The 53,799-nt window shown below is 69.3% G+C and carries 58 protein-coding genes, 1 tRNA gene and 1 riboswitch (2 of these 60 running past the window's edge); of the genes, 32 read left to right on the top strand and 27 right to left on the bottom strand.

Translation table 11 applies throughout. The annotated features are described in order from the left end of the window. Positions 1–1,258: the 5' portion of a long-chain-acyl-CoA synthetase gene (locus ACK4FB_RS10850; RefSeq protein WP_409751835.1), read on the bottom strand. 539 nt of this gene lie to the left of the window's left edge; only the first 1,258 of its 1,797 coding nucleotides appear in the window; its start codon is at positions 1,256–1,258; the stop codon falls past the left edge of the window. A gap of 209 nt (positions 1,259–1,467) precedes the next feature. On the opposite strand from ACK4FB_RS10850, the gene ACK4FB_RS10845 reads away from it, so the two are divergent. Then, positions 1,468–1,830, top strand: coding sequence for a hypothetical protein (locus ACK4FB_RS10845; protein ID WP_409751833.1), 363 nt, complete (start codon positions 1,468–1,470; stop codon positions 1,828–1,830). Between the two features lie 6 nt (positions 1,831–1,836). On the opposite strand, the gene ACK4FB_RS10840 is transcribed toward ACK4FB_RS10845, so the two are convergent. Next, the gene (locus tag ACK4FB_RS10840) at positions 1,837–2,622 is read right to left on the bottom strand and encodes a hypothetical protein (protein WP_409751830.1); all 786 of its coding nucleotides are present in this window, start codon (positions 2,620–2,622) and stop codon (positions 1,837–1,839) included. Between the two features lie 90 nt (positions 2,623–2,712). On the opposite strand from ACK4FB_RS10840, the gene ACK4FB_RS10835 reads away from it, so the two are divergent. Both ACK4FB_RS10835 and ACK4FB_RS10830 read left to right on the top strand, forming a co-directional pair. Next, positions 2,713–4,833, top strand: coding sequence for a TonB-dependent receptor domain-containing protein (locus ACK4FB_RS10835; RefSeq protein ID WP_409751827.1), 2,121 nt, complete (start codon positions 2,713–2,715; stop codon positions 4,831–4,833). Between the two features lie 119 nt (positions 4,834–4,952). After that, positions 4,953–7,022: an alpha/beta hydrolase family protein gene (locus tag ACK4FB_RS10830; protein WP_409751824.1), complete on the top strand. Its 2,070-nt coding sequence runs from the start codon at positions 4,953–4,955 to the stop codon at positions 7,020–7,022. On the opposite strand, the gene ACK4FB_RS10825 is transcribed toward ACK4FB_RS10830, so the two are convergent. Then, positions 6,989–7,756 (bottom strand): HesA/MoeB/ThiF family protein, encoded by a 768-nt coding sequence (locus ACK4FB_RS10825; RefSeq protein ID WP_409751821.1) that lies wholly within the window; start codon positions 7,754–7,756, stop codon positions 6,989–6,991. The two genes, ACK4FB_RS10830 and ACK4FB_RS10825, sit on opposite strands and share 34 nt — an antisense overlap. 45 nt (positions 7,757–7,801) lie before the next feature. Further along, a complete protein-coding gene (locus tag ACK4FB_RS10820) occupies positions 7,802–8,215 on the bottom strand; it encodes a BLUF domain-containing protein (RefSeq protein WP_409751818.1) in 414 nt (137 codons plus the stop codon). Positions 8,216–8,333: 118 nt separating this feature from the next. Between ACK4FB_RS10820 and hslV the strand changes: the two genes are divergently transcribed. Next, the gene (hslV, locus tag ACK4FB_RS10815) at positions 8,334–8,891 is read left to right on the top strand and encodes an ATP-dependent protease subunit HslV (RefSeq protein ID WP_409751815.1); all 558 of its coding nucleotides are present in this window, start codon (positions 8,334–8,336) and stop codon (positions 8,889–8,891) included. A 7-nt stretch (positions 8,892–8,898) separates the two neighbouring features. On the opposite strand, the gene ACK4FB_RS10810 is transcribed toward hslV, so the two are convergent. Next, positions 8,899–10,467 (bottom strand): carboxylesterase/lipase family protein, encoded by a 1,569-nt coding sequence (locus ACK4FB_RS10810; RefSeq protein ID WP_409751812.1) that lies wholly within the window; start codon positions 10,465–10,467, stop codon positions 8,899–8,901. Between the two features lie 69 nt (positions 10,468–10,536). Between ACK4FB_RS10810 and ACK4FB_RS10805 the strand changes: the two genes are divergently transcribed. Together ACK4FB_RS10805 and ACK4FB_RS10800 are read left to right on the top strand one after the other, a co-directional pair. After that, entirely contained in the window at positions 10,537–11,607 is a 1,071-nt protein-coding gene (locus tag ACK4FB_RS10805) for an oxidoreductase (RefSeq protein ID WP_409751810.1), read from the top strand. A gap of 5 nt (positions 11,608–11,612) precedes the next feature. Next, a complete protein-coding gene (locus ACK4FB_RS10800; RefSeq protein WP_409751807.1) occupies positions 11,613–12,131 on the top strand; it encodes a GNAT family N-acetyltransferase in 519 nt (172 codons plus the stop codon). Here the strand turns inward: ACK4FB_RS10800 and greA are convergent. Both greA and ACK4FB_RS10790 read right to left on the bottom strand, forming a co-directional pair. Then, on the bottom strand, positions 12,115–12,591 hold the full coding sequence (gene greA, locus ACK4FB_RS10795) for a transcription elongation factor GreA (protein WP_409751804.1): 477 nt from the start codon (positions 12,589–12,591) through the stop codon (positions 12,115–12,117). The two genes, ACK4FB_RS10800 and greA, sit on opposite strands and share 17 nt — an antisense overlap. A 72-nt stretch (positions 12,592–12,663) precedes the next feature. After that, the gene (locus ACK4FB_RS10790; protein WP_409751801.1) at positions 12,664–13,518 is read right to left on the bottom strand and encodes a hypothetical protein; all 855 of its coding nucleotides are present in this window, start codon (positions 13,516–13,518) and stop codon (positions 12,664–12,666) included. A gap of 90 nt (positions 13,519–13,608) precedes the next feature. Between ACK4FB_RS10790 and ACK4FB_RS10785 the strand changes: the two genes are divergently transcribed. The 4 genes from ACK4FB_RS10785 to ACK4FB_RS10770 are packed head-to-tail and all read left to right on the top strand — an operon-like array spanning position 13,609 to position 16,926. Continuing rightward, on the top strand, positions 13,609–14,910 hold the full coding sequence (locus tag ACK4FB_RS10785; RefSeq protein ID WP_409751798.1) for an SLC13 family permease: 1,302 nt from the start codon (positions 13,609–13,611) through the stop codon (positions 14,908–14,910). A gap of 2 nt (positions 14,911–14,912) precedes the next feature. After that, the gene (locus ACK4FB_RS10780) at positions 14,913–16,130 is read left to right on the top strand and encodes an NAD(P)/FAD-dependent oxidoreductase (protein WP_409751795.1); all 1,218 of its coding nucleotides are present in this window, start codon (positions 14,913–14,915) and stop codon (positions 16,128–16,130) included. 9 nt (positions 16,131–16,139) lie between these two features. Further along, positions 16,140–16,346, top strand: a complete 207-nt coding sequence (locus ACK4FB_RS10775; protein WP_409751792.1) for a twin transmembrane helix small protein — start codon at positions 16,140–16,142, stop codon at positions 16,344–16,346. Between the two features lie 7 nt (positions 16,347–16,353). Continuing rightward, positions 16,354–16,926: a cob(I)yrinic acid a,c-diamide adenosyltransferase gene (locus ACK4FB_RS10770; protein ID WP_409751789.1), complete on the top strand. Its 573-nt coding sequence runs from the start codon at positions 16,354–16,356 to the stop codon at positions 16,924–16,926. Between the two features lie 182 nt (positions 16,927–17,108). On the opposite strand, the gene ACK4FB_RS10765 is transcribed toward ACK4FB_RS10770, so the two are convergent. Next, complete coding sequence (locus ACK4FB_RS10765; RefSeq protein WP_409751786.1) at positions 17,109–18,125, bottom strand: ABC transporter substrate-binding protein; 1,017 nt, start codon at positions 18,123–18,125, stop codon at positions 17,109–17,111. Between the two features lie 104 nt (positions 18,126–18,229). Then, positions 18,230–18,338: riboswitch (TPP riboswitch) on the top strand. A gap of 198 nt (positions 18,339–18,536) precedes the next feature. Between ACK4FB_RS10765 and thiC the strand changes: the two genes are divergently transcribed. Continuing rightward, the gene (gene thiC, locus ACK4FB_RS10760; protein WP_409751886.1) at positions 18,537–20,384 is read left to right on the top strand and encodes a phosphomethylpyrimidine synthase ThiC; all 1,848 of its coding nucleotides are present in this window, start codon (positions 18,537–18,539) and stop codon (positions 20,382–20,384) included. A gap of 3 nt (positions 20,385–20,387) precedes the next feature. On the opposite strand, the gene ACK4FB_RS10755 is transcribed toward thiC, so the two are convergent. From ACK4FB_RS10755 to ACK4FB_RS10745, 3 genes are all read right to left on the bottom strand, one after another. Continuing rightward, positions 20,388–21,059 carry an HNH endonuclease gene (locus ACK4FB_RS10755; RefSeq protein ID WP_409751783.1) on the bottom strand — a complete coding sequence of 224 codons (672 nt, stop codon included), beginning with the start codon at positions 21,057–21,059 and terminating at the stop codon, positions 20,388–20,390. Next, complete coding sequence (locus ACK4FB_RS10750; RefSeq protein WP_409751780.1) at positions 21,056–22,303, bottom strand: AAA family ATPase; 1,248 nt, start codon at positions 22,301–22,303, stop codon at positions 21,056–21,058. The genes ACK4FB_RS10755 and ACK4FB_RS10750 overlap by 4 nt, the downstream gene beginning before the upstream one ends. Before the next feature lie 203 nt (positions 22,304–22,506). Then, positions 22,507–23,166 carry a DsbA family oxidoreductase gene (locus tag ACK4FB_RS10745; protein ID WP_409751777.1) on the bottom strand — a complete coding sequence of 220 codons (660 nt, stop codon included), beginning with the start codon at positions 23,164–23,166 and terminating at the stop codon, positions 22,507–22,509. A gap of 399 nt (positions 23,167–23,565) precedes the next feature. On the opposite strand from ACK4FB_RS10745, the gene ACK4FB_RS10740 reads away from it, so the two are divergent. Then, a complete protein-coding gene (locus ACK4FB_RS10740; protein WP_409751774.1) occupies positions 23,566–24,342 on the top strand; it encodes a hypothetical protein in 777 nt (258 codons plus the stop codon). Here ACK4FB_RS10740 and ACK4FB_RS10735 read toward each other — a convergent pair. From ACK4FB_RS10735 to ACK4FB_RS10720, 4 genes are read right to left on the bottom strand one after another with little or no spacing between them, the layout of a single operon-like run. Next, positions 24,287–24,991, bottom strand: a complete 705-nt coding sequence (locus ACK4FB_RS10735; RefSeq protein WP_409751771.1) for a lysophospholipid acyltransferase family protein — start codon at positions 24,989–24,991, stop codon at positions 24,287–24,289. The two genes, ACK4FB_RS10740 and ACK4FB_RS10735, sit on opposite strands and share 56 nt — an antisense overlap. Before the next feature lie 4 nt (positions 24,992–24,995). After that, positions 24,996–25,637, bottom strand: coding sequence for a YdcF family protein (locus ACK4FB_RS10730; RefSeq protein WP_409751768.1), 642 nt, complete (start codon positions 25,635–25,637; stop codon positions 24,996–24,998). After that, positions 25,634–26,545 carry a cell division protein FtsX gene (locus ACK4FB_RS10725; RefSeq protein ID WP_409751765.1) on the bottom strand — a complete coding sequence of 304 codons (912 nt, stop codon included), beginning with the start codon at positions 26,543–26,545 and terminating at the stop codon, positions 25,634–25,636. Before ACK4FB_RS10725 ends, ACK4FB_RS10730 begins: the two co-directional genes overlap by 4 nt. Next, a complete protein-coding gene (locus ACK4FB_RS10720) occupies positions 26,542–27,255 on the bottom strand; it encodes a cell division ATP-binding protein FtsE (RefSeq protein ID WP_409751762.1) in 714 nt (237 codons plus the stop codon). The genes ACK4FB_RS10725 and ACK4FB_RS10720 overlap by 4 nt, the downstream gene beginning before the upstream one ends. A 73-nt stretch (positions 27,256–27,328) precedes the next feature. Between ACK4FB_RS10720 and ACK4FB_RS10715 the strand changes: the two genes are divergently transcribed. The 6 genes from ACK4FB_RS10715 to ACK4FB_RS10690 all read left to right on the top strand — a co-directional run bounded on the left by ACK4FB_RS10715 (position 27,329) and on the right by ACK4FB_RS10690 (position 31,250). Then, entirely contained in the window at positions 27,329–28,201 is an 873-nt protein-coding gene (locus ACK4FB_RS10715; protein ID WP_409751759.1) for an MJ0042-type zinc finger domain-containing protein, read from the top strand. Then, positions 28,194–28,724 carry a phosphoribosyltransferase gene (locus tag ACK4FB_RS10710; RefSeq protein WP_409751756.1) on the top strand — a complete coding sequence of 177 codons (531 nt, stop codon included), beginning with the start codon at positions 28,194–28,196 and terminating at the stop codon, positions 28,722–28,724. Before ACK4FB_RS10715 ends, ACK4FB_RS10710 begins: the two co-directional genes overlap by 8 nt. Positions 28,725–28,780: 56 nt before the next feature. After that, positions 28,781–29,170, top strand: coding sequence for a hypothetical protein (locus ACK4FB_RS10705; protein WP_409751753.1), 390 nt, complete (start codon positions 28,781–28,783; stop codon positions 29,168–29,170). Positions 29,171–29,504: 334 nt separating this feature from the next. Beyond that, entirely contained in the window at positions 29,505–29,816 is a 312-nt protein-coding gene (locus ACK4FB_RS10700) for a hypothetical protein (RefSeq protein WP_409751750.1), read from the top strand. A gap of 145 nt (positions 29,817–29,961) precedes the next feature. Next, a complete protein-coding gene (locus ACK4FB_RS10695; protein ID WP_409751747.1) occupies positions 29,962–30,525 on the top strand; it encodes a hypothetical protein in 564 nt (187 codons plus the stop codon). A gap of 170 nt (positions 30,526–30,695) precedes the next feature. After that, positions 30,696–31,250, top strand: a complete 555-nt coding sequence (locus tag ACK4FB_RS10690; protein WP_409751744.1) for a PH domain-containing protein — start codon at positions 30,696–30,698, stop codon at positions 31,248–31,250. 274 nt (positions 31,251–31,524) lie between these two features. On the opposite strand, the gene pnp is transcribed toward ACK4FB_RS10690, so the two are convergent. From pnp to rimP, 10 genes are all read right to left on the bottom strand, one after another. After that, entirely contained in the window at positions 31,525–33,768 is a 2,244-nt protein-coding gene (gene pnp / locus ACK4FB_RS10685) for a polyribonucleotide nucleotidyltransferase (protein WP_409751741.1), read from the bottom strand. A gap of 218 nt (positions 33,769–33,986) precedes the next feature. Further along, positions 33,987–34,256, bottom strand: coding sequence for a 30S ribosomal protein S15 (gene rpsO / locus ACK4FB_RS10680; RefSeq protein WP_409751738.1), 270 nt, complete (start codon positions 34,254–34,256; stop codon positions 33,987–33,989). 88 nt (positions 34,257–34,344) lie between these two features. Next, positions 34,345–35,277 (bottom strand): tRNA pseudouridine(55) synthase TruB, encoded by a 933-nt coding sequence (truB, locus tag ACK4FB_RS10675; protein WP_409751735.1) that lies wholly within the window; start codon positions 35,275–35,277, stop codon positions 34,345–34,347. Next, positions 35,277–35,741: a 30S ribosome-binding factor RbfA gene (rbfA, locus tag ACK4FB_RS10670; protein ID WP_409751732.1), complete on the bottom strand. Its 465-nt coding sequence runs from the start codon at positions 35,739–35,741 to the stop codon at positions 35,277–35,279. The genes truB and rbfA overlap by 1 nt, the downstream gene beginning before the upstream one ends. Positions 35,742–35,805: 64 nt before the next feature. Further along, positions 35,806–36,489 carry a DUF2459 domain-containing protein gene (locus ACK4FB_RS10665; RefSeq protein WP_409751729.1) on the bottom strand — a complete coding sequence of 228 codons (684 nt, stop codon included), beginning with the start codon at positions 36,487–36,489 and terminating at the stop codon, positions 35,806–35,808. Positions 36,490–36,492: 3 nt separating this feature from the next. Continuing rightward, positions 36,493–37,014 (bottom strand): hypothetical protein, encoded by a 522-nt coding sequence (locus ACK4FB_RS10660; RefSeq protein WP_409751727.1) that lies wholly within the window; start codon positions 37,012–37,014, stop codon positions 36,493–36,495. Positions 37,015–37,215: 201 nt separating this feature from the next. Then, on the bottom strand, positions 37,216–40,143 hold the full coding sequence (infB, locus tag ACK4FB_RS10655; protein ID WP_409751724.1) for a translation initiation factor IF-2: 2,928 nt from the start codon (positions 40,141–40,143) through the stop codon (positions 37,216–37,218). Between the two features lie 78 nt (positions 40,144–40,221). Next, the gene (locus ACK4FB_RS10650) at positions 40,222–40,917 is read right to left on the bottom strand and encodes an RNA-binding protein (RefSeq protein WP_409751721.1); all 696 of its coding nucleotides are present in this window, start codon (positions 40,915–40,917) and stop codon (positions 40,222–40,224) included. 18 nt (positions 40,918–40,935) lie between these two features. After that, positions 40,936–42,726: a transcription termination factor NusA gene (gene nusA, locus ACK4FB_RS10645; RefSeq protein ID WP_409751718.1), complete on the bottom strand. Its 1,791-nt coding sequence runs from the start codon at positions 42,724–42,726 to the stop codon at positions 40,936–40,938. Then, entirely contained in the window at positions 42,726–43,292 is a 567-nt protein-coding gene (gene rimP, locus ACK4FB_RS10640; RefSeq protein ID WP_409751883.1) for a ribosome maturation factor RimP, read from the bottom strand. Before rimP ends, nusA begins: the two co-directional genes overlap by 1 nt. A gap of 176 nt (positions 43,293–43,468) precedes the next feature. On the opposite strand from rimP, the gene ACK4FB_RS10635 reads away from it, so the two are divergent. Both ACK4FB_RS10635 and ACK4FB_RS10630 read left to right on the top strand, forming a co-directional pair. Beyond that, positions 43,469–43,553 (top strand) — tRNA-Leu (locus ACK4FB_RS10635). A 63-nt stretch (positions 43,554–43,616) separates the two neighbouring features. Continuing rightward, complete coding sequence (locus tag ACK4FB_RS10630; RefSeq protein WP_409751716.1) at positions 43,617–44,129, top strand: hypothetical protein; 513 nt, start codon at positions 43,617–43,619, stop codon at positions 44,127–44,129. 39 nt (positions 44,130–44,168) lie between these two features. On the opposite strand, the gene ACK4FB_RS10625 is transcribed toward ACK4FB_RS10630, so the two are convergent. Next, positions 44,169–44,315: a hypothetical protein gene (locus ACK4FB_RS10625; protein ID WP_409751713.1), complete on the bottom strand. Its 147-nt coding sequence runs from the start codon at positions 44,313–44,315 to the stop codon at positions 44,169–44,171. Positions 44,316–44,424: 109 nt separating this feature from the next. On the opposite strand from ACK4FB_RS10625, the gene ACK4FB_RS10620 reads away from it, so the two are divergent. Further along, positions 44,425–44,748 carry an HPF/RaiA family ribosome-associated protein gene (locus tag ACK4FB_RS10620; RefSeq protein ID WP_409751710.1) on the top strand — a complete coding sequence of 108 codons (324 nt, stop codon included), beginning with the start codon at positions 44,425–44,427 and terminating at the stop codon, positions 44,746–44,748. A 58-nt stretch (positions 44,749–44,806) separates the two neighbouring features. Here ACK4FB_RS10620 and ACK4FB_RS10615 read toward each other — a convergent pair whose 3' ends face one another. After that, positions 44,807–45,697 (bottom strand): methyltransferase domain-containing protein, encoded by an 891-nt coding sequence (locus ACK4FB_RS10615; RefSeq protein ID WP_409751707.1) that lies wholly within the window; start codon positions 45,695–45,697, stop codon positions 44,807–44,809. Between ACK4FB_RS10615 and ACK4FB_RS10610 the strand changes: the two genes are divergently transcribed. The 11 genes in view from ACK4FB_RS10610 to ACK4FB_RS10560 are tightly spaced (at most 60 nt apart) and all read left to right on the top strand, a layout consistent with a single transcriptional unit that may run on beyond the window. After that, positions 45,696–46,514, top strand: coding sequence for a ComF family protein (locus ACK4FB_RS10610; protein ID WP_409751704.1), 819 nt, complete (start codon positions 45,696–45,698; stop codon positions 46,512–46,514). The genes ACK4FB_RS10615 and ACK4FB_RS10610 overlap by 2 nt on opposite strands. A gap of 60 nt (positions 46,515–46,574) precedes the next feature. Beyond that, complete coding sequence (grxC, locus tag ACK4FB_RS10605; RefSeq protein ID WP_409751701.1) at positions 46,575–46,832, top strand: glutaredoxin 3; 258 nt, start codon at positions 46,575–46,577, stop codon at positions 46,830–46,832. Then, entirely contained in the window at positions 46,832–47,674 is an 843-nt protein-coding gene (locus ACK4FB_RS10600; RefSeq protein WP_409751698.1) for a carbon-nitrogen hydrolase family protein, read from the top strand. Before grxC ends, ACK4FB_RS10600 begins: the two co-directional genes overlap by 1 nt. Beyond that, a complete protein-coding gene (locus ACK4FB_RS10595; protein ID WP_409751696.1) occupies positions 47,671–48,105 on the top strand; it encodes a DUF1178 family protein in 435 nt (144 codons plus the stop codon). Before ACK4FB_RS10600 ends, ACK4FB_RS10595 begins: the two co-directional genes overlap by 4 nt. After that, entirely contained in the window at positions 48,105–48,767 is a 663-nt protein-coding gene (locus tag ACK4FB_RS10590; RefSeq protein WP_409751880.1) for a phosphoribosylanthranilate isomerase, read from the top strand. Before ACK4FB_RS10595 ends, ACK4FB_RS10590 begins: the two co-directional genes overlap by 1 nt. 14 nt (positions 48,768–48,781) lie before the next feature. After that, the gene (gene trpB, locus ACK4FB_RS10585) at positions 48,782–50,026 is read left to right on the top strand and encodes a tryptophan synthase subunit beta (RefSeq protein ID WP_409751693.1); all 1,245 of its coding nucleotides are present in this window, start codon (positions 48,782–48,784) and stop codon (positions 50,024–50,026) included. Next, complete coding sequence (locus ACK4FB_RS10580; protein ID WP_409751690.1) at positions 50,023–50,472, top strand: hypothetical protein; 450 nt, start codon at positions 50,023–50,025, stop codon at positions 50,470–50,472. The genes trpB and ACK4FB_RS10580 overlap by 4 nt, the downstream gene beginning before the upstream one ends. Next, a complete protein-coding gene (trpA, locus tag ACK4FB_RS10575) occupies positions 50,469–51,299 on the top strand; it encodes a tryptophan synthase subunit alpha (RefSeq protein ID WP_409751687.1) in 831 nt (276 codons plus the stop codon). The genes ACK4FB_RS10580 and trpA overlap by 4 nt, the downstream gene beginning before the upstream one ends. 10 nt (positions 51,300–51,309) lie before the next feature. Further along, positions 51,310–52,194 (top strand): acetyl-CoA carboxylase, carboxyltransferase subunit beta, encoded by an 885-nt coding sequence (gene accD / locus ACK4FB_RS10570; RefSeq protein ID WP_409751684.1) that lies wholly within the window; start codon positions 51,310–51,312, stop codon positions 52,192–52,194. Positions 52,195–52,202: 8 nt separating this feature from the next. Further along, positions 52,203–53,477, top strand: coding sequence for a bifunctional folylpolyglutamate synthase/dihydrofolate synthase (locus ACK4FB_RS10565; protein ID WP_409751681.1), 1,275 nt, complete (start codon positions 52,203–52,205; stop codon positions 53,475–53,477). Between the two features lie 10 nt (positions 53,478–53,487). After that, positions 53,488–53,799: the start of a RimK family alpha-L-glutamate ligase gene (locus ACK4FB_RS10560; RefSeq protein ID WP_409751678.1), read on the top strand. It continues 561 nt past the right edge of the window; 312 of the gene's 873 nt are visible here — the first part of the coding sequence; it begins with the start codon at positions 53,488–53,490; its stop codon lies beyond the right edge, outside the window.

The raw sequence follows: 53,799 nt of genomic DNA, 5'->3' as shown, positions 1-53,799 counted from the left end.
CCGAGAAGTCGTGGCGAATGTCCGACTTGATCTGGCCGATGGCCTCGCCGATCTCGCCGGGCTTGCACTCGATGCAGCGGCCGTTCGGCCCGCGCGCGGGCTCGTCCGCCTCCACGTCATACTGGATGAGGCGGATGTTCAGCTGGCTGCGAAGATAGCCGGGCACCCGGCCGATGGCGCCGGGCCGGCCGTCGAAGTTGAACAGCGAGACATTGCCCTCGGTGGAGCCGTAGAACTCCAGGATCTGGGGAATGGCGAAGCGGCTCTTGAACTCGGGCCACACATCGGGACGCAGGCCGTTGCCGAACGCGAGCCGCAGCTTGTGCGCCTGCTCCATCTCGTGGTGCGGGCAGTTCACCAGATAGCGGCACAGCTCGCCGATATAGACGAAGGTGGTGGCGCCGCTTTCGACCACATCGGGCCAGAAGCCGGTGGCCGAGAACTTCTTGCGCAGGATCACCGAGCCGCCGTTCAGCAGCACCGAGCCCATGCCCACCAGCCCGCCGGTGGAATGGTAGAGCGGCAGCACGCAGTACAGCCGGTCCTTTTCCGTTGATGCGGTGGCGCCGGCGAAGGCGCGCATGTAGGTGCGGGCCCGCGAGTGGGGGATGCGCGCGGCCTTGGGCAGGCCGGTGGTGCCGGAGGTATAGATATAGAGCGCCGTGTCGCGATTGGTCAGGCCCGCGCGCAGGGACCGGTCCGGCCGCACGCCCGAGGCGCCGCGCACCCCGGCGTCCAGACCGCGCCGCTCGCTGGCCTCGTCCTCGCCCTTCAGGCCCAGCACCCACAGCATGATGGTCTTGTCGGCGAAGGGGCGGGCGGTCTCCACCTGGCGCCAGGTCTCGTCGTCGGCCAGCACCTGCGAGGCGCCGACGATGTTCAGGCAGTGGGCCAGGGGCTGGCCGCCCAGATTGGTGTTGAGGAGGGCCGTGGCGACCCCGACCTTGGAGAAGCCCATCCAGGCGGCGATGTAATCGGCCCGGTTCATCATCATCAGGGCCACGGTGTCGCCCCGACGCAGATTGCGCCCCTTGGCCCAGTGGGCGTAGCGGTTGGCCAGGGTGTCCAGCTCGCGATAGGTCAGCGAGCGGCGCTCGTCGGTGATGGCCAGATTGTCCGGATAGCGGTCGACCACCTCCTGGAAGTCGTCACAGACCAGATCCGGGCTGTCCAGCTGGATCGGCTTGATGCGCTTGAGCAGGCGGCGCAGGCCGCCGATGAAACGCAGATCGCGGCGGATGTTCGCCATCAAGCCCATGGTTTCCGCGCCTCCCGTGATTCCGTCGTGGTCCGCCTATGGTGATGGACAAGGCTGAACGCCCGGTCAACCGATGGGCGAATTCCTGAGGTCGATTAGGCGGGCGCGCGGCCCTTTTCGGCGCAGGGCCGGGGCGACCGGTTCCAACGGCGGCCATCCTGTGGTTCACTCAAGCCGTCATTTCATCCCTGTGCGTATGGAGAAGGCTCTTGGCGGGTCTGGCCGTGGCTTTTGTTATGGGCGCCGTTCTGGCGGGCGGGGCGGCGGACGAGTCCCGTGCGGCGGTTTCGCTTGAGCCGGCGTTCCGCAACACCCTCCAGATCACCGGCAGCGACGGCCGGGTCTCGCGCATGTGGCTGGACCGGGACGGGGGCTATCGCGGTCACGGCCGCCGCGCCTCCAGCGGGGTCTGGCGCATGCGCGGCGACGAGCTGTGCTTCACCCAGCGCCGGCCCATTCCCATACCGGTTCCCTTCTGCACGCCCCTGGTCGAAGGGGATGTGGGAACCCGGTGGAACGCCCGCTCGGCGACGGGCGACCGCATCGTCATCGAGATCGTGCGCGGACGCTGATCCGCCTCAGACGGGTTCGGCGGCGATGACCCAATCGGCGCCGGCGCGCAGGCCGTTCTCCGCCCGCGACAGGCCCAGCGACTCTTCACGAAGCGCGCCGATGCGCCCCTCCAGCGCTGCGGCCAGGGCCGGGTCCCCGATCCGCGCGGCGCGCCGGGCGGCCATGTCCAGCTGGCTGTTGATCCAGCGGGCCTTGTAGCGATTGGGGAACCGCCGGGCCGACAGCACCCGGTAGCCATCCGCCTCCAGCCGCGTCACCGCCCACTCGGCCGGATACTCGCGATAGGGCGTCTCGCCCGCCAGCAGCAGGCAGACGTCGCGCAGGCGGCCGATCTCCCTCGCCATCGCCTCGGCCGGGGTGGCCGGCTGGCCCAGCACATAGGGGTCCAGGCCGATGACATAGAGTCGTCCGCCCACATGGGGCCGCAGGCGGCGAAACAGGTCCTGCTGGAAATAGGGCGCGAAACCCTCGACGGCGCCCAGCAGATAGTCGGCCAGCACCGTGTCGAACACCTCGCCCTTCAGCAGCGCGCCATCCATCCAGTTGCCCAGCAGCAGCCGGTCCTGCGGCCGGTCTCGACCCTCCAGGGAGTCGCGCACCTGGGCGCCGTGGTCGGCGGAACCCGTCACCGCCGTCCAGCGGTCCGTCTCCAGGCCCAGCACCCATTGCATGGAGTTCACCCCCGTGCCCGCGTCCAGCACCGATCCCCAGGGACGGTCCCCCTGCAATCGCCCCACATGGGCGAACAGGGCGCTGGCGGCGGACGGTTCGGGGACAGGGGGTTTCGGCATCTGAAAAGGGCTCCGCGAAGGGTTGCGTTATGGTATATTATAACATAGCAAAGCGGCCACGCTTTATCTCGCGCCTTCCCGGAGTTCCCGATGCGTCTTCGCACGACCCTTCTCGCCGCCACCGGCCTGTCCCTTCTGATTGCGGCGCCGGCCTTCGCCGACACCCTGACCGCCAGCGCGCCCCCGGTGACCGAGCTGGACGGCATCGTGGTTCGGGCCCTGCCGCTGGATCAAAGGGGCGACGAGGTCATCAGCAATGTGGCGGTGCTGTCGGGCGATGAACTGGTGCGCCGTCGCCAGGCGACCCTGGGCGAGACGCTGCAGGGCATTCCGGGCGTCAACTCCGACACCTTCGGCGCGGGCGCCAGCCGCCCGGTGATCCGGGGCCAGACCTCGCCGCGGGTGAAGGTGCTGACCGACGGCTCCGAACTGATGGACGCCTCGGCGGTGTCGCCGGACCACGCGGTGGTGGGCGAGCCCCTGCTGCTGGACGGCATCGAGATCCTGCGCGGCCCCAGCGCCCTGCTGTACGGCGGCGGCGCCATCGGCGGGGCGGTGAACCTGCTGGACCGCAAGGTGCCCACCGAGGTTCCGGCGGGCGGCGTGGACGGCGTCATCGAGTTCCGCGGCGGCACCGCCGACGGCGAGCGCACCGGCGTGGTGGGCCTGACCGCGGGCGTCGGAAACTTCGCCATCCGCCTGGAGGCGCTGGACCGCACCAGCGACGACTACGACATCCCCTCCTATCTGCGCGCGCATCATGATGATGATCATGATGATGACGACGACCATGACCACGACCATGATCACGATCACGAGGACGGCCCCGTCACCCGGGTCGACGGGACCTTCAACGACACCCGCACCCTGACCGTGGGCGCGTCCTGGATCGGCTCGCGCGGCTATTTCGGCCTGGCCGTGACCGAGCAGAACAGCCGCTACGGCCTGCCGGGCCACAGCCACGAGTACGAGGACTGCCACCCGCACGGCACGTCCCTGCACTGCGGCGGCCATGATCACGGGGACGACGATCACGACCATGATCACGACCACGATGAGGAGGCCCCCTGGGTCGACCTGAAGAACCGTCGTCTCGACGTGCGCGGCGAGTTGCGCGATCCCTTCGCGGGCGTCGAGCGCATTCGTTTCCGCGGCGGCCTGACCGACTATCGCCATGACGAGATCGAGGGCGGCGAGGTGGGCACCCGCTTCACCAACGAGGGCCATGACGCCCGGGTCGAGGTGGAGCACGCTCCCATCGGCGGCCTGCGCGGCGTGGTGGGCTTCCAGACCGCCCGCAGCGACTTCGCCGCCGTGGGCGATGAAGGCTTCGTGCCCGAGAGCATCACCCGCACCAACGCCCTGTTCGTGCTGGAGCAGTTCCAGTGGAACGACTGGCGCTTCGAGGGCGCCGTGCGTCAGGAGTGGCAGGAAACCGAGGCCGTCGGCCGCCCGGATCGCGACCATGATCCGCTGTCGATCTCCGGCTCGGCCGCCTGGTCGCCCATGCCCGGCTGGTCCGTGGCCCTGACCGCCTCGCGCTCGCAGCGGGCCCCCAATGTCCAGGAGCTCTACGCCCGGGGCGTGCACGTGGCCACCAACACCTTCGAACTGGGTCAGGCCGACCTGGACGTGGAGACGGCCAACACCCTGGAGCTGACCTTCCGCAAGACCACCGGCCCGACCACCTTCACCATCGGCGCCTTCCACCACGATTTCGACGACTACATCTACGCCGAGACCCTGGACCAGTTCGAGGACTTCCGCCTGATCCGCTACACCCAGGCGGACGCCACCTTCACCGGGGTCGACGGCGAGGTGCGCCACCGGTTCAGTCCCAACCTCTCGGCCACGGTATTCGGCGACTATGTGCGGGCCGAGGTGGACGCCGGCGGGAACCTGCCGCGCATTCCGGCCGCGCGCCTGGGCGCGCGCGTCGACGGCGGCTGGAACCAGCTCAGCGGCAATCTGGAATACTACCGGGTGTTCGAGCAGGACCGCATCGCCGACTTCGAGACCGAGACCCCCGGCTATGACATGCTGAACGCCACCCTGGCCTATGACCTGCGCACGGCGGGCGAGGGCGTCCAGGTCTATGTGCGCGGCACCAACCTGCTGGACGAGCTGGCCCTGAACCACACGTCCTTCATCAAGGACGCGGCGCCCCTGCGTGGACGCAACTTCGTTCTGGGCGTGCGCGCGCGGTTCTAGGCGCCGGAGATTGCAGCGCCGGGTCGATAACGTCCCGGCGCTGCTTTGCCGTTGACCTCCGGCGATCCGCGCGGCTGGATGGCGAAGCCGACAGCGAGTCGGTGAGGGCGGGGGCTCACATGACCATCAGCATTGCACCGCCGCGCGGGCCTTTCCGCGACGCCGCGTTCGAGCGACTGCGTGCGGGATTGTCCCGGCGGGGACTGCTCGGCGCGGCGGCCGGCCTTGCGGCGACCGGCCTGACGGACGGCAAGGCCCGGGCCCGGGACGCCGTCCAGCCTCACGTCCTGGATGACTTCTTCCGGCCCGGGCAGGTGGCGGGTGCGGCCCTGTCTCCCTCGGGCGAGCGGGTCGCCGTGCTCCTCAATGTCGGCGAGGGCGGAACCCGCCGCATGGTGGTCGATCTGATCGAGGCGTCCGATCCCTCCGGGCCTCGCCGCCGGGTTCCCGTGGGCGATCTCGATGTGGAGACCCTGGCCTGGGCCAACGACCGGCGGGTCATGCTTCGTCTGGTCATCCCCGTGACGGCGGGCGGCAACACGCCCACGGGCCGGGGCATCGCCAACAGGACCTTCGAGATCCAGAGCCGGCGCGTGGTCTCCATGGATCTGGAGTCGGGCGAACATACCCTGATGTTCGGCAATGAGCGGGTCCGCCTGCGTGAGAGCCTGAACCTGGGCCATATCGTCGACTATCTGCCCGAGGATCCCTCCCATGTGCTGATGGCCGCCCGGGAGTACAGCGGCCTGATGGCCCTGCACCGGGTCAATGTGGACACCGGCCGCGCCGAGCTGGTGGAGCGCGGCAGCCAGCTGACCATGGACTGGTCCACCATCAACGGCGTGCCGGTCATGCGCCGCGACATCAGCACCCGCGGCTCCTTCATCAATATTTTCGTTCGGCCGGACGGGCAGGGACGCTGGCGCCGGGCCTGGCGCCAGCCCACGGCCCAGGTGGCCCTGGCCGATTTCATCTGGATCGGCGCCGCGGGGCGCGCCGGTCATGCCCTTGTCGCGGCCCGTCTGGAAGGCGAGGATGTCCTGTCGGTCCGGGACCTGGATCTGGAGACCCTGGAGTACGGTCCCCCCATGGCCAGCCGACAAGGTCTGGACGTGTCCCACAGCCTGGTGGATGTGCGCGGCCGATACATGGCCGCCGCCTATTACGCGCCGCGCCTGGAATATGACTTCACCGACGCGTCGCTCGCGCCTCACCATCGGGCGATGAACGGGTTCTTCGGCAATGAGTGCAACGTCCATCTCTGGGATGTGGACGCCGCGCACAATCGCTTCGTCATCCGGGCCAGCGGCCCGAGGGACGCGGGCAGCTGGTATCTCTACGACAAGACGGCCCGGCACTTTGAATACCTCGGCTCGCGCACCCTGCTGGACACCCGCCGCCTCGCCCCGGCCGAAGCCGTCCAGGTGAGGACCCGCGACGGCGCCGCCATCGAGGCCTATGTGACCGCGCCGCCCGGCGGCGCCCCGGGGCCCGTCATCGCCCTGGTCCATGGCGGTCCGGAGGCCCGCGACGTGCTGGGATGGGATCGTCAGGCGCAGATCCTGGCCTCCCGGGGCTGGTGGGTCGTCCAGCCCCAGTTCCGGGGTTCCGGCGGCTTTGGCCGCGGCTTCGCCAGCCAGGGCTGGAAGCGCTGGGGCGATCGCATGCAGGAGGATGTGGAGGACGCCCTGGCCCAGGTCATCCGCGACCGGGGGCTGGACGCGGCCCGGGTGGGCATCATGGGCGGCAGCTACGGAGGCTATGCTGCACTCATGGGGGCGGTGCGGCGGCCGGACCTGTACAAGGCCGCTATCTCCATCTGCGGCGTGGGCGACCTGGGCGACGCCCTGTCCTATGAGCGCCGCGACGACGAGAGCGCCGACGGCTTCGTCTACAACTACTGGATCAGCAGGATCGGCGATCCCCGCACGGACGCCGCCGCCATCGCCGCCGCCTCGCCGCGTCTGCGTGCTGCGGAGATCGCCTGTCCGGTCTTGCTGGTCCACGGCGTCAATGACCGTATCGTTCAGGTGCATCAGTCGCGGCGGATGCACGAAGCCCTGCGGGCCGCAGGCAAGTCGGTCGAATACGTTGAGGTCCCGGACGCCGGCCACGGCGATTGGGAAGACGACGTGGAAAAGGGTCTGATGCAGCGCTATGTGGCGCTGTTCGCACGGGCCTTCGCCTGACCTGAACAGACTGGACAGTCGGGATCGGCGCCCACCTTCACGGTGCGGGCCGATCCCTTCAGGCCGTCGAAGATCATCAGCCGTCCCGTCAGCGGTTCGCCCGCCCCGGTGATCAGCTTGATCGCCTCAAGCGCGGCGATGGAGCCGATCACCCCGGCCAGCGCCCCGACCACGCCGACGCGGGCGCAGGTCTCGGCGTCCGGCGGGATCTCGCTGACCAGACAGCGGTAACAGGGCCGCCCCGTGAACACGCCTACCTGACCGTCCCACCGGCCCAGCGCCCCGCTGACCAGCGGCCGTCCCGCCGCCACACAGGCGGCGTTGACGGTCAGGCGCGTCTCGAAATCGTCGGTGCCGTCGATGACCACCTCATGGGCGGCGACCAGATCGCGGGCGTTGTCCGTCGTGATCCGCTGCGCCAGCGCCTGCACCCGCACATGGGGGTTCAGGGCGGTCAGCCGTTCGGCGCCGGCCTCCACCTTGGACCGGCCGATGTCGGATGTGGCGAACAGCACCTGCCGTTGCAGGTTCGACAGGGCCACCGCATCGTGGTCGATCAGGGTGATGGCGCCTGCGCCCGCCGCCGCCAGATACAGCGCCGCCGGCGCCCCCACGCCGCCCGCGCCGACGATCAGCACATTCGCGTGCGACAGCGCCTGCTGCCCCGGCCCGCCGACCTCGGCCAGCACCAGATGGCGCGCGTATCGTTCGACCTCGTCGGGGGAAAAGCTCACGCCGGTGATGTAGCGCGCCGGACGGCGGAAATCACCTGCGCCGGTTCAGGCCTGGGCGCCGACCTGGGCCACCGCCGCCACCAGCAGCGCGAAGGCCGCGGCGTCGGTCAGGGCGTTCAGGGGCTGGCGCGACACCAGCGGCGCGATGCGCGGCGTGACCAGAATCTGCCCCATGCTCCATTGCGGAAAGGCCCGCTCCGCCACCGTCTCGAAGCCCAGGATGCGAATTCCGGTGTGACGCGGATCCTTGTGCAGGCGGGTCAGCAGCCGCTCGATATCGGTCCGCGCCCCCTCCAGCGCCTGCAGGAACCAGCCGTCATGGGCCAGAAGCACGCCCGTCAGACGATCGCGCCGGTTGTTCCGCTCCGACACCCCCAGGATCTCCGCCACCGACAGCAGGCTCGACCCCGCATTGCCCACGGCCTGACTGACATAGATGGCCCGGCAAAGCTGAGACATCGGGACTCCTGACGCACTGAAACTGGAACTGTGTCGCAATCGCTAGGCGAATATCCTTAACAGAACCCTCGGGTGCTTGATCGCGCGGCCCCAAACCGCCATTTCGACAGGCATGAGCATGAACTCCACCGCCTCGGCCTTTCCCGACTGGCACGGCACCACCATCATCGCGGTGCGCAAGAACGGCCGCACGGTCATCGCCGGCGACGGCCAGGTCTCCATGGGGCCGACCATCGTCAAGGGCGCGGCGCGCAAGGTGCGCGTGCTGGCGGGCGGCAAGGTGCTGGCGGGCTTCGCCGGGGCCACGGCCGACGCCTTCACCCTGATCGAGCGGCTGGAGGCCAAGCTGGAGCAGTATCCGGACCAGCTGGCCCGCGCCTGCGTGGACCTGGCCAAGGACTGGCGCACCGACCGCTATCTGCGGCGGCTGGAGGCCATGCTGCTGGTGGCCGACGCCTCGTCCATCTTCACCGTCACCGGCGTGGGCGACGTGCTGGAGCCGGAACACGGCGTGGCGGCGGTGGGCTCGGGCGGCAATTTCGCCCTCGCCGCCGCCCGCGCCCTCAGCGACCACACCGACATGGACGCCGAACAGATCGCCCGAAAGGCCATGGCCATCGCCGCCGACATCTGCGTCTACACCAACGGCAATCTGACGGTTGAGACTCTCGACTAGAAGACGGTCACGTTCCCGGCTGGATGTACGGAATGCGCGCGAAGAACGCCCGCTCGTCGCCGCGCGGATCATTGGCCATGCGGCTGGTCACATCGAACAGCATCGTCTCGCGGGTCTCCAGACCATAGGGCGTCCATTCGGGCAGGTCCGCGTGGTTTGGATTGCCGTTGCGCGCGAGGGCGATGAAGGCGTCGGCCATGACGTTCGCCACGGCCTGCGCGCCCGGCCCGTGCGCCTCTGAGCGGCCCACATTGTCGAACACCAGGGCGATGTCGGCGGTGTGATACGCGCCCGACCGGCCGTTGCGCAGCCTGGCGGAGAAATCCAGCTGATAGACATACGCCGGGCTGCCCCGTCTGGCTCGTTCCTCTGCCTCGATCACCGCCCCGCGCCATGACCGCCCCGCCGTGGTGGCGCCGATCAGCACCTGGTCCGGCGTCCAGTCCGGCTTCATGCGGCGATAGCCCTCGATCACCATCTCCGGGGCGATGTCGATGCGCAGGATGTCCGGCGTCAGCCGCGCGGGCAGGGTCTCCCATGTCAGCCCGGCGTTGGCGGGATCACCGCCCATGAAGGCCAGGGTCTCCTCGCGCGTATTGCCGATGATCATGGGGATGTGCGCCGACCGGGCCGGGGCGTCGGGATAGAAGGGATGGCGCGTCAGGCTGCGCCCGTCCAGCAGCGGGGCGAAATTGATCCCGCCGTAGCCCAGCACCGGATCAGCCGCCGCCGAGGCCGCCAGCAGCCGCTCCACCGGCAGGGTTTTCAGCGCATGGGCCGTGTCGGGCGTCAGGCCCGCCGCCTCGATTATGGCCAGGCCCCGGGCGGTTCCGTTGATGGGGCCGCAGGCGGTCACCTGCTGGCCGCTCATGGTGGCCGCAGCGTGGAACAGGCCGTCGGCGGCGGGCATGGCCATCAGGGTCGCGATCTTGGCCCCGCCGCCCGACTGGCCGAACAGCATCACCCGCCCCGGATCCCCGCCGAAGGCCGCGATGTTGTCGCGCACCCACTGCAGCGCCAGCACCAGATCCAGCTGGCCCAGATTGCCTGAGTCCTCGAACCCCTCGCCCGCCACCCGGGCGAAGGCGCCGTAGCCGAAGATGTTCAGCCGGTGGTTCAGCGTCACCACCACCACGTCGCCGCGCCGCGCCAGCCGCGTCCCGTCATACAGAGGGTCCGACCCCGACCCGGTCGCATAGCCGCCCCCATGGATATAGACCATCACCGGCCGCCGGGCGTCGTCGGTCCCCGGGGTCCACACGTTCAGGAACAGGCAGTCCTCGGACGGGTTCGGCTCGTCGCCCCGCTGGGGACAGGCCGCGCCGTAATCGAACGCCTCCATGGGCGTGGTCCAGGGCCGGGGCGGTCGGGGCGGCAGGAAACGCCGGTAACCGGTGTCATCGGCGTACCGCAAACCCTTGAACACCGAGATGTCGCTGTCCCTCCGGCCAATCACGGGGCCGTGGGTGGTGCGCACGGCGGGCAGGGCGCCCTGGGCGTGAACGCCGGAAGGAAAGGCCGCCAGGGCGGCGGCGGCCGCGCCGGCGCCGGTCAGGCCGCGTCGGGTCAGGGTCATGGGCTTTCCTCGGTCGCTATGCACGGGCGGCTCTGGCGTCGGCCGTCTCTTGCCCCCACTGTTCGCCTCATGACTACATCCGTCAACGCCTCACCCATCAAGGTCGCTCTCGTGGGCTACGGCTACGCCGGCCGGGTCTTTCACGCGCCCCTGATCCGCGCGACCCCCGGCCTGACCCTGCACACGGTGGTCTCCAGCCGCCCGGAAGCCGTCCACGCCGACCTGCCGGACGTGCGCGTGGTCCCCGATGTGGAGACGGTGCTGGCCGACCGGTCGATCGGGCTCATGGTCATCGCTACGCCCAATGATCTGCACGCCCCCCTGGCCCGCCGCGCCCTCGAGGCGGGCATGGCGGTGGTGGTGGACAAGCCCTTCACCGTGACCCTCGCCGAGGCCCGCGCCCTGCAGGCCTTGAGCGCGGAGACGGGCGGCTCCCTCACCGTGTTCCACAATCGGGCCTGGGACGCCGACTTCCTGACCCTTCAGCAGCTGATCCGCGACCGGCGTCTCGGCCGCATCACCCGCTTCGAGAGCCACTTCAGCCGCTTCCGACCGCAGGTGCGCGACCGCTGGCGCGAGCGGCCGGGGCCCGGCGCGGGCATCTGGTACGACCTGGGGCCCCATCTGGCGGATCAGGCCCTGCGCGTCATGGGCAGCCCCGTGGCCCTGAGCGCCGACATCGCCACAGTGCGCCCCGGCGGCGGGGCCGACGACTGGTTCCATGTGGTGATGCGCTTCGCCGACGACAGCCGCGCCATCCTGCATGCCGACATGACCTCCACCAGCGACCTGCGCTTCGTGGTGGAGAGCGACGCCGGCGGCTTCATCAAGCACGGCCTGGATCCGCAGGAGGACGCGCTCAAGGCCGGCGTCGTCCCCGGCGGCCCGGGCTGGGGCGTCGATCCCCGCCCCGGCGTGCTGACTGCGGTCGACGCCGAGGGTGGCCGCGCCGAAGAGATTGTCCAGGGCCCGCCGGGCGACTATCTGGCGCTGTATCGCGGCGTGCGCGACGCCTTGTCCGCTGTCTCGCCCGCCCCCCGGCCGCCGGTCCCGCTCGACCGGGCGGTGGCGGTGATGGCGGTGATCGAGGCGGGCCTGCTCAGCGCGCGCGAACGCCGCGAGGTGGTTCTGGAGGAGTGAGCCCCATGTCCGACGCCGTCGTCTCCGAGGTCGTCATCGTCCCGTTCGCGCCCCGCCACACGGCGGCCTGGACGGCGCTGAACGAGGCGTGGATCGCCCGCCTGTTCGTCATCGAGCCCAAGGACCGCCTCGTGCTGGACGACCCCCGGGGCCAGATCCTGGACCGGGGCGGCCACATCCTCATGGCGGAGATCGACGGGCGGCCGGTGGGCTGCTGCGCCCTGATCGCCATGGCCGACGGCGGCTATGAACTGGCCAAGATGGCGGTGGACGAGACCCTGCGCGGGCGCGGCGTCGGCAAGCGCCTGATGACCGCCGCCATCGCCCTGGCCGGCGAGCTGCAGGCGCCGCGGCTGTATATCGAGACCAATTCGTCCCTGACCAACGCCATCGGTCTGTACGAGGCCCATGGCTTCCGCCATCTGCCGGCCCAGCCCACCGCCTACGCCCGCTGCGATGTGTGGATGGCGCTGACCCTCGCTCCCGACCGGGAGACAGGACGCCGCTTCAGTCCACCGCAGTGATCTCGACCTCCTGGCCGGCCACCACCGCGACGTCGCCGACACGCTTGCCCATCAGGGCGCGGGCCAGGGGAGAGACGTGGGATACGGAGCCCTTCGCCGGGTCGGCCTCGTCCTCGCCGGTGATGCGCCAGGTCTGGACCCGGCCGTCCTCCCGCTCGATGGTCACTGATCCGCCGAAGCGCACCGCCCCGTCCGGCGCTGTCTCCACCAGTTGCGCATTGCCGCGCCGGGCGGACCAGTAGCGCAGGTCGCGCGTGGCCCGGGCCATGGCGGTGCGGTCCGCCTCGATGTCGCCCTTCGCCTGGGCCGCGGCGTAGGCCGCGCGCGCGGACGCCAGTTCCGCCTCGATCATGGCCAGCCCCTCCGGCGTGACCAGATTGGCGTGCGAGGACACCGGACGGTCGGGCAGGTCCGCCGCCGTAGCCTCCAGGTCCTCTTCCCGGGTGAAGGCGACGCTCATGCGGGCGCTGCGAAGGTACGGGTTCTGAACATCATCAGGGAGAAAGCACTCGCGGGCGGCGCGGTTCCGCCGTCAGCTGCGCCACTCCTGGATGACGGTGTCCGAGCCGATGGGGGCGAAGGCCACATAGTCGCGGCGGATGCGGATGACGCACAGGGGCCGCTGGTCCGGGCCGGCGCTGTGGCAGCGCACGGGGCGGCCGTCGGCGAAGGCGCCCAGACGTCCCTCAACGATCAGGTGAAAGCCCGTGGGCCGCGCCAGGGTCTCGCCTTCCGACGCCCGGATCGCGGCCTGCCAGGGCCGCCCGCCGCGCTGGTTCACCCGCGAGCTGTCCGCGCCGAAGAAGGCGGCCAGGCCCACGGTCTGCGGCGACGCCGCCGGGGCGCCGCCCAGGGGGTCGATACGGAGCGGCGGACAGGCGTCGCTGGCCATCCACGGCCGGGGAATCCAGAAGCCCTCGACCGCGTCCCAGGGCCCGCCGCCCAGCTGGGTCACGAACCCGGTCTCGGTCCAGTTCTCGGGCCGGGCCGACAGGCGGATGGTTGCGCCGTCGTCGGCGTATTCCCACCACGCCCAGGCATCGGCCCCCGCCTCCCGGGGCCCGAAACAGCCGAAGGGAATGCGGAGGCGGAAATTCCGCCCGGACAGCGCCGCCTGCCCCGGCGGGGCAGGCTCTCCGGCGGCATGGGCGGACGCCGCCGCCTCCACCATGTCCAGAAGCTGGGCCCGGGTCAGGGCGGGCGGGGGCAGGGGGATGGCGGGGGTCTGGACCGGCTCCACCGTTTCCGGCTCCGGCGTCGGCTCCGGCGTTTCGTCGCCCTGTGGCGCGCGCAGCAGCATCACCCCGACCGCGCCCAGGATCATCACGAAAACGACCGCCGCCAGGATCAGCCTCAGGCGGTTCGAATTGGACGGCGAGCTCAACATCCGCGAACCCTAGCACAGACTTTGCGGTGCGATAGTCGCGATCACGCAACGGAGTGTTGACGCAGGGCGTCGGGTCTGTGTCCTGATCCCATGACCTTCGAACAACTGCTCGCCCTGGTGATTCTGGCGGCCGTCGTGGCCGCCCTGATCCATGGCAAGGTGCGCGCGGACGTGGTCGCCCTGACCGGCGCCGCGGCGCTGCTGGCCACCGGCGTGCTGCGCCCGGTGGAGGTCCAGGGGGCTTTCGCCAGCCCGGCGATCATCACCCTGGCCTCCCTATTCGTCATCGCCTACGCCATCGAGCTGTCGGGTCTGCTGGACTGGGTCATCCAGCGCGGCGTCATCCTGTGCCGCCGCATCGGGTCGCTGGGGCTGTGGCTGGCCATGGGCCTGTGCGGCGCGGGCTCGGCCTTTCTCAACAACACCCCCATCGTGGTGCTGGCCGCCCCGGTGGTGCGCGACATGGCCGAGTCCCTGGGGCATTCGCCCAAACGCTATCTGATCCCCCTGTCCTATCTGACCATCATGGGCGGAGCGTGCACCCTGATCGGCACCTCCACCAACCTGCTGGTCAACGACATGGCCCGCAACGCCGGCCAGCCCGGCTTCGGCATCTTCGAGATCACCCCGGTGGCCCTCGTCATCGGCGCGGCGGGGGCGGCCTATCTGTTCCTTCTGGGCGGCCGGACCCTGTCCCGGCACGCGGGCGACGTGAACGATAATTCGGATCAGGACCAGGCGGATTCCGGCATCGGTTACGTGGGCGACGCCGAGCTGTTCGCCGCGCACAGACCGCTGGACCTGCCCCGCGCCATGGTCTCGGCGGGGGTGTTCGTGGGCGTGGTGATCGTCGCCGCCATGGGCTGGGCGCCCATCGCCGCCGCCGCCTTCGCCGGCGCCGTTCTGCTGGTCCTGCTGGGCACCATCAACGCCGACGAGGCCTACCGGGGTTTGCGTCCCGAGGTGCTGCTGCTGATCGCGGGCATGGTGGTGGTGGGCCTGTCCTTCGAAGTCACGGGCCTGGCCTCCACCGTCACCGGCGGCCTGATCGGCCTGATCCAGCCGCTGGGGCCGTGGGGCGCCCTGTTCCTGCTCTACGGCTTCGTCCTGCTGTGCACCGAGGTGCTGTCCAACGCCGCCGTGGCGGTGCTGCTGACGCCGCTGGCGGTGGCCCTGGCGGACAGTCTCGGGGTGGACGCCCGGCCCTTCATCGTGGCCGTCATGATGGCCGCCAGCGCCGCCTTCGCCACCCCGTTCGGCTACCAGACCAATGTGCTGGTGTTCCAGATCGGCCGCTACAGCTACATGGACTTCGTGCGGGTGGGCCTGCCCATGAACCTGATCACCTGGGTGGTCGGCGGTCTGGTCATCCCGCTGGTCTTCCCCTTCTGATCATGGCGCGCGTCACCGTCATCGGCGCCGGACCCGCCGGCCTCATGGCCGCCGAAACCCTGGCCACAGCGGGCCACGGGGTCACGGTGCTGGAGCGCATGCCCTCGGCGGCGCGCAAATTCCTCATGGCCGGGCGCGGCGGGCTGAACCTCACGCATTCGGAGCCGATCGACCCGTTCATGGGCCGCTACGGTCCCGCGCGCGCCCGGCTCCAGCCCGCCATCGACGCCTTCCCGCCCGCCGCCCTGACCGCCTGGGCCGAGGCGCTGGGTCAGCCCGTCTTCACCGGAACCAGCGGCCGGGTCTTCCCCCGCGCCATGAAGGCCTCGCCCCTCCTGCGGGCCTGGCTGGCCCGCCTCGCCGGACAGGGCGTGGACATCCGCACCCGTCAGGACTGGCGCGGCTGGGACGAACAGGGGCGTCTGGTCATCGCCGGGCCGCAGGACACGCGCGCCGAGGCGCCCGACGCGGTGGTGCTGGCTCTCGGCGGCGCCAGCTGGCCGCGTCTGGGCTCCACCGGCGACTGGGTCGGATGGCTGACCGAACGCGGCGTCCCCGTCGCCCCCTTCCGCCCCGCCAACAGCGGCTTTCTGGCCGACTGGAGTCCGACCTTCGCCGACCGTTTCGCGGGCCGGCCGCTCAAGGGCGCCGCCTTCGCCTTCGACGGCCGCACTGTGCGCGGCGAGGCCATGATCGCCGCTTACGGGCTGGAGGGCGGCGCCATCTACGCCCTGTCCGCCGCCCTGCGGGGCGCCGTCGAGCGCGACGGCCGCGCCGTGCTGACCCTCGACCTGAAACCGGACCTGACCGCAGCGGCCCTGACCGATCGTCTGGCCCGTCCGCGCGGGTCGCAGTCCCTGTCCAACCACCTGCGGAAGGCCGCCGGCCTGTCGCCTGTCGCCATCGGCCTGCTGCGGGAAACCGGCGAGGTCCCGCCTGCCGACCCGGCCGCCCTGGCCGCTCGCATCAAGGCCGCGCCCCTGACCCTCACCGGCGTGCAGGGGCTGGACCGGGCCATCTCCAGCGCGGGCGGCGTCGCCTGGGATGCGGTGGACGAGCGCCTGATGCTGAAGGCCCTGCCCGGCGTCTTCGTGGCCGGCGAGATGCTGGATTGGGAGGCCCCCACCGGCGGCTATCTACTGCAGGCCTGTTTCGCCACGGGCGCGACCGCCGGTCGCGGGGCGGCCGACTGGCTGGCGCGCCGGGCCGCCGGGGCGTAGAACCGGGTCATGGAAAACCTGTTCGACATCCTGATCCTGCTGGCCATAGGCGCGGTGACCGTGACCCTGGGCATGGGCATCTATTCGCTCTATCGCGGCGGCGACTTCGCCCGCTCCCATTCCAACAAGCTGATGCGCCTGCGCGTGGTGCTTCAGGCGGTGGCCATCATCCTGCTGGTGGTCGGCATGTGGTGGAAATCGCAGAACGGAGGGTGATCCGCCCATGGTCGTGCTGAACAAGATCTACACGAAGACCGGCGACGACGGCGCCACCCGCCTGGCCAACGGCGAGCCGGTCTCCAAGTCCGACCTGCGGGTCGAGGCCTACGGCGCGGTGGACGAGCTGAACGCGATCATCGGCCTGTGCCGCCAGCACACCGCCCAGCATGACCGCATCGACGCCAAGCTGGCCCGGGTCCAGAACGAGCTGTTCGATCTGGGCGCCGACCTGGCCACCCCCCACGACCCGCCGCCCAAATGGGAGGCCCTGCGCATCGTCGCCTCCCAGGTGGAGCGGCTGGAATGCGAGATCGACGAGATCAACGACGCCCTCAGGCCGCTGGACAGCTTTGTCCTGCCGGGCGGTTCGCCCCTGTCGGCCCACCTGCATCTGGCCCGCACGGTCTGCCGCCGCGCCGAGCGCGAGGCCGTGCGTCTGGCGGAGTCCGGCCAGACCGTGACGCCCGAGGCGATCATCTACCTCAACCGCCTGTCGGACCTCCTGTTCGTCGCCAGCCGCCGCGCCAATGCGAATGGGGCTGACGACGTCCTGTGGCAGCCCGGCGCGACGCGCTAATCCTTCCTTCTCCCCTTGAGGGAGAAGGTGGCCCGCGAAGCGGGTCGGATGAGGGGTGAAACACCGCTTTTCAGGACGCGCCCGGGAGATGGCGGACAACTTGCCTGACAGATCGAGTCTCACCCCTCATCCGTCATGCTCCGCATGACACCTTCTCCCTCAAGGGGAGAAGGAACCTGCCATCACCCCCGCCCCGGCAGGTACTGCAGCGTGAACGCCTCGCGCCAGTTCAGGTCCGGTGGATAGACCCCCGCTTCCGAGGTCACCTCGAAGAACGCCCGCCAGCGGTCCTCGGTCATGGCGCCGATGCCCATGATGGCCGCGTCGCCGCCCTGCACGATCTGGTTGGCGCGCAGGGCTTCGCGGGCCTGGGCCAGCACCTCTTCGGTCATCTCGGGATTGTCGGCCATGATCAGGGCGTCGGCGGTGGTGGGGTCGCCGTTCAGATAGTCGTGCCAGCCCTCGGCCGAGGCGGCGATGAAGGCCCGCAGCGCCGTCTCGTTGTCCCGCGCGAAGGCGTTGGGCGCCAGCACCATGCAGGCGTAGGAGGGATAGCCCTCGTCGGCCAGCAGGAACACCCGCGGCTCGAACCCGCCCACCTGCGCGATCGTCCAGGGCTCGCTGGTCAGATAGCCCTGCTGCACCGCCCGCTCGTCGGCCAGGAACGGGGCCGGGTTGAAGGTGTAGGTGCGCACCTGGTCGTCGGTGAAGCCGTACTGCGCCCGCAGCCACACCCAGAACGCGTCCCGCGACGCGGTGGCCAGCAGGAACGGCCGCCCGGCCAGATCCGCGATGCCCTCCAGATCCGGGTCCGGATGCGCGATCAGCACCTGCGGATCCTTCTGGAAATAGGCCGCCACCGCCTTCACCGGCGCGCCCTCGGCCACCAGATTCAGTGGGATGAAGCTGTTGGACCCCATGCCCAGCTCCACCGCCCCGGAGGCCAGCAGCTGGGGCACGTTCACCCCCGGCCCGCCCTGGATGATCTGGACGTTCAGATTGCGCGCCGCATAGGCGCCCGACGCCAGCGCCTGATAGAAGCCGCCGTGCTCGGCCTGGGCCCGCCAGTCGGTGGCGAAGCGCAGGCGCACGCGGCCCTGTTCGTCCACCGGCGCCTCGGACCGCCCGCACGCGCTCAGGCCCAGGGCCGAGACAGCCAGGCCGGCGCCGATCACGGCTCTGCGGTGCAAGACGCCCATGTGATTCCCCGAGCAGACACCCAACCTTTAGGTCGCCCGCGCGCCGTAGGAAAGGCCCGCCGCCGCCGGGCTGGCCGGAACCGCGAACCTGACGTATGGTCTGCGCCTGTTCTCCCGGGGGCGGCGATCGAGCCGCTGAGATAGAGGTGTCCCTCTGACCGGTCGAACCTGATCCGGGTCATGCCGGCGAAGGGACGGGAACGGGCGGCCCTCACGCCCCGGCGCCACAGGACCGCTCCGCCTTTTCTGATCGTCGGCGCACCCTCTTGCGAATGAAGAGGCCGCGCCATGAACATCAACATCACCCCGAACGCGCTCAAGCCGTCGAGCGCCGCGCGCGAGACGGTAGCGCCCAAAAAGAAGAACCCCTCGCGCGCCCCGGAGACGGGCGACGTCACCGTCGGGCCCCGCATGGGCGGCAAGAAGATTTACGAGCCCGGCGCCCTCTTCCCCCACATCCGCGTCCCGCACCGCCAGATCGACCTGCACCCCACGGCGGACGAGCCCCCGGTGGTGGTCTACGACCCCTCCGGCCCCTACACCGAGGACGCGCCCGCCATCGACATCGCGCGCGGTCTGGGCCGGCACCGCGAGGCCTGGCTGGCCCGGCGCGGCGACGTCGAGCGGGTGGCCGATCCCCGCCAGGTGAAGCCGGAAGACAACGGCGGCGCGTCCGGCGCCCATCTGGCCCCTGCCTTCGACGACAGCGCCCGCCCGGTCTGGCGCGCCCGCGAGGGCCGCCCCGCCACCCAGCTGGACTACGCCCGCGCCGGGATCATCACCGAGGAGATGGAATACGTCGCCATCCGCGAGAACCTCCGTCGCGCTGCCCTGCGCGAATCCGCAGGCAGCGAAGGCGCTCAAGTAGCGAGCGACCGCGTCGCGAGCGGTAGCGCCGAGCGGGATGGCGAGCCCTTCGGCGCCGTGATTCCCGACTTTGTGACCCCGGAATTCGTCCGCGACGAAGTCGCGAGAGGAAGAGCCGTGATCCCCGCCAACATCAACCACCCGGAGCTGGAGCCGTGCATCATCGGCCGCAACTTCCTGGTCAAGATCAACGCCAACATCGGCAACTCGGCGGTGCTCAGCCACGTGGCCGACGAGGTGGACAAGATGGTCTGGGCGACCCGCTGGGGCGCCGACACGGTCATGGACCTGTCCACCGGCCGCAACATCCACAACATCCGCGACTGGATCGTGCGCAACGCCCCGGTCCCCATCGGCACCGTGCCCATCTATCAGGCGCTGGAGAAGGTCGGCGGCGTGGCCGAGGACCTCAACTGGGACGTGTTCCGCGACACCCTGATCGAACAGGCCGAACAGGGCGTGGACTATTTCACCATCCACGCGGGCGTGCGCCTGCCCTTCGTGCCCATGACGGCGAAGCGCGTCACCGGCATCGTCTCCAGAGGCGGCTCCATCATGGCCAAGTGGTGCCTGGCCCACCACCGCGAGTCCTTCCTGTACGAGAATTTCGCCGAGATCTGCGAGATCATGCGCGCCTATGACGTGACCTTCAGCCTCGGCGACGGCCTGCGCCCCGGCTCCATCGCCGACGCCAATGACGAGGCCCAGTTCGCCGAGCTGCGCACCCTGGGCGAGCTGACCAAGGTCGCCTGGGACCACGGATGCCAGGTCATGATCGAGGGCCCGGGCCACGTGCCCATGCACAAGATCAAGGCCAATATGGATGAACAGCTCAAGCACTGCGGCGAGGCGCCGTTCTACACCCTGGGCCCGCTGACCACCGACATCGCGCCCGGCTACGACCACATCACCTCAGCCATCGGCGCCGCCATGATCGGCTGGTTCGGCACCGCCATGCTCTGCTACGTCACGCCCAAGGAGCATCTGGGCCTGCCCGACCGCGACGACGTCAAGACCGGCGTCATCACCTACAAATTAGCAGCGCACGCCGCCGACCTGGCCAAGGGCCACCCCGCCGCGCGCCTGCACGACGACGCCCTGTCACGCGCCCGGTTCGAGTTCCGCTGGGAGGACCAGTTCAACCTGGGCCTGGACCCCGAAACCGCCCGCAGCTTCCACGACGAGACCCTGCCCAAGGACGCCCACAAGACCGCCCACTTCTGCTCCATGTGCGGCCCGAAATTCTGCAGCATGAAGATCAGCCAGGACATCCGCGACGCCGCGGCGGCGCAGAATGATGCGGGCGGCAGCCTGGAGGAAGCCGAGAAGGGCATGCAGGAAATGGCGGAGAAATTCCGCGCCGGGGGCGGGGAGATCGAGGTGAAGGTGTGAGGGCTACGGCGCCTTCACATCCCCGGGCACTCTCTCCGCAACAGCGGCAATTAGGTCCCGTATCATAGCGCTGTAGGCTTTATTGCCTGCGGGCTCGGTGGTGAGCAAATTCTTATAGATTAGTCGTCTCGCGTGAAGAGGAATATCACTTCTCATTATCTCAGCAAATATAGCCATAACGACGAGTATGCGCTCTTGACGCATTTCAATCAGTTCTGGTCGATCCAGTTCTAGAATGACCTTGGTTGAAATCCCCTCTGGGGTCCCCAAGGTGTGTAAAAATGGTCCGGCAAAGAAAAAATGAGACCTTGGATCTACAGCATAAGGGTCAATGATTTTTTCTGCATCTGGATCCAAGTTGCTCTTTTTCTGATTACATTTCTCACAAGCTAGCGTAAGGTTGCTCCACTCCAGAATTTTATCAAGTTGAAGCGACTTCGGCATTATATGTTCCACGTCACCGTGGTGCGTATGCTGGAGTTTACTTTCGCAGTATGCACACTTGTTATGTGTTTCTAGAACCAAGGCTTCCTTGATATCAGGATGGCGATATCGTGTAGATTCTGTAGCCGTTGCGGCCTCCCCGGCAGCCTTCTTTTGCAAGAGAGTCTTCGTCCACTCCGAGCCTTTTTCTTCTAGAATTTTAGGTTTAGCCGACTTTTTTAGTTTTATCATCGACGCGCCGCCATTTCGCGGAGTGCTTCCGGATAATAGTCCTCGAGTCCCGAGTTCTCTAATCTTTGCCTCAGATTATTCAGGCTCTCTGCGGTCATATCATCGATCGAAAAATCTGTAGCAATACGTTGAAGTTCTTCTTCGACCCAGATAGCCGTTGTAACGGGAACGCCTAATGCCGCACGAAGAATCTCGCTTGCAGTTCCAGCCTTACTAACTTGATCGAGCAGTATTGATGAGACGCTATTTGCAGATACAAATCCAGCCTCGGGAGTTTCATGTCTCAATACGTAAACTCGGGCATCCTTGACAGAGGAAACGATGAAGGGGCTGTGAGTCGCGACGATAAACTGTGCGGTTGGAAATGCTTTCACCATACTACTAAGAATAGTTCTTTGCATTGAAGGGTGAAGGTGATTTTCTGGTTCGTCCAAAACAACCACATACTCGCTCTTACCTTGGGAGTAGAGGAAAACTTGCCATGCAAGATCGATCAAAGACATTATGCCGCCGGATGCGGCATCTATAACAAAGTCGCCAGAATCTGTTTCAAATACAACGTCTGGCATTCTGACGCTTATTTTTTTAAAGCCAATATCAGTAGGCATAACAACGCGTAGTGTGTCTTCGAATTCGCGAAATATCCTCAATGACTCATAATTTGGAACAAGGCTCTCATTGCCCGGACCAAACGTCGCCATAGAAATTATGGCCTCTTTCATTCTGTAGGTCGGGCTAAACTGAGAGTATGTATTATTATACTTTTGAGATAGTTCAGAGAAATAGCTCTGATATGCCTGCTCTGCAGTTATGTTAAATGTAGGTATGCTATCTATGGGCTGATAGTTTGGCATCGGCCTGTGAGAAGGTATAAATAGACCTTCTACATGCTGTTGATTAGATACAGATACATTAAATTGAACACCGTCGGATGCTGGAACAATCAAACGACTGATTGATCTATTTGAGTATCTGATTTCGCCGATTGGATTTCCGCCAAGGTGATCATATCCACCTCGGCGAGACCTTAGAACGCCATATAAATACCGAAATATTCCCTGCCTGTCCTGAACGGGAGTTCCGAGAAACGGGGAATACCATCCGAAATGCTGAGAGAGCAATCGAAGGAGTGTGCTTTTCCCAGCGCCATTCGCACCCGTGAGGATCGTGACAGAAGAGGAAAATTCGATGTCTACCTCCGAAAACTGCCTCCAGTTCGAAATAGACAGGCGTTCAAATAGCATTTTTGCGCTCCCCCGCGAGAAAACTATCCTAGATTGCGCTGCTGTCTAGCGAAACGAATTTTCGAATCCGCAATTCGCCGACCAGGTCGTATGCCACTTGGCCTTGCCCGTAGCTGCCTAATCCGCATTTCTCGCGACCTATTCCTTGGGGGTCCCGAGGCGCTCGGCGAGCTGGCTCAAGACTTCGGGGGAGGATTGGAAGCCTACGCCCCCGCCATCTTCCGCAACGCCTCTTCAAACACCCCCGCCGGCTGGCCGCCGGAGATCAGGTATTTGCCCTCCACCACCACGGCGGGCACGGCGTTGATTCCGCGCGCGCGCCACAGGGCCTGGGCCTCGCGCACCGCCTTCCCATAGCGGCCGGAGGCCAGCACCTCGGCGGCCTCGGCGCGGTCAAGGCCGGCGGCCTCGGCGGCCGCGGTCAGTTCGCCCGCGTCGGTCAGGTTGCGGCCCTCGGTGAAGTGGATGTGGAACAGGGCCTTCTTCAGGGCCGCCTGTTTCTCAGGCGCGACCTCGCCCGCCCAGTGCAGCAGCCGGTGGGCGTCGAAGGTGTTCCAGATGCGGCTGTCCTCGCCCATCTTCATCTCGAACCCCGGCCAGGCCTCCGCCGCCCGCGCGGTGATATTGGCCCGGTTGGCCGCCGACTGCTCCGGCGTCGCGCCGTATTTGCGGCCGATGTGCTCGGTGATGTTCTCGCCCTCGGGCGCCATGTCCGGGTTCAGCTCGAACGGCTGAAAGCGCACCTCCGCCGCGATGCCCTCGGCCTTCAGGGTCTCCAGCGCCGTCTCCAGCCCGCCCAGCCCCACCACGCACCAGGGGCACACCACGTCCGAAACGAAATCGATCTTCAGGGTCTTTGTCATGGAGGGCACATGGGGCGCGCAGCCGGTCGGGGGAAGGGGGCGCAGGCCCTTCTCCCTCCCCGTCCCGGGGAGGGTGGTCGGCGCGCAGCGACGACCGGGTGGGGAGGGCTCGGCAATACGAGCGCGGTCCTGCCGAAGCGCCCCCACCCGCTTCGCCTTCGGCTCAGCCCCCTCCCCGGGACGGGGAGGGAGAGGTGACGTGCCGCGCCCTCTCCACCCGCTTCGCCTTCGGCTCCGCCCCCTCCCCGGGACGGGGAGGGAGAACATCAGCCCCGTAATCCCCCTATTTCCCGCGCCCAATCCCTTTCCCCACAAGGACTCCGCGCGAAGAACACCCCGAGTTACGCCGCCGCGTTCCGGCAGGCCGCACACTACCGCCTCCAACCACGGAGACGGATCATGGACGACCACAGCACCGCGCGCGGCGGCTATCGCCGGGCGTCGGACGAGACCTGGGCGCGGGCCCGGCGGGACTATGAGGCGGGCCATACGGGCGTGGAGGTCTGCGCCCGCCATGACCTGCGGCCCTCGACCCTGCGCGACCGCGCCCGGGCCGAGGGCTGGCGCCGCATGGATGCGCCGACGCTGGACCATGGGCCCGAGCCGGTGGATCTGGACAGCGACGAGGCCCTGGAGCTGCCCGACTATGAAGAGATGGCCCTTGTGGCCCTGATCCGCGTCAACCGCGCGCTCCAGGCCGGCCGCGCGGCCGAGGCGGCGTCGTGGATGCGCCTGCACGAAAAGCTGGACGCCCTGGCTGAGCGCCCCGACCCCGAACCTGCGCCGCCGCCGCCTCGCCGGGAAACCGAAGAGGAGATCAAGGCCCGTCAGGCTCGCATCGAAGCCGGCTTCGCCCGGATGCCGAACTATTACGCCCACATCCGCCCCCCGGTTTCGGACAATTCGGACACTGTTTTTTCCGCCCCGGACTCCGATCCTCTCCCTCCCCGGGACGGGGAGGGTGGACGGCGCGAAGCGACGGCCGGGTGGGGCGGGCTCGGCGAGGTGAGCGCCGACGGTGCGAGGCTTTCGGGGACGTCGGGCGCGGCCTGGCCCGCGCCGCCCCCACCCGCTTCGCCTGCGGCTCAGCCCCCTCCCCGGGGCGGGGAGGGACAGGCGGTCAGCCCAACAACCGCACCGACGCCGCCTCGATCTCCGCCTCCAGCCGCGCCATGAACTCGGCCCGCTTCAGGCCGGCGGGCAGGGGCGGCAGGAAGGCGAAGGTGACCACGCCGGGGCGGTAGATGAAGCCCCTGGCCGGCCAGCAGCGCCCGGAGTCCGTGGCCATCAGATGGCACGGGGCGTCCAGATCCCGGTAGATGGCGGCCACCCCCGGCTTGTAGTCGCCGGGCTGGCCCGGAAGCGTGCGCGTGCCCTCGGGAAAGATCAGGATCTGGCGTTGTTCGGTCAGGCGCGTCCGGGCCTGCCGCACCATGTCCTTCAGGGCCTTTGAATGGGCCGCCCGGTCCACGGCGATCATCTTCGTCTTCCAGGCGAACCAGCCGAAGAAGGGCAGGGGCATCAGCTCCTTCTTCAGCACGAAACAGGGGTCGTCCAGGAAGGTGAAGGGGGCCACGATGTCCAGCATGCCCTGATGCTTGCCGGCCAGCAGGGCGGCGCCCAAGGGCCGGTGCTCCAGACCCGTCACCACCACCTTGATTCCCGCCAGCCAGCGCAGGCCGAACAGCACCGTACGGGCCCACAGCCGGATCACCCCCATGGCGGTGCGGTGGGACATCAGCAGGGCGGGCGACAGGCCGATGGCGAACAGCGGCATGGACAGCCACAGCCACAGGTTGAACAGGACGGAACGCAGAAGAATCAAGGGCTTATGCCGCTTCTGGCGGGGCGTTTGACGCGCCGGCCGTCTCTCCGGCGGGCGCGTTCCGGCCGGTCAGGCCCAGCACCGTCTCGCGCGCCAGAACCACCAGATACTTGTTGTATTCCAGCGCCATGCGCCGGGCGTGGGGGACCGAGCGCCACCACTGGTCCGTGTCCAGGGACGGGGTGCTGACCGCATAGGCCGTCAGCGCCACCTCGGGGGCCATGCCCCGGATCTCCAGCAGGCTGCGGGGCATGTGGTAGTCCGAGGTCACCACGATCAGGCTGTTGAAGCCCTTGGCCCGGGCCCAGGCGGCGATCTCCTGGGCGTTGCCCATGGTGTTCTCCGCGTCGAAGCCCAGGTCCACGCAGCAGTCGAACAGGGCCCCCGAGCCGGGGGTCAGGGCCCGCAGCTCCTGGCGCCGCACCTCCCGGTTGACGCCCGAGACCAGCAGGCGCCGGGCCTTGCCCTGGTCCAGCAGGCGCACCGCCGTGTTGACCCGCGCCGCCGACGGGCCGGTCAGGGCCACGATGCCGTCGGCCGGCGCCGGGTCCGGCGCGGGCGTGATCGACCGCACCCGGTCCGCGAAGGCGAACAGCCCCACGGTCCACAGCACGGCCAGGATCACGATGACGCCCAGAAACCTCATTCCACGCTCCCTTGCCCCGCCGGGCCGTTCCCTGACGGATTCGCCCAGGCCCTGTCCAGAGCCCGCCGGGCGGCCAGCCAGGCGGCGGCCAGCGCCACGCTAGCGGCAAGCGCCGGCGAAAGCGAGATCAGGACCAGGTCGCTCCAGACCAGCGGCAGGGCCGGGCTCAGCCCGCCGTCTCCCCCCGCCAGCCGCGCGATGGCCAGAACCGCCGCCGCCGCCAGGCCGCCCGCCGCGCCCGCCCGCGCCGCCAGCCAGCCGAAGCGCCGCTGGAACAGCCAGGCGATCTGGCCCTCGCCGGCGCCCGACAGGCTCAGGGTCTCGATCTCGCGCCGCCGCGCCGCCAGCCCGGCCCGCGTCGCATAGGTGATGGCCGCCCCCGCCGCCAGGGCGGTCAGGGCGAAGGCCGCCAGCGCCAGCCCGGTCAGGGCCATGGCCGAGCGCTCCACCTCGCCGCGCCACAGGGAGTGATCGTCCACCGAGGCGTCCAGTCCGGCCTCCGCCAGCGCCTCGCCCAGCGTCCGGGCCGAGGCGGGCGCCTCCGGCGACAGCCGCACCGTGACCAGATGGGGCAGGGGCAGGTCCTCCAGAACCGCCTCGCCCATCCACGGCCGCAGCAGGGCCTCCGCCGCCGCCCGGTCCAGGGCCTGGGCCTCCTCGACGCCCGCCACCCCGGCCAGGGTCTCGGCGGCGCGGGCCGCGGCGGCGTCGCCGGTCTCGTCCACCCGGGGCCGCACCTGCACCGTGGCCTCGGCCCGCAGCCGTCCGCTCCAGCCGTGCGCCGCCCGGTCCGCCGCCAGGGCGCTGACCGCCGCCAGACAGGCGATGAAGCACAGCACCGCGATCACCGCTCCCAGCCAGCCCTCGCCGCCGGGGTCCTTCGGCAACAGGTCGGGCCGCCGGCTCATGCCGCGCCTCCGTGGATGCGGCCCTGCTCGAGCCGCAGCACGCCGGCGCCCGAGCGCGCGGCCAGAGCCTCGTCATGGCTGGCGATCAGCACCGTGGCGCCCATCTGGTTCAGACCCTGGAACAGCTTCAGCAGCCGCGCCGCCATGGCCGCGTCCACATTGCCCGTGGGCTCGTCGGCCAGGATCAGGTCCGGCTTGCCGATCACCGCCCGGGCGATGGCCAGCCGCTGCTTCTCGCCGCCCGACAGGGTTTCCGGCAAGTCGCCCATGCGCCCGCCCAGCCCGACCCAGCGCAGCATCTCCTCCACATCCGGCCCATAGTCCTCGGGACGCTTCCCGGCTAGCCGCAGCGGCAGGGCCGCATTGTCGAAGACGCTGAGGTGATCCATCAGCCGGAAGTCCTGGAACACCACCCCGATGCGCCGCCGGAAGCGGGGCGCGTCGTGGCGGCGAATCAGTCCGGCGTCCTCGCCGAACAACCGCATCCGCCCCGCCGTCGGCCGCGCCGCCAGGTGCAGCAGCCGCAGCAGGGACGATTTGCCCGCCCCCGACGGCCCGGTAAGGAAGTGGAAAGAGCCGCGGGGCAATAAGAGGTCGATGCCCCGAAGCACGCGGGCGCCTTGCCCATAGCCGAATTCCACGCCCTGAAGCCGGGCGGTCTCGGTGAAGTCGGGCACGGGATCGGCGGCGCGTCGGGGCGGGAACGGCATGAAAGTCTGAGCGGGTTCGGATGGCCCAGGGGCGATCCATCGGGAGGGGGCGAAACGCCTCACATTGACGGCCATGATACTGACCTGTCCCGAGTGCGCCACCAGCTATTTCGTGCCTGACGACAGTCTGGGGCCGAACGGGCGGCGCGTGCGCTGTCAGTCGTGCGCCCACACCTGGCGCGCGACCCCCCATGACGAGCCGCTGGAGCTGACCGCCAAGGCCGAAGAGCCGGAGCCCGCAGCCTTCGGCAAGCGGGATGACCTTTCCCCCGAATCCCTGGCCGAGGCGCCGGCGCCGGAGCTGCCGAAGGCGTTCCGGGCCCGGGCGGAGCAGCAGCGGCGCATGCGGCGGGCCGCCGCCGTGGGCGGGGTCTGGGCCGGGCTGGCCTGCCTGTTCGTGGGCCTGCTGGGCGCGGCCTGGCTGTTCCGGGTGCAGGTCGTCGAGATGTACCCGCGCACCGCCGCCGCCTACGCCGCCGTGGGGGCCCCGGTGAACCCGGTGGGGCTGGAGTTCGCCTCGGTGCGCGCCCGGCCCGCCCCCAACGACCACGGCAAGGTGCTGGTCTCCGGCGCCCTGAGGAACGTCAGGAACCGGGCGGTGACCCCGCCGGTGGTGCGCATCGCCCTGCTGGACGCCGAGGGGCGCGAGATCGGGCATCAGATGCTGACCGTGCCCGGCCCGGCCATCGAGCCCGGCGCGGTGCTGGGCTTCGCCACCCTGGCGCCGGACCCGCGGGCGCAGGTGGCGGACATCGGCGTGGCCTTCGACCTGAGCGCGCGGCCCCAGCCGGCGCCGGCGCCCGTCCCGCCGCCGGGCGCCTCGGTGCAGTTCCGGCCCGAGCCGATCCTGCGGGGGCCCGTCGGGCTGGAGCGCCCGGAAGAGGCCGTGGAGGCCCAGCCTCTCGACACCCTGCCCCGCGAGGCGCTATCCGCCGCGCATGGCTGAACCCGCAACGCCCGCCGTCCTGCTGCCCGAAGCCCAGGTGGCCGCCCATGTGGCGGACCTGGCCGCGCGCATCGCCCCGCTCATCGACGACGACACCATCGCCGTGTGCCTGCTGACCGGCGGGCTGTGGTTCGCCGCCGACCTGACCCGGGCCCTGGCCCGGCTGGGGCGGCATGTGCGCTTCGACGCCCTGTGGCTGGCCTCCTACGGGGACGGCCAGGCCAGCAAGGGCCAGGTGGAGGTGCGCGCCCCCTGCCAGCGCTCGCTGGAGGGCGCCAAGGTGTTGATTCTGGACGACGTTTTCGACACGGGCCTGTCCCTGGCCGAGGCCGTGCGCATCACCCGCGAGGCGGGCGCCGCCGAGGTGCTGACCTGCGTCTTCGCCCGCAAGCCCTGGCCCGAGCCCCGCGCCCTGACCCCCGACTTCGTGGGGTGGGAGGCGCCCAGCCGCTATCTGGTGGGCTACGGGCTGGACGCGGGCGGACGCCTGCGCGGCCTGCCCGACATCTGCGCCCTGGACTAGGGAGCCGGACCCGGCCCGGCGCGTTTATCCCCTGACGCCACAAGGAGTTCCGCCTCATGTCCCGTCCCCTGCGCCGCCTGACCGCCCCCTTCGCAGCCCTGGCCCTGCTGGCCGCCTGCGGCCAGGCGGACGAGCCGGTCCCGCCCCCCGCGCCCCCCGCGGCCCCGGCGGCGACGCCCGCGGCGGGCGCCCCCGCCCTCGAGCCGACCCCGCCGGCCTCGCCGCCCACGCCCGGGCTGCTGCCCGGGGACGAGGTGGGCAGCTGCGCCGAGGAGCGGGGACAGGCGGCGGCCCAGGCGCTGGTGGACCGCTGCATCCAGGTCAGCCCGGCCACCCGCCCGCCCTGCAACACAGCCAACCCCTGCGCCATGATCCAGGGGGAGATCGACCGCAGCTGCGCCCTGTGGGAGGACGACGACAACGTGCCGGAGGCGTGTGCGGCCTGAGGCGGTTTCCGGGTCCGGGCCCGAAAAAACAGGGTCCGAATTGTCCGAATTGTCCGAAATCGCCCTGACCGTCCGGAAAAACAGGGTCCGAATTGTCCGAATTGTCTGAAACCGGCCCGGGCCGTCCGTCACCGCTGACGGGCCGGCGGGGTGGATTTCAGACTCCGGGGGTCGGAAAAAACACAGTCCGAATTGTCCGAATTGTCCGAATCGCCCCCCACAGCCTGATGCCCGCCGCGCCATTATAAGGGCGTGGGCGGCAGGGGGATTAAATCGTGCGGACGCCGCCGAGTATCCCGGCTACTCTGGTGTCCGGACGGGGGAGAGGATGCGGATGGGAGCCTATGTGAAGCCGGCGCTCACGGTGCTGGCCTTGGCGGCCTTCGTCGCCTTGGTGCTGTCCGCCAGCTTCCTGTATCTGGACACCCGCGCGATCCTGAGTTCGGGCTCGCGGCTGGACGGAATCCGGGATTGCGCGGTGACCCTGGACCTGCGCGGCGGCGCATTCTGCATCACCAGCGCCCGAAAGGCCGATCATGACCTGGCTTGGGTGATCGCAACCGCCTCGGGCATCCTCTGCTTCATCCTGTTCTCCTTCCTTTTCAGGAAGAAACCCCGCGTCGAGCCCGGTCAATCCCCGGCCTGAAATTGTTGAAATCGCCCTCCACGGCCCTATGCGCGCCGCGTCATTATAAGGGCGTGGGAGTGAGGGGGATTTAACAGGCCGGACGCCGCCGCGTTTAGGGCCGCCTATGCCAACGCAGAAGCCGACTTGTGATATCTGACTAGATATGAATGAGAACAAACCCGTTTTGTTCGGTTTCACGCCTGAACAATGGGCGGTGATCCCCGAACACATGCAGGCCCATATTATGCAGGTGAACTCGGCCGCAGCGACGAGCGCTCACGGCAACCAAGCGGCGCGGCAGAGCGCCATGGAAAGCCAATTATGGTCTGTTGGGGTGACTGTCGTAAAGCTGCTGATGACTCTCAACGCTGGCGCGCTGGTCGCCATCCTTGCGTTTCTAGGCTCGCTCGTAAGGGAACGGTCGGAGCTATGGCTCGACCCTTTGATCTGGTCGCTAGGCTGGTTCTTCTTAGGCGTCACGATGGCGATGGCAGCTGCTTTCGCCGCGTTCTTTACAGGGTCCGCACAAGACCAGGCCATCAAAGCCGAAGCCACCCAATGGGAGCCGCCTTACGTTCGGGATAATGACAAAAGTTTGGCTCAGCACCGGCGGGGCGACAGGCTACGGTTACTCGCAATCGGTCTGACGGTTCTGTCGTGGGGATGCTCACTCCTCGGCGGTGTGCTCTTTCTCCAGTTCGCGATCTCAGCGCTGCAGGCTCGGTGACACCGGTCAGGATTTGCCTTCTAAGCTAGCTGCTAGCGGGCCTGCTTGGCCTTCTTGAAAGTCAGCCTGCAGTAGATGGGGAGTGGCGCTTTTGCTTGACTCCAGTCGACACATTGCTCCCCCCGCCGCGCCGCTGTATGGCGCCTGTGAACCAACCCGGGGGGTGATCCATGTCTGCTCAAGCCAATTCCATCATCGAGGCGCGGTTCAGTCCGAAGCTGAAGGTGTATTTCTGGATCAGCGGGGCGCTGATCCTGATCGCGACGATCGCGGGGATACTGCTGTTGCCGTTCTGGGTGGTGCTGGGGGGCTGGTGGGCCTCGCGGTATCACGCCTCGCTGTCGTGCCGGCTGACCGAGCGCAGCGTGGTGATCGGCAAGGGGGTGTTCTTCAAGCAGGAGCTGACCATCCCGCTGGACAAGATCCAGGACGTCTCGATCCATGAGGGGCCGCTGCTGAATGCGATGGGGCTGTTGCGGCTGCGCATCGAGACGGCGGGGCAGAGGAGCGCGGCCACGGGCCAGTCCGAGGCGGACCTGGTGGGGGTGATGGACGCGCGGACCATGCGCGACCAGATCCTGACGCAGCGGGATCGGCTGGCGGAGCGGGGCTTTGCGGGGGCGGGGCCTGCGCCGGTTGAGGGCGCGGCCGGGGATGGAGCGGTGCTGGGGGAGATCCGGGATGCGCTGTTGCGGATCGAGGCGCGGCTGGGGGAGCGGGGGTGATTGATCGGCTTTGATGATTCGTCACCCTCGGGCTTGTCCCGAGGGCCTATGGCGGATGCGGGCGCCCGGTCGAGCCGGCCGTTCAGTCCTTCTCAAGCTCGCGCCTGAGGCCGCAGTGGGTCCCCGGGACAAGCCCGGGGATGACGGGGTTTGTTGATTGGGCCACCAGCCCCTCCACCACTTCGTGGTCCCCCTCCCCTGCGGCGCAGGGGAGGATGAAAAAAGGCCCCGGTGAGGGATCACCGGGGCCTTTTCTATTCAGCGATCAGAACGATCAGTCGCGACGGCGGCGGCCGCGGTCGCCGCCGCGGTCTCCACCGCGATCGCCGTCACGCTTGGGACGGCCGCCGGTGTCGTCGGACAGGGGGGCTTCACCCCGTTCGGCGCGCTCGGCGTTGATCTTGTCGGTGATGTCCTCGCCGGTCTCCTGATCGACGACCTTCATCGACAGCTTGGTCTTGCCGCGATCGTCCATGCCCAGGAACTTGACCTTGACCTCCTGGCCCTCGGTGAGGACGTCGGCCGGGTTGGCGACGCGCTCCAGGGCGATCTGGCTGACGTGGACCAGGCCGTCCTTGGCGCCGAAGAAGTTCACGAAGGCGCCGAAGTCGACCAGCTTGACCACCTTGCCGGTGTAGATGGCGCCGGGCTCGGGCTCGGAGGTGATGGACTGGATCCAGGCCTTGGCGGCGTCGATCTTTTCCTGCTCCGAGGCGGCGATCTTGACCGTGCCGTCGTCCTCGATGTTGATCTTGGCGCCGGTCTTCTCGACGATCTCGCGGATCACCTTGCCGCCGGTGCCGATCACTTCGCGGATCTTGTCGACCGGGACCTTGATGGCCTCGATCTTGGGGGCGTAGGCGCCCAGCTCGCCGCGCGGGGCGTCCATGGCCTTGGCCATTTCCTGGAGGATGTGCAGACGACCGGCAGACGCCTGGGTCAGGGCCTGCTTCATGATCTCCTCGGTGATGCCGGCGACCTTGATGTCCATCTGCAGGCTGGTGATGCCCACTTCGGTGCCCGCGACCTTGAAGTCCATGTCGCCCAGGTGATCTTCGTCACCCAGGATGTCGGACAGGATGGCGAACTCGCCGGACGGCTCCAGGATCAGGCCCATGGCGATGCCCGAGACCGGACGGATCAGGGGCACGCCCGCGTCCATCAGCGCCAGGGAGCCGCCGCAGACGGTGGCCATGGAGGACGAGCCGTTGGACTCGGTGATCTCCGACACCAGACGGATGGTGTAGGGGAAGTCCTCGGCGCTGGGCAGCATGGGACGCAGGGCGCGCCAGGCCAGCTTGCCGTGGCCGATTTCGCGACGGCCCGCGCCGCCCATGCGGCCGGTCTCACCCACCGAATAGGGGGGGAAGTTGTAGTGCAGGAGGAACTTCTCCTTGTAGGTCCCGGCCAGGGCGTCGACGTACTGTTCGTCCTCGCCGGTGCCCAGGGTGGCGACGACCATGGCCTGGGTCTCGCCGCGGGTGAACAGGGCCGAACCGTGGGTGCGCGGCAGGACGCCGACTTCCGAGACGATGGCGCGGACCTTGTCCAGGGCGCGGCCGTCGACGCGGTGGGCGTTCTCGATGATGTCGCGGCGCAGGACCTCGGCTTCACATTCCTTGAAGGCGGTGGAGAATTTGCCGGGCTCGACGCCGTCGGGGTTCTCGTCCGAGGCGACCAGGGCCTGGGCGGCCTTCTTCTTGGCGGTGTCGACGCCCGAGCGGCGGTCGTACTTGCCGGTGTGGGTGTAGGCGGCCTTGATGTCTTCGCCGACCAGCTTCTTGATGGAGGCGACCACGTCCGAGACGTCGTCGGCCTGGAAGTCGAAGGGCTCCTTGGCGGCGTGCTCGGCCAGCTCGATGATGGCGTCGATCACCGGCTGCATGCCGCGGTGGGCGAACATCAGGGCGTTGAGCATGATGTCTTCCGACAGCTCCTTCGCTTCGGACTCGACCATCATCAGGGCGTCCTGGGTGCCGGCGACGACCAGGTCCAGATCGGACGTGGGCAGCTGCTCCAGGGTGGGGTTGAGGACGTATTCGCCCTCGATGTAGCCCACGCGCGCGGCGCCGATGGGGCCCATGAAGGGCACGCCCGAGATGGTCAGGGCGGCAGAGGCGGCGACCATGCCGACGATGTCGGGGTCGTTCTCAAGGTCGTGCTGCAGCACGGTGATGACGACCTGGGTCTCGTTCTTGAAGCCCTTGACGAACAGCGGGCGGATCGGACGGTCGATGAGGCGCGAGACCAGGGTCTCCTTCTCGGTCGGCCGGCCTTCACGCTTGAAGTAGCCACCCGGGATCTTGCCGGCGGCGAAGGTCTTTTCCTGGTAGTTCACGGTCAGGGGGAAGAAATCCAGGCCCGGCTTGGGGGCGCGGCCGTAGACCACGGTGGCCAGCACGACCGTCTCGCCATAGGTGGCCAGCACGGCGCCGTCGGCCTGGCGGGCGATGCGGCCCGTTTCCAGGGTCAGCGGGCGCCCGGCCCAGTCGATGGTCTTGCGTTTGATGTCGAACATTTTTTCTCTTTCGTGTCCCGCAGGCGAATTCCGGCGGGGGCGGAGCGTCAGGCTTTGTTTCAGTCCTTCGGTCCCGAAAACCCGATCAGCGACGTCGCGGACCGGGCGGGTTGAGTGAGGACCGGCATGGCCCTCGCGTCATGGAGGCGTTCAGCCCCCGACCGCCTCGCGGCGGATAAGAGAAAGGGCCCGCACGCGGGCCCTTCCGTCACCTGAACCTAGCGGCGCAGGCCCAGCTTTTCGATGAGGGCGGCGTAGCGGCCTTCATCGACTTTCTTGAGGTGGTCCAGAAGGCCACGACGTTGCGACACCAGCTTGAGCAGGCCGCGACGGGAGTGGTTGTCCTTCTTGTGGGTCTTGAAGTGCTCGGTCAGGTTGGCGATGCGTTCCGTCAGGATCGCGACCTGGACCTCGGCCGAACCGGTGTCGCCCTCGCCGCGGGCGTTCTCGGAAATGACCTCGGCCTTGCGTTGCGCCGTAATCGACATCGTAGTCCCTTTCTTGCCCTATCGCTCGCCACGCGGTGGCTCGCTGCTTGAGGGCGTTGGGTGTCCAGTCGGCGGGTGTTGAGCCGCGTCAGGACAGATTGAAAACGCGGTCGGGTTCGAGTCGACCGGCCCGCATCTGACAGAGGGCGACCAGGGTTCCGTCCTCGAACGCCGAAACGGTTCGCGAACCGGACTTGAGCCGGTCCTTGAGCGTTTCGACCTGTCGGGGAAGCAGAACGATCGGCCGTCCCTGCCGAAGCGAGAAGGCGTCCGATCCAGTCACGGCCAGGTCCGGGATGTCGTCCAGAGCGGTCGGGACCGGAAGTAGACCTTCCAGGGCGGCGCCCCTATACGCCAAATCCTCCAGCATTTCCAGCGTTACGGCGTTTTCCGCCGCGAAAGGCCCCACCCTTTCGCGGCGCAGGGCGGAGACATGGCCCTCGGCGCCCAGCATCACCGCCAGATCGCGGGCCAGGGAGCGCACATAGACGCCCTTGCCGGTGCGGGCGGTGATCTCGACATGGTCGGCGTCGGGGGCGTCCGAGACGGCGATCTCGTGGATGGTGACGGGGCGGGCCTTGAGCTCCACCTCGACGCCCTCGCGGGCCAGGTCATAGGCCCGCTGGCCGTCCACGCGGATGGCGGAGAAGATGGGCGGAACCTGCTGGATCTCGCCGGAGAAGGCGGGCAGGGCGGCTTTGACCGCTTCCACCGAGGGCCGCACGTCGGACCGGGCTGTGACCTCGCCCTCGCGGTCCACCGAGGCCGTGGAGACGCCCCAGCGGACGGTGAAGCGATAGACCTTCTCCGCGTCCATCAGGAACGGCACGGTCTTGGTGGCTTCACCAAGGGCGATGGGCAGGACGCCGGAGGCGAGCGGATCAAGGGTGCCCGCATGGCCCGCCTTCTGGGCGTTGAACAGCCGGCGGATGCGGCTGACCGCCTCGGTGGAGCCGAGCTCGACGGGCTTGTCCAGATTGACCCAGCCGTGGACCGGGTCGCCGCGCTTTTTCCGGGCCATCAGTCTTTCGGGCCCGCCACGTCGTCCTCGTCGTCAGCCGCTTCGATGTCCGCGCGGACCCTGGGGTCGGCGAACAGTTGCTCCATGTGGCTGGCGGCGTCGAAGCTCTCGTCGTGGCGGAAGCGCAGGTCGGGTGTGAACTTCATGTCGATGCGGCGGCCCAGAACCCCGCGCAGGAATTTGGCGTGGGCGTTCAGGGCGTCGATGATCTCGCCCACGTGGCCCGCCGTCGGGGCGGCGTCGACGCCGGCGCCGAGGGGTTCGACGAAGCAGGTGGCGTGCTTCAGGTCCGGCGACATGCGCACCTCGGTCACGGTGACCGAGACGCCGGTCAGGGCCTCGTCGTGGATGTCTTCCTCGCGCAGAACATCGACCAGGGCGTGACGGATCAGCTCGCCCGCGCGCAGCTGGCGCTGGCTGGGACCCTGGGGTGTGGCATTGCGGGTGTGTTGCTTGCGGCCCATGAGCGCCTCCTTGACGCGCTTGCCGGGGATCGAACCCGGCGGGGGTAACGGGAGGGGGCGCGGTCTAGTCCCCTGAGGCCGTTCTGTCCAGTTCGGAGGCCCGGCGGGCGGCGCCCATGACCTCGGCCGAGAAGAACGCGTGGGCCGGCCGCACCGGCACCCCGCCAGCGTTCAGCACCCCCGCGGACCAGTGATTGCACAGGCGCAGGACCGAGAAGGTCTCGTGGCTGGCCAGGAAGACCGCCTCGTCGCCCGGCCGCCGGGCGGCGATGCGGGCGCGGCCGTCCTCCAGCGCCAGGGACGCCTCGATGCGGTCGGCCATGGCGTCGAAGGCGCGGGGCGACAGGGTCAGGCTCTGACGGCGCTCATCGCTCCACGCCAGGGCCGGGTCCCGACCGTAGGGGGTGAGCATGACCACGGACGGATTGCCGGGCCGCAGGAAGGCGCGGGCGCCGTCGGGCAGGCGGTGATGGATGGGGCGCTGGTCCACATAGAAGCGGGCGTCGCCCCAGCCCGTCAGCACCCAGTCGCCGGGGCCAAGAGCGCTTACCGCCTCGGCCAGCGGTCCGCCGCGCGCCTCGAGCCGGGCGCGGGGCAGGGCGATGTCGGTGTGAAAGCCGTTGTCCAGAATGTGCAGAACGACGCCTTCCCCCGGCGGGGAGGAAGCGAGGGCCGGGTCGCCGGGGCGGGTCCAGGTCAGGAGCGCGGCGATCAGGCCCAACAGGGCGGCGAAGGCGACGCCACGCATGGCCTATTGCCGGGGCGGGGCGCTGGAGGGGTCGCTTTCCGAGGGCGGGGCGTCGGTTCCCGCCCACTCCCCGCGGAACTCGTAACGCAACGGGGCGCAATGGCGGAATTGACCGTCGGCCCAGCGGCCCACCGCGTGCAGGGTCAGGGCCCGGGGGCCCCGGATGCGGCCGGACACGAACCAGGCTTCCTCGGAGGCGGGGCACAGGGCGTTGGCCAGGGCGCGGCCGTCTCCTTCGGGCAGGATGCGATAGACGGTGCGCTCGCCCGCGCCCTCGGGCAGGGCGTTGATGACGCCGTTCGGGCCGCCCCGCTCCAGGGCCGCCGAGCCGCGACCACCGGTGGAGAACAGACGACGGATGCTGATTCCGCCCAGGAAGCCGCGCTCCATTTCGAGCGTGATCCCGCGCGTCAGGCTGAGGGTCAGCGCATCGGCGGGGTCATAGGCGTAGAACAGGGTGTCTGCGCGCGCCGGAGCGGCGGCGGCGAGCAGGGCCAGGGCGGCGAGGGCTGCGGCGCGTTTCATGGCCGGCATTCTATACCCACTTGTGGCGGAAGGGTGACGCCACAGTTTTCCCTCCCCTTCAGGGGAGGGGGTTGAGGCGCAGGCGAATCGGGCGGGGGCGCCTCAGCGAAACAGCGAGGATGCATCGCCTCGCCCTCCCTGCCCCGTCGGCGCTGCGCACCGACGACCCTCCCCGAACGGGGAGGGAGAAACCCGGCGCGCCTACTCGAGCTCGCGCTTGATTTCCTGGACGGTGAAGCACTCGATGAGGTCGCCTTCCTTGATGTCCTGGAAGCCCTGGAAGTGCATGCCGCACTCCTGGCCCGACGGGACCTCGTTGACCTCGTCCTTGAAGCGCTTGAGCGTGGCGAGGGTGCCCAGCTCCAGCACGACCACGTCGTCGCGGATGATGCGGACCTTGGCGCCCTTGCGGACCACGCCTTCGGCCACCCGGCAACCGGCGATCTTGCCGGTCTTGGAGATGTCGAACACCTGCAGCACCTTGGCGTTGCCCAGCCAGGTCTCGCGCTGGATCGGCGCAAGCATGCCGGACAGCACGCCCTTCAGGTCGTCCAGAAGGTCGTAGATGATCGAATAGTAACGGATCTCCACGCCTTCCTTCTCGGCCAGGTCGCGGGCCTGCTTCGACGCACGGACGTTGAAGCCGATGACGGGCGCGCCGGCCGACTTGGCCAGGGTCACGTCGCTCTCGGTGATGCCGCCGGCGCCGGCGTGGACGATGCGCGCACGCACCTCCTCGTTGCCCATCTTCTCCAGCGAGCCGACGATGGCCTCGGCCGAGCCCTGCACGTCCGCCTTGATGAGGACGGGCAGTTCGGAGACCTTCTTGTCCTGAAGCTTGGACATCATGTCGGCCAGGGAGACGGCGGCCGGAACGGTGGCCTTCTCGCGCTTCTTGCGGGCGCGGAACTCGGTCAGCTCGCGGGCGCGGGCCTCGCTCTCGACCACGGCGAAGGGCTCGCCGGGATCCGGCGCCTCGTCCAGGCCGAGGATCTCGACCGGGGTGGAGGGACCGGCCTCGGCCAGCTGTTCGTTGCGCTCGTTGAGCAGCGCACGGACCTTGCCCCAGGCGGAGCCGGCCACGACGATGTCGCCCCGGCGCAGGGTGCCGCGCTTGACCAGAACCGTGCCGACCGGGCCGCGCCCCTTGTCCAGCTTGGCCTCGATCACCACGCCTTCGGAGCGGTGCTCGGGGTCGGCCTTCAGGTCCATCAGTTCGGCCTGAAGCAGGACAGCGTCGATGAGGCCGTCCAGATTGGTGCGGTTCTTGGCGGAAATCTCGACCACCTGGGTGTCGCCGCCCAGGCTTTCGGCCACGATCTCGTGCTGCAGCAGCTCGTTGATCACCTTCTGCGGATTGGCGTCAGGCTTGTCGATCTTGTTGACCGCCACGATGATCGGCGAACCGGCCGCCTTCGCGTGGCTGATGGCCTCCGCCGTCTGGGGCATGACGCCGTCGTCGGCGGCCACCACCAGGATGACGATGTCGGTCACATTGGCGCCGCGGGCCCGCATGGCCGAGAAGGCCGCGTGACCCGGGGTGTCCAGGAAGGTGACGCGCTGGCCGTCCTTCAGGCGAACCTGATAGGCGCCGATGTGCTGGGTGATGCCGCCGGCCTCGCCGCCCGCCACGTCGGTGGTGCGCAGGGCGTCCAGCAGGCTGGTCTTGCCGTGGTCGACGTGGCCCATGATGGCCACGACCGGCGCGCGCGGCGTTGTGGCGTCCCTGTCGGCCTCGTCGGACAGGAAGCCCGTCTCCACGTCGGATTCCGAAACCCGGCGCACGGCCATGCCGAACTCGTCGGCCACCAGTTCGGCGGTGTCGGAGTCGATCACGTCGGTGATCTTCATCATCAGGCCCTGACGCATCAGGAATTTGATGATGTCGACCCCGCGCACGGCCATCCGGTTGGACAGCTCCTGCACGGTGATGATGTCGGGAATGACCACTTCGCGCGGACGGTTCGGCGCGTCGGTGGAGCCGCCCTTGCGCTTTTCCTTCTCGCGTTCGCGGGCCCGGCGGACCGAGGCCAGCGAGCGGATGCGCTCGGCCGCGTCCTCGTCGCCTCCGGCCAGGGCCTGGATGGTCAGGCGGCCTTCGCGGCGCTTGGGCTCGCCCTTGCCGCGCGACACCGGCTTGGCGTCGCGGCGATCACGATCGTCCTCACGGGCGCGGCCGAAGCCGGCGCCGGCGGCGCGGCTGGGACGGGCCACTTCGGGCGTGGCGGGCGGCTGGTTCGGGGCGCCGCGGGCCGCGGGCGCGCCGCGTGCGCCGTCGGAACGGTTCGCGCCGGGCGCCGGCCTGGGCGCCAGGGCGGAATAGCGGACGGTCTTGGCCGGCGCGGAAGACGGCGCGGAGGACGCGGGAGCGTCCGGGCGGCCGCTCATGGCGGCCTCGCGGGCGGACTGGCCGCCGAAGGCCGGCGGCTGGGGCCGTTCGCGCGGCGCATCCTTGCGGGGCGCGCGCTGGCCGAAATTCACCTTGGGGGCGCGCTTGGGCGGCGCCGACAGATCGGGCCTGGGCGCGGCGGGGGCGGCCGGAGCCGGGGCGGCCGGAGCCGCAGGGGTCGGAGCCGGAGCGGCCTCGGCCTTCGGCGCCGCCTTGGCTTCAACCGGTGCGGGCTCGGCGGCCCCGGGCGCTTCGACAGGCCTGGGAGCCGGCGCGGGCGCCTCGGCGGCGGCCTTCGCTGCAGCTTCGGCGTCCTTGCGGGCGGCGGCCTCGCGGGCGGCCTTCTCCTGCTCGGCGCGGGCCTGGGCCTCGCGCTCGGCGCGTTCGCGGTTGGCCAGTTCGATGGCGCGGCGGCGGGCCTCCATCTCCTCGGCGGACAGGCCGCCGGGGCCCTCGGCGCGCGGGGCGCGAGCGGGCGGAGCCGACGGCGCGGCGGGCGCGGGCCGGTTGCGGGCCACGTCGAAACCCTGCGGACGCTGAACGCCCGCACCGGCGCCCAGACGGCGCTTGGTCTCGACGACCACGGTCTTGGACCGGCCGTGGCTGAAGCTCTGCTTCACCGTGCCTGTGGACACCGAGCCCGCCTGACGCGGGCGCAGGCTCAGCGGCGCGCGCGGTCCCGTCGTGGAGGGGGCGCCCTGGGGCTTGCCGTCGGTGTTGTTGTCGTTCTCGTCGCTCATCCGGTCGCTTTTACTCGCGGCGGTCGCCCGCCCATTGGTTCAAAAACACAAACAGCCGTGCGTGGCCTCGCTTCCCTCTCAGGAAACGGAACCGCGCCCGTCGAAGGCTCCCGCTGGCCCGCTCTCAGTCGCGGAATCAGTCCGGTCCGAAGACCCGGCCTGACGCCAGTCCTGGGGTCGGAGCGGTCTAAATCCCGCCAGTCGCCCGACCTCCTGGGTCCAGCGATCAGCCCGCCCGCCCGCAAGCAGGACGCTATGTATCGCATTTTCCAGCCCCAGGGCCAAACCCAAATCTTCGACGGTGAAGGCGCCGCACACTTCGGGGGGGCTGGGCTGGCGCGCGGCCAGGGCCAGAATCTTGCCGCGGCCGTCCGCCGCGCCGTCCGCCGCCTCGATCACCCAGGCGGCCTGGCCGCCCCGGATCGCCGCCGCAGACTTCTCGAAGCCCGAGATAAGCGCCCCTTCGCGGCGCGCAAGACCCAGCTGGTCCAGACAGCGCCGCGCCAGCAGCCGTTCGACCAGATCGGCCAGCTCGGGACCGGCCTTGAGCGGGGCCTTTGCGGCGCGGGCGAACAGGCCTTTCGCGGCGGCGGTGGAGACCGACGCGCGGTCCGCCGCCACCCACAGGCCCCGGCCCGGCAGCTTGCGCCCCAGGTCGGGAACCACCGCGCCGTCCGGCCCGGCCACGAAGCGGATCAGGCGTGATTCCTCCATGACCTCACGGGTGACGAGGTCGCGGCGTTCACGCTCCGATGTGGCTGCGGCGAGACCCATGGACGGCTGCGGCTCCCATCACGAATCGCGGGATTTTTCGAGGTCTTCGGCGAAGACCTCCGCGTCGGCCCCGGCCAGGTCGGCCTCCTCGACACCCTCGCCGCCCTGTTCAGCGCCGGCTTCGGCCTCGTCGGCCTGGCTATCGCCGCCGAACACGGCCTCGGCCTCGTCATAGACGCCTTCTTCCTCGTCGCCGTCGGGCTCCGGCTCGGGCTGGGGCAGTTCGGAGGCGTCGATCCAGCCAGCGGCCACGCGGGCCTGCAGGATCAGCATTTCGGCGTCTTCCTGCGGCAGGCTGAAGCTTTCCAGCACGCCCGGCACGCGCACGCGCTCGCCGTTCTTGACCTCGAAGCCGCCGCGGATCTCGTCGGTGGCCAGATCGGCCAGATCCTCGACCGTCTTGACGCCGCCTTCGCCCAGGGCGACGGCCATGGGCAGGGTCACGCCGGGGACCTCCAGCACGCCGTCCTCGACGCCCAGCTCCTTGCGCTTGGCGTCCAGCTCGGCGGCCTGACGGCCCAGATAGTCGTTGGCGCGGGCCTGCAGCTCCTCGGCGGTCTCCTCGTCGAAGCCCTCGATGTCGGAGATTTCGTAGGCTTCCACGAAGGCCACGTCCTCGACGGTGGCGAAGCCTTCGGTGACCAGCAACTGGGCGATGACCTCGTCCACGTCCAGGGCGTCCTGGAACAGCTGGGTGCGCTCGGCGAACTCGCGCTGGCGGCGCTCGGAGTCCTGGCTCTCGGTGATGATGTCGATCTGCCAGCCGGTCAGCTGGGAGGCCAGACGCACATTCTGGCCGCGACGGCCGATGGCCAGCGACAGCTGTTCGTCGGGCACGACCACTTCGACGCGGCCGGCTTCCTCGTCCAGAACCACCTTGGCCACTTCAGCGGGGGCCAGGGCGTTGACGATGAAGGTGGGCTCGTCGGGGTTCCACTGGATGATGTCGATCTTCTCGCCCTGCAACTCGGCGACCACGGCCTGGACGCGCGAGCCGCGCATGCCGACGCAGGCGCCGACGGGGTCGATGGAGCTGTCGTTGGACAGCACGGCCATCTTGGCGCGCGAGCCGGAGTCGCGGGCGGCGGCGCGGATCTCGATGACGCCGTCGTAGACCTCGGGCACTTCCTGGGCGAACAGCTTGGCCATGAAGCCCGGGTGGGCGCGGCTCAGCATGATCTGCGGGCCCTTCACCTCGGGGCGCACGTCATAGATGTAGGTGCGGATGCGGTCGCCGATGTTGAACACCTCGCGCGGGATGGACTGGTCGCGGCGCATGACGCCCTCGCCCCGGCCCAGGTCGACGATGGTGTTGCCGTATTCGACGCGCTTGACCGTGCCGTTGACGATCTCGCCCACGCGGTCCTTGAACTCTTCGTACTGGTTGGCGCGCTCGGCCTCGCGGACCTTGCCCATGACCACCTGGCGAGCCATCTGGGTCTGCACCCGGCCGAAGTCGAAGGGCGGCAGCTCCTCGACGTATTCCTTGCCCACCTCGACCTCGGGGTCGCGCTTCCGGGCGTCCGTCAGGCGCACCATGGCGGAGTCGTTGAACTCCTCCAGCTCGTCCTCGGGCTGCCAGTCGTCCTCGACCACGGTCACGTGACGGGTCAGGGCCAGTTCGCCGGTCTTGGGATCGATCTTGGCGCGGATGTCGTGGTGCGCGCCGTAGCGCGACTTGGCGCCCTTCTGGATCGCTTCCTCGATCGCCTCGATGACGATCTCCTTGTCGATGTTCTTCTCCATGGCCACGGCGTTGGCGATGGAGAGCAGCTCCATGCGGTTGGCGGAGATTCCGGTGACAGCCATCAGGCTTCGTCCTCTATCTGGTCAGGTTCGGGTTCGCCGCGAGAACGGCGGATCTCTTCGCCCCGCTTGAGCAGGGCGTCGGTCAGGATGAGCTTGGCTTCGGACAGCCAGGCGAAGGGCAGAAGGGCGGTGTCGTCCTCGTCCTCGAGATCGACGGCCACCATGGGGTTGGCGCTGTCGGCGTCCTCGACCCCGGCCAGCAGGCCGCGGAAACGGCGGCGGCCCTCGACCATGCGGTCGGTTTCGAGCCGGGCCTCGTGGCCCTCGAACAGCTGGAAGTCGATCAGGCGGGTCAGCGGCCGGTCGATGCCCGGCGAGGACACCTCGAGCAGATACTCGCCCGCGATGGGATCGGCGGCGTCCAGCACCTCGCTGATGGCCCGGCTGAGCCGCGCGCATTCCTCGACCGAGATGTCGTGGTCGCTGGGCCGCTCGGCCATGACCTGCAGCCGCCGACGCAGGGTCCCGCCCATCAGGCGCACCCGCACGACGTCCAGACCCAGCGTTTCCGCGATGGGGTCCAGAAGCTCGATCAGCATGCGGTCTTCGGCCGTCTTCGCCCGCAAGGCCATGCACTCCAATAAAAAAGCGGCGGACCCTGCGGCCGCCGCTCCGAAAAGCGTCGTCCGACGCCCGTCGATAACGATGTGAGCGGCCATATAGGCCAGCGCGCCGGCTTTGTCATCCCTGATTGAAGAAAGCGGATGCACGTTCCGATTTCATCGGCTAGAGGACGGCCAGCGCGGGTGTGGTGGAATTGGTAGACGCGCCGGACTCAAAATCCGGTTCCGCAAGGAGTGTCGGTTCGAGTCCGACCACCCGCACCATCACCCCCTTGATTTCCCGCCTCGGCCCGTGGCTTGCTCATTCTGACGCAAGGGGAGGGGCGAATGCGCATTCTGATGATGATGGCGGCTGGAGCGGCCTTGGTCGCCGGCTGCGACGACGGCGCCGGCGACGGCGGCGAAGCTTCGGTCGCGGCCGCCTTGAACGCGAACCCGGACATCCGTCAGGCCCAGCGGGTCGCGACCGCCCATCTGCCGGATTCCCGGGCTGATTTTCGCAATCTCAGGATCGTCCCCGTGACCGCCCATCAGACGGGCATCATCGGGGTGGGGCCGACGCTGGTGTGCGGCGAGATCAATGCGCGCAATGCGCAGGGCGAGCCGGTCGGCTTCATCCGGTTCTACGCTGACCCGAGCGTGGAGGAGCGGCAGCAGGAACTGACCGGCCTGGGGCGCGTGGGCTTTGATCCTGTGATCGACGATGCGGCAGGCGGCATGTACGCCATCATGCATCGGGACAGGCCCAGCGACCTTATGCTGGACGCTGACCGGCAGACGTTCGACTGGCTGTACAATGAGGCCTGCGAAAACGGGGAAGCGTCAGACGGCGCCGAATAAGCTGTCAGCGCCGCGGGGCCCGGTCATCATGGGCGGATGTCACTCCTCGCCCGTGATCTCGCGGGTGTTGAGGACGTCGGCGAGGCGTACGCGGTCGCCGAAGGGTTCGCTCCACAACAACGTCATCGTGTCCAGGGCGCCGGCTGCGGTTGGGGCGAAGGGTCTTTGGCGGGCACGTGGCGCCATGTCGCCGTGCCGCAACCTTGGCGACGGGCGAGGGTTAGCCTTGGCAGACGCCCCGGGACGTCGTTGCACACCGAGCTGCTGTCCGGGGCTGGAACACCAAGGAGACACCGTGGAAATTCAGATCAACACCTCGAACAATCTTGAAGGCCGTCAGGCGACCACAGAAAGGCTTGAGGCCCTGGTCACGGAGCGCCTGTCGCGATTTGGAGACCGCCTGACCCGCGTCGAGCTTCATGTGGGCGACGAGAATGGCGAACGAAACAACGGCGCGGACATCCGCTGCCAGATCGAGGCCCGTCCTGCGGGACATGATCCTGTATCCGTCTCCGAACAGTCCGATACGATCGACCAGGCGGCGTCGGGCGCGCTGGGCAAGTTGACGACGGCGCTGGAGCGCACGTTCGGCAAGTCTACGAACCGCAAGGGGCACTGAGATCTGACGGGCGCGCGGCGGCGCTGCGCGCCCAGGCTCTTTGCCTGAAATCCAGTCGTCATTCCTCGCCCGTGATCTCGCGGGTGTTGAGGGCGTCAGCGAGGCGGACGGTGGCGGAGCCGCGGCGAGCCGGTTTCGGCTGGCTGTGGTGAGGGGCCCAGCCGGTCAGGTGGATGATCTCGAAGGTGGCCCGCAGGCGGCCGTCCGGATCGGCGTGGCGTTCGGCGTAAAGGTCGGCGGCGCGGGCCAGGACGTCGCGGCGGACGGAGCGGGCGGGCCCGGCCAGGGCGCTGGTCTCGCCCATGGCGCGCAGGTCGCGGACCAGGGCGGGCAGGCCCGAATAACGCACGGTGATGCGGTCCACATCCACGGCGGGCATGGCGAAGCCGGCCCGCTGCAGCAGGGCCGCGCCGTCGAACCCGTCTGCAAAAGGCGAGACGCGGGCCCGGGCGCCGCCGGTGATCTCCAGCTCGGCCTCGGTCAGCACCCCGCGCAGTTCGTTCAGGGTCGTCCCGCCGAACAGGGCCCCGAGGAACAGGCCGTCGGGCGTCAGGGCGCGGCGGATCTGGGCCAGGGCGCCGGGCAGGTCGTCGGCCCAGTGCAGGGACAGCACCGACACGATCAGATCCGCTGAACCGTCGGTCAGCGGCAGGGGCGCGGAGGCGGGCTGGGCGCGCACAAATGCATCCTCGACCACCGACACGGCGCCGAGGCGGGCGGCGCCCTCCTCCCGGGCCACGGCCTCGAACAGGCCGGGGTGCGCCGAGACGTCGACGGCGACGGGAAAGTCGCGCAGGATGACGTCCAGATCCTGGGCCATGTGCCCGGCGGCCCGGCGATGCAGAAAGTCGGCGTCCGGAAACCGGCGCGCGGCGCGGGCAAGCCGGGCGGCGCGGCGGCGGGGATCGAACAGGCGCGGGGGCGCCGAAGGGGAAGCGGGGGCGGACATGAGTCTTCTAGATGGCGGCTGGCGGCGGCGATGGGAAGACGCGCGCTTGATCGAACTGGGCGGCGCGGCCCGGCGCATGGCCGCGAGCATGGGTCGGACGGCGGCGGATGCGCTGTTTCCCCCCGTGGCCTGGGATGCCGGCGAGCCCGCCGGCAGTTCGGGTCTGACCGCGGACGGGTTCAGCCGGGCGACCTTTCTGGAGGCGCCGGTATGCGACGGCTGCGGGGCGGGGTTCGAGTTCGATGGCGGAGCGTTTGCGGCGGATCGGTGCGCGGCCTGTCTGGCGAAACCCTACGCCTTTCAGCGGGCGCGGGCGGCCTGTGTTTATGACGACGCCTCGCGCGACCTGATCCTGAAGTTCAAGCACGGGGACCGGCACGAGCATGGGCCACTGTTCGCCCGCTGGATCAGCCGGGCGGCGGCGGACCTGATCGCCGAGGCCGATGCGATCGCGCCGGTTCCGCTGCACCCTTTTCGCCTGATTGCGCGCCGGTTCAACCAGGCGGCGGAGATCGCCCGTCCGTTGGCCCGCATGAGCCGGCTGGCCTATCTGCCGGACGCGCTGGTGCGGGCGAAGCGCACGGACAGCCAGGGCGGCAAGAGCGCACGGGGGCGGCGGCTGAACGTGCGCGCGGCCTTTTCGGTGACGGAGGCGGGGCGCAAGGCGGTGAAGGGGCGGCGCATCCTGTTGATCGACGATGTGCTGACCACCGGCGCCACGGCGGAGGCCTGTACGAAGGCCCTGATGGCGTCCGGGGCGCGGGCGGTGGACCTGGCGGTGGTGGCCCGTGTGCGCACGGCGCGAACCGTCGAGTGATTGAGGCGCTTAACTCCAGTGCGCCGACACCCTAGATAGGGCGCCAGAAGGAGTTGCGAATTGGCCAAGGTCGTCATCTACACCAAACCCTATTGTCCCTATTGCGTGCGCGCCCTGTCGCTGCTCGAGCGCAAGGGCGCGGACGTCGAGGAGATCGAGGCCGCCTTTGATCCCGAGAAGAAGGCGGAGATGATCCAGCGTTCGAACGGGGGGCGCACGTTCCCGCAAATCTTCATCGGCGACACCCATGTGGGCGGCAGCGACGAACTGCACGCGCTGGACGCGCGCGGCGGGCTGGACGCGCTGCTGGCCGCCTGATGACCCTGCGCGTCGCCCTGATCCAGACCCGCACGCCCGCCACGCAGAAAGCGGCGCTGGATCACGTGGCGCCCCTGATCCGTCAGGGGGCCAGGGACGGGGCGAAACTGATCCTGACGCCCGAGGGGGTGAACCTGCTGGAGCAGCGCCGCGAGCGCCGCGACCAGGCGGTGACGGATCAGGACGCGGACGCGGTGGTGGCGGGTCTGCGCGCTCTGGCCCGCGAGCTGGGCGTCTGGCTGCTGATCGGCTCGGCTATCGTCAGGTCGGGCCGCGAGGGCGACGGGCGGGCGGCGAACCGGTCGCTGCTGATCAATGACAGCGGCGAAATCGCCGCGTCCTATGACAAGCTGCATGTGTTCGATGTGACCCTGCCGGACGGCGAGAGCTGGAAGGAATCCGCGGTGATCCGGCCCGGCGAAGGGGCGGTGGTCGCGGCCACGCCGTGGGGCGGGCTGGGGATGACGGTCTGCTACGATGTGCGGTTCCCCCACCTGTATCGCCAGCTGGCGAAGGCGGGCGCGGCCATGATCGCGGTTCCGGCCGCCTTCACCCGACCGACGGGTGAGGCGCACTGGGAGACTTTGCTGCGGGCCCGGGCCATCGAGACGGGATGCTATATTCTGGCCCCGGCCCAGGGCGGCGAGCACGAGGACGGGCGCCGGACATGGGGCCGCTCCATGATCGTGGGGCCGTGGGGCGAGGTGATGGCTCGCGCGGAGGGCGACGAGCCTTGCGTGCTGACGGCCGATCTGGACATGGAGGCGGTGGACCGGGCCCGGCGCGCGGTGCCGCAACTGACCCACGACCGTGATTTCGACCCGCCTGCATCACGCCCATGATCCGCTACGCCCTCAACTGCGAGAACGACCACGGTTTCGAGGCCTGGTTCGGCTCGTCTGCCGATTATGACGATCAGGCGGCGCGCGGGCTGGTGGAATGCCCGTTCTGCGCCTCGCGACAGGTGGCCAAGCAGATCATGGCCCCGGCCGTGGCGGGCACGAAGCGGTCCGCGCCCGATCCGGAGACGGCGAAGAAGGTGCAGGCCATGATGATGGAGGCCGCCGGTCAGGTGCGCGCCCATGTGAAAGCGAATTTCGACCATGTGGGCGACGCCTTCGCCAGCGAGGCCCGGGCCATTCACGAGGGGCGGTCCGAGGCGCGCGGCATCTATGGCCACGCAACCCCCGCCGAGGTGCGGGCGCTGAAGGAGGACGGGGTGCCGTGCGCGCCCCTGCCGCCCGCGCCGATCGATCCGAAGAAGGCCAACTGATGGGCGCGCTGGTGAAGATCTGCGGCCTGACCACGCCGGAGACCCTGCGCGCGGCGGTGGACGCCGGGGCCGACTTCGTGGGGCTGGTGGCCTATCCCCGCAGTCCCCGCGCCGTGTCGCCCTTGCGGGCGGCGGCGGTGCTGGAGGGCGCCGGCATGGCGCGCGAGCGGCCGGTGAAGGTGGTGGCGGTCACGGTGGACCCGGACGACGCCCTGCTGAAAGGCATCGCCGACTGGATCGCGCCGGACTTCATCCAGCTGCATGGCGCGGAGACCCCTGACCGGGCCGGCCAGGTGCGGGCCATCACCGGGGCCGGGATCATCAAATGCATCCCGGTGTCCGGCCCGGCTGATCTGGACGCGGCGGACGCCTGGAGCGCGGCGGCGGATCATCTGATGTTCGACGCCCGCACGCCGGAGGGCTCCAGCCTGCCCGGCGGCATGGGGGTGTCCTTCGACTGGGCCATGCTGAAGGGGCGCGCGTTCGCCCGGCCGTGGTTCCTGGCGGGCGGGCTGAACCCGGACAATGCGGCGCAGGCGCTGGCCGCATCCGGCGCGCCCATGCTGGACGTATCTTCTGGCGTGGAAAGCGCGCCGGGTGTTAAGGAACCGGCCCTGATCGCGGCCTTCGTGGAGGCCGTGCGCGCAACCTCCCCACGTTGACGCTGGTGGCCTGAATGAATGCTCCTGTGACGAACGCTTCCCCGGCGAACGCCCCCCTGAAGAACGCCTATGCATGGCCCGACGACAAGGGCCGCTTCGGCCCTTACGGCGGGCAGTTCGTGGCCGAGACCCTGATGCCGCTGATCCACGAGCTGGACGCGGCCTATTCGGCGGCCAGGGCGGACCCCACCTTCCAGGCGGAGCTGGACGGGTTCCTGACCCACTATGTGGGCCGGGCCAGTCCGCTGTATTTCGCCGAGCGCCTGACCGACCACTTCGGCGGCGCGCGGGTGTGGCTGAAGCGCGAGGACCTGAATCACACCGGCGCGCACAAGATCAACAACTGCATGGGCCAGATCCTGCTGGCGCGGCGCATGGGCAAGACCCGGATCATCGCCGAGACCGGCGCGGGTCAGCACGGGGTCGCCTCGGCCACCGTGTGCGCGCGCTTCGGCCTGCCCTGCACGGTCTACATGGGCGCGGTGGACGTGGAGCGGCAGCAGCCCAACGTCTTCCGCATGAAGCTGATGGGGGCCGAGGTCACGTCGGTGACGGCGGGCGCGGCGACCCTGAAGGACGCCATGAACGAAGCCATGCGCGACTGGGTCACCAACGTCGAGGACACCTATTACATCATCGGCACGGCGGCGGGACCGCACCCCTATCCGGCCATGGTGCGCGATTTCCAGAGCGTCATCGGCCGCGAGATCAAGGCCCAGTCCATGGACCAGATCGGGCGTCTGCCCGACGCGGTGGTGGCCTGCATCGGCGGGGGCTCCAACGCCATCGGCGCCTTCCACCCCTTCGTGGACGACGAGGGCGTGCGCCTGATCGGGGTAGAGGCGGCGGGCCATGGCCTGGACACGCCGGACCACGCCGCCAGCCTGAAGGGCGGACGGCCCGGCGTGCTGCACGGCAACCGCACCTATCTGCTGCAGGATCAGGACGGCCAGATCGTCGAGGGGCACTCCATCTCGGCGGGGCTGGACTATCCGGGCATCGGGCCCGAGCACGCCTGGCTGAACGACATCGGGCGGGCGGAGTATCGGTCGGCCACCGATCAGGAGGCGCTGGACGCGTTCCAGATGTGCTCGAAGCTCGAAGGCATCATTCCGGCGCTGGAGCCGTCTCACGCCCTGGCTCGTGTCGCTGAAGTGGCGAAGCAGGTGGGCAAGGACGGGGACATTGTGCTTCTGATGTCCGGACGCGGCGACAAGGACATCTTCACCGTCGCCAAACATCTGGGAGTGACCCTTTGAAGCGTTTCCTCATGATGGCGGCCCTGGCCGCCGCCGCCGCCGCGCCGGCTTACGGTCAGGATCCCTCCGCGAGCGGGGCTGACACCTCCCTGAGCCTGCCGCTGGTGGAAGGCGTCTCCGCCGCGCCGGACTGCGGGGGGCTCTATGACCTGCAGGGAGTCGCCCAGTGCATGAGTGCGCCGTTGTCGCAGTTGCCCGCCGTCGCGGCGCTGTACATGGCGGCCCTGCCCCAGGCGGGTTGGAACCACATTGATGGCGGCGACAATCAGGTGCTGTTCCAGCATGCGCGCGATGACGGCCAGTGCGACTTCCTGGTCATGCTCGCCTTCTATGACGACACCCTCCCGGAAGAGGCGCTGGCTGACGCAACGGGCTATCTGGGCTTCGTCCTGCGCACCCAGGGCGCGTGCGTCCCCGTGCCGCCCGAAGAAACTGCTCCGCAATGACCACCGCGCGTATCGACGCCCGCTTCAAGGCGCTGAAGGCCGAGGGCCGAGCCGGGTTCGTGGCCTATGTGATGGCGGGCGATCCCACGCGGGATCAGGCGCTGGAGATTCTGCGCGGCCTGCCGGGCGCGGGCGCCGACATCATCGAGCTGGGCTTTCCGTTCTCCGATCCCATGGCCGAGGGGCCGCCGATCCAGCGGGCGGCGCAGCGGGGCCTGAAGGCCGGGCTGACGCTTCAGGGCACGCTGGATCTGGCGGCGGACTTCCGCAAGGGCGACGCGGACACGCCGGTGATCCTGATGGGCTATCTGAACCCCATCGAGAGCATGGGCCATGAGGCCTTCGCCCGCGCCGCCAATGCGGCGGGCGTCGACGGCCTGATCGTGGTGGACTGCCCGCCCGAGGAGGCCGGTCCCCTGACCGACGCCCTGGACGCCGAGGGGCTGTCGCTGATCCGTCTGGCCACGCCCACGTCGGACGACGCGCGGCTGAAGATCGTGGTCTCGCGCACCTCGGGCTTTGTCTATTACGTGTCGGTGGCCGGGGTGACCGGGGTGAAAGAGGCGCAGGCCGCCTCCGTGGCCCCCGCCGTGGAGCGGGTGCGCAAGGCCTCGGGCCTGCCCGTGGCCGTGGGCTTCGGGGTCAAGACGCCCGAGCGGGCCGCCGAAATCGCAAAGGTGGCGGACGCCGTCGTGGCCGGGTCGGTGCTGGTGGACGAGGTGGCTGCGGCGCTGGAGGCGAACGAACCGGCCGCGCCGCGCGTTCTGTCGAAGGTGAAGGCGCTGGCGGACGCGGTCCGGGGTGCGCGCGTCGCGGAAACCGTCTAAAGGCCCCGGCATGATCGACAAGACCACTCCCCCTCGCCAAGGCTGGCTGTCCCGTTTCGCGCCGGGCGTGCGCAAGATCGTGGGCCGCCGCGACACCCCCGACAATCTGTGGGTCAAGGATCCGGCCTCCGGCGAGATGCTGTATCGCCCGGATCTGGAGACGGCCCTGTGGGTCACGCCCTCGGGCCGGCACATGCGCATCGGGGCCGAGGCGCGCCTGCGCTACACCTTCGACGACGGCGCCTGGGAGAAGATCGACACCCCGGACGTGCCCGAGGATCCTCTGAAATTCTCGGACGGCAAGCCGTACCGCGAGCGGCTGAACGCCGCGCGCAAGAAGTCTGGGGCCAAGGACGCCATGGCCATCGGCTACGGCGAGATCGACGGGACCCCGGCCGTGGTCATCGTGCAGGACTTCACCTTCATGGGCGGGTCGCTGGGCATGGCGGCGGGCGAGGCCTTCATCGCCGCGGCGCGCGAGGCCGTGAAGCGCGGCTGCCCCATGGTCTGTTTCACCGCCGCCGGCGGGGCGCGCATGCAGGAAGGCGCGCTGAGCCTGATGCAGATGGCGCGCACCACCCTGGCGATCCAGGAGCTCAAGGCCGCGCAACTGCCCTATGCGGTGGTGCTGACCGACCCGACCACGGGCGGGGTGACGGCGTCCTACGCCATGCTGGGGGACGTTCACCTGGCCGAGCCGGGCGCCCTGATCGGGTTCGCCGGGCCGCGCGTGATCGAGACCACCATCCGCGAGAAGCTGCCCCCCGGTTTCCAGCGCTCCGAGTATCTGCAGGAAAAAGGCATGGTGGACCGGGTGGTCAAGCGCGCCGACTTGCCGAAGGAACTGGGCGCCATCCTCTCGATGCTGATGGGCGGACGGCGGCGCGCGGCGTAAAAGCGCCCATGGATCCCATTTCCGCGCGCTTGCTGGCGCGACTGCCCCAGAAGATCGACCTGTCGCTGGACCGGATGCGGGCCCTGTGCGCGGCGCTGGGCGATCCGCAGGACCGGCTGCCCGCCGTGGTCCATGTGGCCGGGACCAACGGCAAGGGATCGACCGTCGCCTTCCTGCGCGCCATGGCCGAGGCGGCGGGCCTGAGGGTCCATGTCTACACCTCGCCCCATCTGGTGCGGTTCAATGAGCGCATCCGGCTGGCGGGCGCGCTGATCGAGACCGATGCGCTGAACGGCCTTCTGGACCGGGTGGAGGCTGCGGGCGCGCCCGCCACGGTGTTCGAGGCGACCACGGCGGCGGCCCTCGTGGCCATGGCCGAGACGCCCGCCGATCTGGCCCTGATCGAGGTGGGGCTGGGCGGGCGTCTGGACGCCACCAATGTGATCGACCGGCCGCTGGTCAGCGTCATCGCCCCGGTAGATCTGGACCACGCCGAGTTTCTGGGGACCGATCGGGCCGTGATCGCGGGCGAGAAAGCCGGGATACTCAAGCCCGGCGTCCCGGCCGTCATCGCGCGGCAGGCCGAAGACGCCATGGCCGTGATCGAGGCCGAGGCCGCCCGCGCAGGCGCGCGGCTGACGGTGATGGGCCGCGACTTCGACGCCTGGCCCGAGCGGGGCGCCATGGCCTGGCAGGGCGAGGACCGGTTGCTGGACCTGCCCACCCCGGCCCTCTACGGCGCGCACCAGGTCGACAATGCGGCCCTGGCCGTCGCCGTGGCGCTGGAGCTGGATCTGCCCGAAGCCGCCATCGTGCGCGGCGTGGAGACGGCCCGCTGGCCCGCCCGCATGCAGCGGCTGACCGAGGGGCGGTACGCCGAGGTGGCGCGTGAGGCCGACGCCGAGCTGTGGCTGGACGGGGGGCACAATCCCCACGCCGCCGCCGCCCTGGCCGAGGCCCTGTCGCGCATGCAGGCCCGCGCGCCCCGCCCGCTGGCCCTGATCTGCGGCATGCTGGCCAACAAGGACGCGGGCGGCTTTTTCGAGGCGCTGGGCGACACCGGCGCCCATGTCTTCACCGTGCCGTTCGAGGGCGCGGCGGCCGACCCCGCCGCCCTGGCCGCGGTGGCCCACGGGCATGGTCTCGGAGCGACGCCATGCGAGGGGCTGGACGCGGCGCTGGAGCGGGCCGTGCGTTTCGGCGCCGGCCGGGTGGTGATCTGCGGATCGCTGTATCTGGCCGGCGAGGTGCTGGGCGCTGACGAACTGACCTGGCCGCGCTGAAGGAGCTTCCATGCGCCGTATCGCCATCCTGACCCCTGCGCCGAACGATCCGTCCTATGCGGGCCGCTGGCGCGCGGTGTTCGATCGTCTGGCGCCGTCGCTGCGGGAGGCCGGGCTGGAGCCGGTTCCGACGGCGTGGACGGGGCATGAGCGGGATGCGGCGGGTCTGGCGGGGTTTGATCTGGTGCTGCCGCTGATCGTCTGGGGCTACCACCGCGATCATCCCCGCTGGCTGGCGGCGTGCGAGATCTGGCGCGCGGCGGGGGTTCCGATGGCCAACCCGGCCGGGGTGCTGATCTGGAATTCGGACAAGCGCTATCTG

Origin of the sequence: Brevundimonas sp., assembly GCF_046299535.1 — a bacterium.
Lineage (GTDB): Bacteria > Pseudomonadota > Alphaproteobacteria > Caulobacterales > Caulobacteraceae > Brevundimonas.
This window is presented reverse-complemented; position numbering and strand designations above follow the sequence as displayed.

Excerpts from the sequence above, each read along its gene's own strand:
- ACK4FB_RS10835 (WP_409751827.1), top strand. The coding sequence starts at position 2,713 with ATGCGTCTTCGCACGACCCTTCTCGCCGCCACCGGCCTGTCCCTTCTG.
- ACK4FB_RS10785 (WP_409751798.1), top strand. The coding sequence starts at position 13,609 with ATGACCTTCGAACAACTGCTCGCCCTGGTGATTCTGGCGGCCGTCGTG.
- truB (WP_409751735.1), bottom strand. The coding sequence starts at position 35,277 with ATGGCCCGGAAAAAGCGCGGCGACCCGGTCCACGGCTGGGTCAATCTG.
- ACK4FB_RS10705 (WP_409751753.1), top strand. The coding sequence starts at position 28,781 with ATGTCCCGTCCCCTGCGCCGCCTGACCGCCCCCTTCGCAGCCCTGGCC.
- greA (WP_409751804.1), bottom strand. The coding sequence starts at position 12,591 with ATGAGCGTCGCCTTCACCCGGGAAGAGGACCTGGAGGCTACGGCGGCG.
- ACK4FB_RS10700 (WP_409751750.1), top strand. The coding sequence starts at position 29,505 with ATGGGAGCCTATGTGAAGCCGGCGCTCACGGTGCTGGCCTTGGCGGCC.
- nusA (WP_409751718.1), bottom strand. The coding sequence starts at position 42,726 with ATGGCTGTCACCGGAATCTCCGCCAACCGCATGGAGCTGCTCTCCATC.
- ACK4FB_RS10745 (WP_409751777.1), bottom strand. The coding sequence starts at position 23,166 with ATGACAAAGACCCTGAAGATCGATTTCGTTTCGGACGTGGTGTGCCCC.
- ACK4FB_RS10720 (WP_409751762.1), bottom strand. The coding sequence starts at position 27,255 with ATGCCGTTCCCGCCCCGACGCGCCGCCGATCCCGTGCCCGACTTCACC.
- ACK4FB_RS10755 (WP_409751783.1), bottom strand. The coding sequence starts at position 21,059 with ATGATAAAACTAAAAAAGTCGGCTAAACCTAAAATTCTAGAAGAAAAA.
- ACK4FB_RS10715 (WP_409751759.1), top strand. The coding sequence starts at position 27,329 with ATGATACTGACCTGTCCCGAGTGCGCCACCAGCTATTTCGTGCCTGAC.
- ACK4FB_RS10805 (WP_409751810.1), top strand. The coding sequence starts at position 10,537 with ATGACTACATCCGTCAACGCCTCACCCATCAAGGTCGCTCTCGTGGGC.
- ACK4FB_RS10565 (WP_409751681.1), top strand. The coding sequence starts at position 52,203 with ATGGATCCCATTTCCGCGCGCTTGCTGGCGCGACTGCCCCAGAAGATC.
- infB (WP_409751724.1), bottom strand. The coding sequence starts at position 40,143 with ATGAGCGACGAGAACGACAACAACACCGACGGCAAGCCCCAGGGCGCC.
- ACK4FB_RS10820 (WP_409751818.1), bottom strand. The coding sequence starts at position 8,215 with ATGTCTCAGCTTTGCCGGGCCATCTATGTCAGTCAGGCCGTGGGCAAT.
- trpA (WP_409751687.1), top strand. The coding sequence starts at position 50,469 with ATGACCACCGCGCGTATCGACGCCCGCTTCAAGGCGCTGAAGGCCGAG.
- ACK4FB_RS10740 (WP_409751774.1), top strand. The coding sequence starts at position 23,566 with ATGGACGACCACAGCACCGCGCGCGGCGGCTATCGCCGGGCGTCGGAC.
- ACK4FB_RS10730 (WP_409751768.1), bottom strand. The coding sequence starts at position 25,637 with ATGAGGTTTCTGGGCGTCATCGTGATCCTGGCCGTGCTGTGGACCGTG.
- ACK4FB_RS10810 (WP_409751812.1), bottom strand. The coding sequence starts at position 10,467 with ATGACCCTGACCCGACGCGGCCTGACCGGCGCCGGCGCGGCCGCCGCC.
- ACK4FB_RS10710 (WP_409751756.1), top strand. The coding sequence starts at position 28,194 with ATGGCTGAACCCGCAACGCCCGCCGTCCTGCTGCCCGAAGCCCAGGTG.
- ACK4FB_RS10595 (WP_409751696.1), top strand. The coding sequence starts at position 47,671 with ATGATCCGCTACGCCCTCAACTGCGAGAACGACCACGGTTTCGAGGCC.
- ACK4FB_RS10630 (WP_409751716.1), top strand. The coding sequence starts at position 43,617 with ATGCGCATTCTGATGATGATGGCGGCTGGAGCGGCCTTGGTCGCCGGC.
- ACK4FB_RS10800 (WP_409751807.1), top strand. The coding sequence starts at position 11,613 with ATGTCCGACGCCGTCGTCTCCGAGGTCGTCATCGTCCCGTTCGCGCCC.
- ACK4FB_RS10725 (WP_409751765.1), bottom strand. The coding sequence starts at position 26,545 with ATGAGCCGGCGGCCCGACCTGTTGCCGAAGGACCCCGGCGGCGAGGGC.
- ACK4FB_RS10665 (WP_409751729.1), bottom strand. The coding sequence starts at position 36,489 with ATGCGTGGCGTCGCCTTCGCCGCCCTGTTGGGCCTGATCGCCGCGCTC.
- trpB (WP_409751693.1), top strand. The coding sequence starts at position 48,782 with ATGAATGCTCCTGTGACGAACGCTTCCCCGGCGAACGCCCCCCTGAAG.
- rbfA (WP_409751732.1), bottom strand. The coding sequence starts at position 35,741 with ATGGGCCGCAAGCAACACACCCGCAATGCCACACCCCAGGGTCCCAGC.
- ACK4FB_RS10765 (WP_409751786.1), bottom strand. The coding sequence starts at position 18,125 with ATGGGCGTCTTGCACCGCAGAGCCGTGATCGGCGCCGGCCTGGCTGTC.
- ACK4FB_RS10590 (WP_409751880.1), top strand. The coding sequence starts at position 48,105 with ATGGGCGCGCTGGTGAAGATCTGCGGCCTGACCACGCCGGAGACCCTG.
- ACK4FB_RS10770 (WP_409751789.1), top strand. The coding sequence starts at position 16,354 with ATGGTCGTGCTGAACAAGATCTACACGAAGACCGGCGACGACGGCGCC.
- ACK4FB_RS10830 (WP_409751824.1), top strand. The coding sequence starts at position 4,953 with ATGACCATCAGCATTGCACCGCCGCGCGGGCCTTTCCGCGACGCCGCG.
- ACK4FB_RS10615 (WP_409751707.1), bottom strand. The coding sequence starts at position 45,697 with ATGTCCGCCCCCGCTTCCCCTTCGGCGCCCCCGCGCCTGTTCGATCCC.
- ACK4FB_RS10695 (WP_409751747.1), top strand. The coding sequence starts at position 29,962 with ATGAATGAGAACAAACCCGTTTTGTTCGGTTTCACGCCTGAACAATGG.
- ACK4FB_RS10775 (WP_409751792.1), top strand. The coding sequence starts at position 16,140 with ATGGAAAACCTGTTCGACATCCTGATCCTGCTGGCCATAGGCGCGGTG.
- ACK4FB_RS10840 (WP_409751830.1), bottom strand. The coding sequence starts at position 2,622 with ATGCCGAAACCCCCTGTCCCCGAACCGTCCGCCGCCAGCGCCCTGTTC.
- ACK4FB_RS10780 (WP_409751795.1), top strand. The coding sequence starts at position 14,913 with ATGGCGCGCGTCACCGTCATCGGCGCCGGACCCGCCGGCCTCATGGCC.
- ACK4FB_RS10600 (WP_409751698.1), top strand. The coding sequence starts at position 46,832 with ATGACCCTGCGCGTCGCCCTGATCCAGACCCGCACGCCCGCCACGCAG.
- pnp (WP_409751741.1), bottom strand. The coding sequence starts at position 33,768 with ATGTTCGACATCAAACGCAAGACCATCGACTGGGCCGGGCGCCCGCTG.
- rpsO (WP_409751738.1), bottom strand. The coding sequence starts at position 34,256 with ATGTCGATTACGGCGCAACGCAAGGCCGAGGTCATTTCCGAGAACGCC.
- ACK4FB_RS10625 (WP_409751713.1), bottom strand. The coding sequence starts at position 44,315 with ATGGCGCCACGTGCCCGCCAAAGACCCTTCGCCCCAACCGCAGCCGGC.
- ACK4FB_RS10660 (WP_409751727.1), bottom strand. The coding sequence starts at position 37,014 with ATGAAACGCGCCGCAGCCCTCGCCGCCCTGGCCCTGCTCGCCGCCGCC.
- ACK4FB_RS10610 (WP_409751704.1), top strand. The coding sequence starts at position 45,696 with ATGAGTCTTCTAGATGGCGGCTGGCGGCGGCGATGGGAAGACGCGCGC.
- accD (WP_409751684.1), top strand. The coding sequence starts at position 51,310 with ATGATCGACAAGACCACTCCCCCTCGCCAAGGCTGGCTGTCCCGTTTC.
- ACK4FB_RS10750 (WP_409751780.1), bottom strand. The coding sequence starts at position 22,303 with ATGCTATTTGAACGCCTGTCTATTTCGAACTGGAGGCAGTTTTCGGAG.
- thiC (WP_409751886.1), top strand. The coding sequence starts at position 18,537 with ATGGGCGGCAAGAAGATTTACGAGCCCGGCGCCCTCTTCCCCCACATC.
- ACK4FB_RS10790 (WP_409751801.1), bottom strand. The coding sequence starts at position 13,518 with ATGTTGAGCTCGCCGTCCAATTCGAACCGCCTGAGGCTGATCCTGGCG.
- ACK4FB_RS10650 (WP_409751721.1), bottom strand. The coding sequence starts at position 40,917 with ATGGGTCTCGCCGCAGCCACATCGGAGCGTGAACGCCGCGACCTCGTC.
- hslV (WP_409751815.1), top strand. The coding sequence starts at position 8,334 with ATGAACTCCACCGCCTCGGCCTTTCCCGACTGGCACGGCACCACCATC.
- ACK4FB_RS10690 (WP_409751744.1), top strand. The coding sequence starts at position 30,696 with ATGTCTGCTCAAGCCAATTCCATCATCGAGGCGCGGTTCAGTCCGAAG.